We start from the raw sequence: 46,671 nt of genomic DNA on the forward strand, positions 1-46,671 counted from the left end.
TCCACCAAACCGAGGGAGGATCACCGGGCCCATGTGCATGAGGGAGGGCGGACTTGGCTCACGCTCCAGACGCTGCGCCATACCTGCGTCGTCAAACTCATCTCGGCTGACGTGCACCCCTACACCATCGCAAGTATGACCGGTCATCGATATCAATCGATCGACGCCATTATGGAACGGTACGGCATCCGCACGTCCGATGGGGCGATGAAGGCGCTCATGGCCCTGAACCGCGCCAAGGGCGGCGAGGACGCGGACTTCGGGGACTACGCTCCGGCCGAGGCGAGCTGGGAGCCCAAGGCCGCGCTGAAACAGCCCGGTCAGATTGGCTCGCGCCGGAAGCTCGCACGTCAGTATCTCAAGAGCTATCTGGATGCTCAGGAGCTCTACCGCCTCTTCGACGACGGGTCCGAAGATGGCGTGAACCTCGCGCTTCAGCTCGGCGCGAAACTCTCGTGATCTTGGGGTGCGCCATAAGCGTCAGCGGCGGCTGCCGCTGACGTCTCCCTGCGCCCTGTCACGAAATGAGCGAATAAAAACCAGCTTGAGTCCCGCAGATTTTGTGACTGACGCGCCAGAAACATTGAACAATTTCCGAAGCCCGCGCCATCGAGCGCCTCCCCGTCTTAGCTAGGAATTACATGCCACCAGACGATATCATAGGCGTCATAGCCTTCAGGGTGCCTGGATTGCCACGCGCTAAGGAGCGTCCCCGTATGTCCAACCGCCATGGCGTCGGCAGAGTGTACACGCCCCAGAAGACGCAAAACTTCGAGGCCACAGTCCGACTGGCCGCAGCCCAGGCGATGGGTGGCGGCATTGGTTTTGCGGGCGCCGTCGAGGTCCAGATGATCGTTCGCCTAGCGCCGCCGCCGTCCTCCACGCCAAGGCAGCGCGACGCCATGCTCAGCGGATCCAACCTCCCCGCCAAACGGCCGGACTTGGATAACGTCATCAAGGCCGTATTGGACGGATGCGCTTCAGTTGCGTTTCGAAACGACCGAGACGTGGTCAAACTCTCCGCCGAGAAACGCTACGACGTTGTCACGGGCGTCGACGTCTCAATCCGGGCGTTGCCTTGAGCGGTTGGAGCTCCCTTAAGAAATACGTTTGCTAACGGCGGCCACGCATCCCCCGGTGCAGTTTCTAGAGGTCGTCTTCGCCACGCCGCGTTCAGCATCTTGCTGTGCCACCCTAGGGCACAGGGACCATACCGAGCCAGCGTATGTCGAAACGGACGGGTATCGTAGCGGCTCTGCAGGAGCGGCTTGGCAAGCACGGCCACCTCTGCAGCGACCCTGATCAATCGCTCGCCGCGAGTGCCATACGCGATACGATCCGGCGTCGGCTGGGCAGTTTAGCGGCGAGCAATGGCGGTGGGTCTTGGCCCCCAAAGTTCGAGCTCTTCGAGGCAGTTCAGCCGGATCTCCATTGCCGGCGGGGGAGCCTCGGGTCGGGTGAACCTTGAGGTGTGTTCAAGCGCTGCCCTCTTCCGAACTCTCGCGGTCAAAGCGCCTGGGGCCCGTGCTACGACAGCTAATACTCGAACCGTAGCGTGAGTAGCGCTGTTTGACCGTCACGCAGGTTCAAGGCATTTTCGATCCCTTATCGACATAGCGGGCAAGGGATGCATGCCGCACCAGCTAGCACGGGGTTGGACCGTCCTAACGGCGCTGGCGCGAACAGAAAGTCCGGCGCACATCCAAGCCGGTCGTCGGAGTTCACTGCCCCCCCCCCCGCGCAGCCATGCACCACCAGGCAGGGTCCGACCTGCTCGAAAGCACACACGCAGCGACCCGTGCTATCTTGATTGAGCTCGTACTTGCATGCCGAGTCGTCAGATCCGCTTATTCAAACGGCAGGGGATGGGTGATCTCATTCTGCACAAAGGCATCAGGTAAAGCCACCAGGCGATCAAACCGGCCTTCACGACTGATCTCAGCTGCGAGCCAGTCGTCGCTGATCCAAGGCTTCGGCGCTCGACCGTTCCGTCGGTGAGCCATGCACACAGCTGAAACAGATAGCAGTGCGAGGGGCGCGGAATCTCAAGCGTCACACCGAAGCTGGATTGTGTTCGAGGCGGTCACGCTAAAGGTTCCCAGACCGGCCACGCTGACAGCCTTGTCTTCTTCGGCGGCCGCAAAGATCGCTTCGCTCAGCAACCAAAGGACGCGTTCGCACTCATCCGCCGTCAGCTCCGCCTGAGACATGTAGCTGAGATGATCGAAGATCTGCGGCGGAGCGATAGCGCCACCGTCGGCACCGATGGCGCGCTGAGGTGGATTTTGCTCGTCGCGCGCAGCGGTGGAGCCGGCACTCTCGGTTGGGTCAGGCTTAAACACAGGCACTTCCTTTCTCTTGTTGCTAGCCCATTGGAACCGGCCCGCTACTTCCTGTCTACCCTTATCTTTTTGTTTTTACTCGCAAAAATAGGGCTTGACCATTGAAGATGGTTTTCCACTGCGACGTCAGGCGTTTAGCCGTTAGAGCCTCAGCACTGTCGGTCGGAAAGGTACCCATGTCATGTATCGTGACACGAAATTTGCTTGTGTGGGCCTTTTAGCGCATATAAATACCCGCCCCTAGTGTTATGTAGGAGTCGCACATGGGGTTTTCGACACGGGTTCCTGTTCAGTCTGCCACCGTAGAGGGCCGCGACCGCCAGCTTCGGGCCATGGTTTCTGCGCGGGTACGCAGTCATTCGTCCATCAGACCGAGCGCGCTGAACAATGCGCCTCGCCCCAAACCCAAAAAGCAGAGCACCAGCTCTGCCGAGGCGCCGCCTGCGCAAAAGCTCCGGATAGAGGCTTGGCCCGCTCTCATGACCCGCGAGCACCTGTCGGGCTACACATCCCTCAGCACGCATACGCTCAAGAAGATCTGTCCCGTCTCCCCCCTGGACATCGGCGCCAACTGTGTCCGGTTCAGTCGCACAGACGTAGACCGTTGGCTGGCGACCCTGTCTCCCCGCAGTCTGACGAGACTCCAAGGTGAGGCGGCCACGTCGGAGCCTCTGCCGGTCGTTGATGAGGCCCTAGCCGCGCTGGATCGCGTTCGAGCGCGTGCGCTCGGCAAACGGGGATGAAAATCCGCTACGTCCAGCGTGTGTCTGGCGAGGGCAAGACGCGACTCTATTTTCGCAAGGGCGACTATCGGGAGGGTCCGCTCTCCTCCGACGACGGAAGCGAAGCGCTCGCGCTCGAGGTTGCGGCCATTCTGCGCAAACTCGAGGCCGCTGCGAAGGCTGCGCGCTCGCCACGCCCCAATACGGTCGGCGGCATGCTGGCCGCTTACAACCGATCCGCCGAGTTCCTCGCCCTCGCGCGCCTGACGCAGCGGGGTTATCAGGGCTACATCGACGAGATGAAAGTCGATATCGGCGATGTCCTCCTTTCCGAGGTCAGCCAGGCCTTTCTGCGCGCTTTTCGCGACGCCTTGGCGGTGCGGGGACATCGCGCGGCTAACATGCGCATGCAACTCTTGAAGAACGCCCTGGCTCCCGCGATCGACGATCAGGCTGACATGCGCATCCAAGGCGACCCGTTCGCCAAACTCGCTAAGGTGAAGCGACCGCATGATGCTGGCGAGGCCCATCCGATATGGACCGACGAGGAGGTCGAGGCGGCCATTGAGGAAGCGATCGCACGTAAACAGCCCGGCTTGGCGAGGGCGATCGCCTTAGGGCGTTGGGGTGGGTTTCGTCGCAAGACAATCTGCGCACTGCCCCTTACAGCACGTGTCTTTGGCCACGCGTCCAATGGGCTTGCGCAGGTGCGCCTTCATTGGATCACCGAAAAAAAGAAGGTGGCCTGTGACAAGCGCGAAGACCCTCGTCTCACCGCGCTTCTCGACCGCACTCCCGATGCGGCGGCGACAATTGCCTATAATGCGGACGGCCACCCCTTTAAGGAGCGCCAGCTCAATCAGGCAATAAACCGTCTCTTGTTGCGGTTGGGGACGACGGGCCAGGTCCGGACCGTCACCGACTCCAGCGGGAAGCTGGCCTGCCCTTTAGATATTCATGGTTTGCGCCATGCCCGGGGGACCGAGATCGCACTCGCGGGGGGTTCCGACGCCGAGATCATGACCCAGCTCGAGCACGCCACCGACCGCGCTGCGAAAATTTATCGCCGTCAAGCCGATCGCCGGCGAATGGCGGATGCGGCCCAGGATCGGATCGATGAAGCGATCGAACGTCAGACCGCGCGCAAGACGCTATCACCCGAACAACGCGCCCAACCAGGCACTGTAAAACCGGGTGTAAAAGAACTGTAAAATTGATCGCCGAGATCATGCCCGCGGGTGCCAACTCGCCGCTAAGACTTTAATTTAGCAGGTAAAGAAATGGCGCACCCGGAGCGATTCGAACGCCCGACCCCCAGATTCGTAGTGTGCGACGCTCAGCAACCTGTTTTGGCGGTCACTCTCTGAATTACCAAATGATTTTTAGGACGGTTAAGTGGTCTAGGGGTCGCGATTGCCAGATAATTGCCAACCAGATTAAGGACACCAGACGTCAGACTCGATCTGCTGGATAGCAGCCGAATGGTCAGTAGATTTGAAGAGGTGTCCGTAGCGATCAAGGGTCATCTGCGCGCTGCTATGACCGGCCCATTTCTGAATTTGCTTGAGCGGCACCCCAGCCTCGATCCAGCACGAAATCGCGAAGTGACGCAGGTCGTGCCAGCGCCAAAGCGGCCGGTTTATCAATTCGGGGTTCAGTTCTTGCGCTCGCGTCCACGCGGGTTGGAACAAGCGCTGGCGCCAGTTGGAATGGGTTTGAGGATTGCCTCGTCCGTTCGGGAAGACGAGGTCGTCAGGACTATTGAAGCGAGACTGCTCTTTCCATTGCGCCAATGCGTTCACGAGGCCTTCAGCCAACGGTATGGTGCGACGTCCGGCGTGCGATTTGGGTTGACCGAATTGACCGAGCCGATTGATCCGGCGGCGAACTCGCACCGTCCCTTTTTCAAGATCGACATTACGCCAGGTTAACGCGCGCTGCTCGCTGCCCCGAAGACCTGTAGCAGCGGCGAACCGCAAGACCGGACCGGATGTCGCTCGCGATGCTGCACACAGTGCTGCAACCTCGACCTTCTCGGGAATGAAGACGTCTCCATCATTTTCATCATCAGCTTCAATATCTCGTGAAACAGGATCATCCACGCGACGTCGCAGGCGTTTGGAGTTTTTGGCCACGTTGTGAACAAGCCAGTCTCGCTCAACTGCCAAATCCAGCATTCGGCGCAGCGTGCTTGTTGCGCTCGCGATAAACGACATCGACAGTTGCAAACCCTGCATCTCATCGATGAAGCGATTTACATGTGCTACCCGTAGGTCTTTCAGCTTGAAGTTGCCAAGCGGGTACGCAAACCCTTTACCCGCCATCTCTGGCTTCTGGCTCGTCCACAAGTCGCCGCTGCCAATAATATACCGCTCAACATGTGCAACGTAGTTCAGGTGGGTGGTCTGATCGATCTCCTTGATCAACACACGTTTTCGCGAGTGCTCGATATAGATGAGCCCAAGGTCTCCGACGGTCATCCGCTCGGCTTCTGAGCGAAACGACCCATTCTTAATCATAGACTCAGCTTCGAGCAGATGTGCCTTAGCGTCCTTGCGGGTGTCGAACCCTCTGCGATGACGCTTGCCCCCCTTGTCGGAATAGTCGGCGACCCACTTCTTGGTAGTCTTGTTGAAAGTGACCGGCATTAGGCTGCTTTCCGGGTGATCGCCGCTTGAAGCAGTTCATCCGCGATATCCATCCAGGCACAGATGGCTTTGGTCGATGGGATCGCAGATGGCAGGGCTGAGACCAACGTCGGCGTCAAAGCCGGGTGTTTGGGTGAAGTGATCTTATGGGCGACGATGGCTTCGAGCGCTGCTTTTTCGCTTGAGAAAGATTGCACCACAGTCTTAGTGGAAGTGACCCAGAACACCGACCAAACGTAGCGGCCGTGCTTATCCGGCTTCCGGGCACGGCTGACGGTGATTTGTTGGATGTCCAAGAATGTGCGCATTACGCCACCTCGCGCGACGCGCGCTCCTGCGCTGCAATCCACGCCATGAGGGTGGAGCGGCGCGCGCAGATTGTCGTGCCCAAACGAAAGATCGGCAACCGGCCAGAGTCCGCCAAGTCGTAGACGCGGCGACGAGCGGTGGCTTCACCGAACAGAAAAGCAGCGATCTGGCCGGCTCCGCGAAGGACGTCGTCGGCGAGGCTCTCAATAGCCCGGCGTGGCGCACGTGTGATGTAAAATTGGTCGTCGAAATCGGTGTCCATTTTTGGTTTCCTTGCGCTCTGGCACCACAGATCGCGATGCCTCAATGCTCACAACCGCTGCACAGACCACGCCAAGGTGGATTTGTATCATATTGAAAAATATAGCCTTATTGTCAGACATCCTGGCAGTGAATGTCAGTAAGACTGGCAGAACTCGTCACAGTGGGCTTTCACGCGTGTCGCAAGCAGGCGCGGGCATTAACTATGTCCCAAATTGGGATCAGGCGGTTTACGTCTGTGCGCGCCGGGATGGCTATTGGAGATGACGGCCGCTGGCTCGGTCCCGGAGTGAGCGTAGACGATGAGTGATCGGGGTCGGCGCGCATCCACTGATGTTGAACAACCCAGGCTGAGCGGCGAGGAACTGGTCCTCGAGGGAGAACGGATCGTCATGCGGACAGATGCCCACGAGAGTGTTTTCGAGCAGCCACTCAGTCAGGATAGTTTCGTCACTGAAGCAAAAGTACCGTTCACCAGCGATGGGGTGAACGTGAAGCCCAAGGCTATCTTGAAGAAGGAGGCCTGCGCTTTGACGAAGCGACGAAGCGCGCGTCTCAAGACCAAGGTGGTTCTTGAGGCGAGCGCGCAGGTTATCCCCGGTGGCACCGACGTAAAGCAGAGGCCACATAGCGAAGACGGGCACCTCCGACGCATGCGACAGAAGTGCAGCGTTCACTTCGTTTTCATGATCCAGCAAGACCATGATGTAGCAGCCTGGTCCTTCGACTACCTCGGCCCAGGACGACGCCAACGATCTCGCAGGATACATTTGAAATTCTGCCAGCATCACACGTGGTCCTCCTCAAGCCCAACACAATCGGCGCCTCGCCCTGCCACAGAAGAATATGATACGAAAAGTCTCATTGCAAGTGTTGGGCGCTGATGCGCGCGATTGAGGGCGATCAGCTTACTGGGCGTCTTATCAAGGCTGCCCGTGCCTTGGTCGGCATGTCGGCATCTGACTTGGCTTCAGCTTCCGGGCTGAACGTGATCACGATCAAGCGCGCCGAGGCGGCAGCGGGTGTGCTTGCGTTAAGACCCGCCACTTCAGACGCTATCATCCAAGCACTGTCCGCGAAGGGGGTGAGGTTTATTGCCAATGGACCTGACGGCTCTGAGACGGGCGTGGTGGTGACAACCAAACTCCCGGCAGGCGAGGCCTGAGCGCTAACGCTGTTGCAGCTATCGATGGCGTTCCACCAATGCGGTAACTTCGATGCAGTTAAAATCGCCTAGGGAAGAGATGTCGGTCCGAAAGGCGGCCTGGACACGTCGTAGTCAACATTGAGGGCGCCGACGAAGTGGGCCTTGCCGCAGGCGATTTTGCGTCGTTCGGCCGGCCGCAGGTCGTCCAGCGACTCGCCGCCCTTGGTCTCCCGGACGAGGTACAGCGTTTCGCCGTCGGATTCGGGATCGTCCATGACGACCGCCCAATCGGGGTTGTACTTCCCGACCGGGGTGTCGACCTCGAACCATCTCGGCAGCTTGATATACAGCTTCACGTCCAGTCGGTTCTCGAGCATAGCGGCAAACGGCCGCTCAACGGTCTCTGAGTCGATAGGCACACCGTCATAGAGGTGAGTGCCGCCGCCCTTTGAGGATGCTTCGCTGCTGACGACGCGGTCGGCGTAGGAAGAGATCACATCGGCGAACTGGCTCATGTCGTACCAATCGCCGTCCTTCTCGTAGCGGATGCCGGCGACTAACTGGTCGGCCAGCTTCTCCTTGATGATGTTGACGGCAACGACCGCGAAGGCATGGGGGTTGCTGAGAGCCGCCTGCTTGTTCGTCGTGCGACGATGGATGTCCAGGAGCGTGCGGCGCGATAGGCGCATGGGGGGCGACGTTGCCTCCATGAGCGATTCCATGACTTCGACCAAGTTAGGCAACGGGTATCGCCCGGCAAGGTCGACAGCCGTCTTTGCCCCGCTCTGTTGGATCGCCTCGAACAGTTCCTCCGTCGGTGAGACGTGCATCTCCCCCTTGGTCAAAACGATGCGCGGACTGCGGATCGTCGCCGCATCGAGATCGGTCAGGACGGCCGAGACCAAGGCCTCGGTGTCTATGGTGACAGAGTATCGCGTACGGTGCTTGATCCGATCCCACAGCGCTTGGAACTCAGGCTTCAGCATATGCGCTTTGCGCAGCTTGAGGTCGATCTGGCGACGCTTATCGGCCGGCGGTGGTGGCGTTCCTGCTTTGCCGTAGGCGTCCTCGATCTCACTCTGGAGACCGGCAACGAACCTCTCGTAGCTCTCGCTCGCGACGACGGTCAGAACGTTTGCTCTGTCGTCATTCAGCCGCTCACCAGCTTGGGTGACAGGCAGGCGAACGCCACGCCCAACCTGCTGACGGCGCTCGGCCTCCGATCCAACTTCCCGGAGCGTACAAATCTGAAAGACGTTCGGATTGTCCCAGCCCTCGCGCAGGGCAGAGTGCGAGAAGATGAAGGCGACAGGCTCTTCAAGGGACAGCAGCTTCTCCTTCTCTCGCATGATGAGATTGAAGGCGGCCTCGTCCTCCTTGGTCTTGCCGGTGGTGGTGTCCACAGCCTCGATTGAGCCCCCCTTGCGGGTCTTGCTGGCGAAGTATGATGCCTGCACCTGATGAGCGCTCTTCTCCGCCCACTCGGGATAGCCGCCCTTCAGATCGTCGAACGCCTTAACGAACATCTTACGGAGCACGCCGTCGTCGGGTGCATAGTTGTCGACCTTATCGACGAAGAACAGGGACAGGACCTTCAGGTCGAGGTCGCGTAGCCTGCGCTGCTTCCGGAAATGTTCTTCGACGGTGTAGCGGATTTGCGCTTCCAAGATTGCCTCGCGCTCGGTCCCGACGGCCGTGCCTAGTCGCACCTCGACGCCGTTCTCGAACCGCACGAAGCCGGCACCGAGGTTGATCTCGTCGACGACGAAGCCTTCGTAGTCGGCACGACCGGATTTGACCACGAGGTCGTCGCCAGGTCGGACGATGATCGCGGTCTCCCGCACGGTCCCGTTTGCCAGCCTCTTTTGGACGGACAGAGTCGCCGACAAGTTTTTCTTTTTGGCCACGATCTCGTCGACCCTGACAAAGGGCAGGTTGGCGTTGTCGGCTTCGACCACCGACGCCACCTCGATGCGCTTCACCAGCCCCTGCCGGTAAGCGTCGTAGGGGGTCAGCCGATGGAGGAGCGTGTAGCTGTTCTTGTGGGTGGCGCTGTATCGAAGGGCGAACAGCGGGTTCAAAGACGCCAGGGCCGCTTTGCGTATGTCGGTTTCCAAGTTCTGTGGTTCGTCCAAGATCAGAACGGGCCGAGTGGCTTGAAGCTGATAGATCGGCGGGTCTTGGCCGTCCTTGGACTGTCGGATGACGTTGCCGGCGCTGGTGAAGGAGTCGATGGTCATGACCATGAACTCCAGTCCATCGGACAGACAGAAATTGCGCAGCCTAGCTAGGCTGTTCGAGTCATAGACGTTGAACCGGTAGGGGCCGTAACGGGACTCGAGGTGCGCCTTTGTCATCGCCAGGGTCTTCATCACGCCCTCGCGCACGGCGATGGAGGGGACGACGATGATGAACTTCCGCAAGCCGTAGCGCGTGAACATCTCCAAAGCGGTACGCAGGTAGACGTAAGTCTTCCCCGTCCCCGTCTCCATCTCTATCGAGAAGTTCGGAAACGCGATGGTCTGAGGCCCGATCAGGGTGTCGGTTTCGGCCGCAACGTACTCCAGCGCGTCGCTGACAGGCAGGCCGGCTTCGCCCTGGATCGCCCTGACATTCGCGAGCATCTCATTGGCGTCGAGATCGAGGCGGTTTGCGACGACCTGGAAATGCGCGCCGGTCGGAATGGTCAACCGGCTGAGGACAAAGGGTTGCCCTTCCAATGCGCCTACCGTGGCGTCGATGGCGGCAAGCTGATGGTCCTGGGAGGCGTCGAAGCGCAGTTCCACGTCAGATAACCTTCAACCGACATTGGAGGGCCAGGTTGGCGGCAAGGGTATCGTCCAGCGCCGTATCTCGGCAGACGAAGAGATCGTCTCTGCTCAGCCCCAGAGAGCGCACCTGCTCGAAGGTCAGCGCATCGTCCAGGCCGATCATGAACGACCAACCACGTTCCGGGTCGGTCACGCGATGGAAGGTCCCGCCGCCGGGAACGGCTACGGGCTCGACGCGGCTGGTCAAGCTATAGCCTTCGCGGAGGGCAACTTCCCAGATGACGTCCTCCACCTTCCAGCCAGGCGTCAGGGTGTCCATAAAGGCGTCGAGTTGGGCCTGGTATGCTTCGACCGTGCGCTCCTGCACCCCCTTCCAGCGTTGTGTGTTCGAGGCTGCGATCTTGAAGCAACGGACGTTGGCGCCGGTGTTTTTGTGCTCGGCCTCTGCGAGCACGCGGCGGATGCGTTCCCGCGATACGTCGGCCAGAGTTTTCAGGCCCAATGCCAGGGCGTTGTTGCCGGATTCGCTGCCTGCTTCGATCGGTTCAGCCATCTGAACGGCGATGCCACGACGGGGCGTTCTCTCACCGATATTCGCGCGTAGCACGCCGTGCAAAGTCGTGTTCGAACCCGCAAAAAAGTCGAGCACAATGTCGCCCGGCTCCGAAAGGTAACGAACTAGGCGTTCCAGATCAGCGTAACTTTTCGGATTATCGAAGACCTTCTTGTTGTCGAAGATGGCGTTGAACTGCTGCGTGGCCGTTTGTGCGTAGCTGAAGGTCACGCTGTGCATGACCTGGGTGTCGGCCTCGAACAGGTTTGAGCGGATCGCAGGTACGGTTTTTTCGTCAGGGCCGAACACTATGCGGCCAGCCGCACACATTTCGATGAAACGTTTTCGTGTCGGATACAGCCAGCCTCGGACAGACTGTTTCACCGGTTTCCGCGTGACTGGATGGGATATGCGGTACCGGGGTCCGCCGCCGCCTGGCCAACTGACGTCACCGTCATCCCGATAGGGGCCTTTCTCGTCGACTTTATTGAACCGGGCGAGCGGCAGTCGGGGGTCTTCGTCTTCGAAAGTGTTGTAGTAGGAGATCAGGTCGGCGCGAATTTTCGTCCAGTCCGATCCATGTATGTCTCTCAGTCGGTCAAATTCGGCCCGGACCTCCTCCACACCTTCTTTGGGTGCCCGCAGCTTCACCCCTGACTCCTTCAGCCACGCCTTGTTGCGTGCGTAGACCACCATGTACTCGTGCCCGACCGAGAACAGTTTGGCGTCGTTCTTCCGATTGCGATCATAGACTAGGACCGCGACGCGGTTCTCCTCGCCGAAGACCTCGTCCATCAACCGAACCAAATTGGCCTGCTCGGCATCGTCGATGCTCACGACGATGAACCCGTCCTCTCGCAGCAACTGCCGCGCATGGCTTAGGCGCGGGTACATCATGGAAAGCCAGTTGGAATGGAAGCGTCCGCTGCGCTCGGGCAGGCTGGTCAGGAGGTCGCCGGCTGCGTCCTTCTGGCCGGTGATGCGCAGGTATCGATCCAGCGGGTCGGCGAAGTCGTCTGGGTAGATGAAATCCTTGCCCGTGTTGTAAGGCGGGTCGATGTAGATCAGCTTCACACGACCCTGATAGGATCGATGCAGGACCTTCAGCACTTCGAGGTTCTCGCCTTCGATGAAGACGTGCTCGGCCTTGTCAAAGTCGGTGCTCTCGGCCCGATCAGGCGCCAGTGTGGCGCGCGTCGGTGCCTGCAACATCGCAATTGCCTCGCGCTTGCCGGGCCATGTCAGTCCATACCTTTCGGCAGCAGTGTCGGTCGCTTCGCCGGCGAGGCTCGCCAAGTTGACCACGTCGAGTTTTCCATCGACGAACGCCTCGGGAACGGCTTTGCGCAACCGATCGAGCATGGCTTCGCGAAGATCGGGGGTGGCGTCGGCTACATGGTCGATGTCGATAGTCATATGAACCTTAGTAGCTGCACGATCGGCTGATCGCCATGCCATCCGAGGAGGCGTTTAAAGATTATGGCCAAGGCGGTGCCCCACTACGCCGAGGCGAGCACATTCTATAATCCAACAACCTTGACTGGATGCAGCTAACCACCACTATGGTGCGTGGGGAGACCACTGATGACCGATGTGCAGCCGGATCGCGCCAACGCGAACCCGTCGAAGAGTTTCTTCATAGCGATGCTCACGCGCGATATCGACTTGGTCGATTGTATCCTCGACCTACTGGACAACTCGGTTGATGGTATTGGGCAGGTAGCGCGGCGCGAAGGCAGAAATCACATCCAGGCGCGGGCGGCGTTGGAAGCGAGCGGATGGCGTGTCCTGACTATCTGGCAGTGTGAGACGGCCTCGGTGTCAGAACTCGTTGATCGCCTGCGAGGCTTCCTTGGTCCACCGCGTTCGATAGCTGCGAACAGCAGTCTCTGAGCGGGGCTTAGTTCCGGGCTACCGTGCAATCGCCGTTCGTCATTGATCCGAGCAAATCCCTCGTAGAATCAGATGCCAGCCAGTGGCGGCTTTGCCAAAAACTTGCCAGGGAAGCCTTGGTAATTTCCGCAGAGCCGTGCGGGAACTGGAGTAACCCTCTGTACTCCAATGAGAAAATCCCGGAACGAGTCGGAATGACCGGCACAGACAGGCAACGACATGTCGTTTACCAGCAAGCTTCTGTTTTCATTCAGGAAAGTGGCGCACCCGGAGCGATTCGAACGCCCGACCCTCAGATTCGTAGTCTGATGCTCTATCCAGCTGAGCTACGGGTGCGGCTGCCTTGCGGCGAGGGCGGGTCTTTAGCCGGTGGATCGGGCGGACGCAAGCGGGGGAATGCAGTTTCTGCGTCTGAAGCGGTTGGCGTGGCGGCTGCGACGGCTTAGGCCTGTCTGACGCTCCCCTGCTTTCGGATCTTCCATGCGTTCTTTCCGTCGCCAGATCGTCGCTGTGCTGGTTCCCGTCCTCATGGCGGGATGCCAGACCGCGACAGCCAGTCAAGGCGCGCCCTCGCTGACGACAGCATCGCCGCAGGCCGTGTCGGCCCCGTCGCCGGCCGCATCGCCCGCTCGGGGGCCGTTCGTGGCGGCGGCGAATCCGCTGGCCGTCGAGGCGGGGATGACCGTGTTGCGGCGTGGCGGATCGGCCGTGGACGCCGCGGTGGCGATCCAGGCGGTGCTGGGTCTGGTGGAGCCGCAGTCGTCGGGCCTTGGGGGCGGGGCCTTCCTGATGAGCTATGACGCCGAGACCGGGACCGTCACGGCCTATGACGGGCGCGAGACGGCGCCGGCGTCGGCGACGCCCGAACTGTTTTATGAGGACGGCAAGCCCCTGCCCTTCATCGACGCGGTGCTGTCGGGCCGCTCGACCGGGGCGCCGGGGGCGGTGGCCATGCTGGCGATGGCGCAGAAGGATCACGGCAAGCTGGCCTGGCGCGATCTGTTCGGGGACGCCGAACGGCTGGCGCGCGACGGGTTCACGGTCAGCCCGCGTCTGGCCGGCATGATCAATGGACGCAGTCCGCAGGCGCGGACGCGGTGGGCCAGCGCCTATTTCACCAAGCCGGACGGCACGCGGTATCAGGCGGGCGATAGGTTGAAGAACCCCGCCTACGCCGACACGGTCGCGCGACTGGCGCAGCAGGGGCCGGGCGTCTTTTATGGCGGGACGATCGGGGCTGACATCGCAGCGGCGGTTCGCGAAGGGCCGCGTCCCGGCGGCCTGACCGAGGCGGACATCGCCCGCTATCGCCCTTTGCGCCGCGACGCGCTTTGCCGGCCGTATCAGGCCTATGTGATCTGCGTGCCGCCGCCGCCATCCAGCGGGGTGGCGTTGCTGCAGTTCCTGGCCATGGCCGAGGAAACGCCGGATCTGGACAAGGGGGCCAAGAGCCCTGAGGCCTGGGTCGCGTTCGGGCGGTTGCAGCGGCTGATGTACGCCGACCGGGACCGCTACATCGGCGACAACGATTTCGTCGGCGTGCCGATCGCGGGCCTGCTGGATCCCGACTATGTCGCGTCGCGCGCGGCCCTGGCCCCGCAGGTGAACGGCCCGGTCGAGGCCGGCGCCCCGACGGGGTCGCCGCCGCGCGGGGCCGATCACACGGCCGAGCCGGGCGGCACCTCGCACATGGTCGTGGTGGACGCCTGGGGCAATGCGGTCAGCATGACCACGACGGTCGAGAGCATCTTCGGCAATGGGCGGATGGTCGACGGCTTCTTCCTGAACAACCAGCTGACCGATTTCTCCTTCACGCCGCTGGAGGACGGACATCCGGCCGCCAACGCGGTGGCGGCTGGCAAGCGGCCGCGTTCGTCGATGACGCCTGTGCTGATCCTGGATCGTCAGGGACGGCTGGTCGGCGCCATCGGCTCGCCGGGCGGGTCCAGCATCCTGGCCTATGTCGCCAAGGCCCTGGTCGGGACGATGGACTGGGGCTTGTCGATGCAGGAGGCGATCGCCCTGCCTAATCTGGTGGTGCGGGGCGAGATGGTCGGGGCCGACACCGACATGATCGCGCCGGATATCCGCGACGCCCTGGCGGCGGCGGGCATGGCCTTAAAGCCCAACGCCACCGAGACCTCGGGCCTGCATGGCGCGATCTGGCGGAACGGTCGCTGGGACGGCGGGGCTGATCCGCGTCGCGAGGGCGTGGCGCTCTCGGAGGTTCGCTAAAGGCTCAGCGGCCGGGACGGATCGACAGCTGGAAGGCCAGCAGGCCTTCGCTGACGTCGGTGTCCAGGCCGTTCATGCCGCGCAGACCCTTGCCGGCGTCGATCTCGCGATAGACGACGCCAAACGACGTCTGCATGTCGCCCTTGCGATAGGCCACGCCGATCGAGGCGTCGCCCAGGAAGCTGCCCTTGTCCTGGGTATAGCCCGAACGAGCGTACTCGCCGTCGCGGGTGCGGGCGAAGTTGTAGCCGACGGCTCTGCCGGATCCGGCGGCATACAGATACCAGCGCGGCCGCTCGCCGAACCGCTCGCGGCCGTTGGGGGCCAGACGATCCAGACCCTCGCCGATCTTGAGCGTGACGCCGGCCTCGGCCGAACGGCCTTCGCTGCCGACGCCCAGGCCCGCGTGTGGCGTCAGGCTGACTTCCAGGCCCGAGGCGGTATGACCGCGCGCACCACGGAAACCGCGCACATAGCGCAGGTCATAGGCGTCAGAGTCCAGTTCGGCCCGATCGACGGGCGTGACCGGCAGGGGAGAACCGTCGGCGCGGCGCAGACGGCCGGCGGTCTCCAGCGTCACCCGGTCGGTGAAGTCGGTGCGATCAATCCAGACGTCGTTGCGCGTGGTGGCGGACAGGCCGGATCGGTCATCGGGACGGAAGGCGGTCGGGATTTCGATCTGGGCGCCGAACCGGGCGTCAGGTGCTACGCGGAAACTTGTCTGTTCAGTCAGGCGCGCCTCGACATCGGGCGAGGCGTCGAAGGCGTTGGGGGCCCAGGTCTGTGCGCAGGCGGCGCTCGCGCCGGCCATCGCCAACACGCCCCCCAAGCCGACAATACAGGCCTTTAATCGCATCCGGTCTCCCCACCGATCCGCTGGACACACACTGCAACCCTCAGGCGCGGGAGTCCAACGGCTTTTGGACATGGTTTCGTCGCTTTTGAACGAGGACGACCAGCCGGGGTTCCCAAACGAAAAAGGGCCCCGCTGTCGCGGAGCCCTTCGGGTCGTTCGATGCAGATGGCCTTATTGGCAGGCCAGGCACTCGTCGTAGTCGGTCTTGGGCAGGGAGAAGAGATCCGGCTGATTGGGATCGATCACTTCTTCGGCCTTGTCCTCGGCGCCCGCGAAGGCGGCGCGCTGCACAGACTTGGAGCGTAGATAGTACAGCGACTTCACGCCGCGTTCCCAGGCGGACCAGTGCAGCATGTGCAGGTCCCATTTGTTCACGTCGCCGGGGATGAACAGGTTCAGCGACTGGGCCTGGCAGATTTCCGGCGCGCGGTCGGCGGCCAGTTCGATCACCCAGCGCTGGTCCAGTTCGAAGGCGGTCTTGAACACCCCCTTCTCGTCCTCGTTCAGGGCGTCGAGGTGCTGGACCGAACCTTCGTTCTCCAGAATGGAGCTCCACACCGCCTCGGTGTTTATGCCCTTTTCGTCGAGCAGGCGCTCCAGATAGGGGTTCTTGACTGCGAAAGAGCCCGACAGGGTCTTGTGGGTGTAGATGTTGGCCGGGATCGGCTCGATGCCGGCCGACGTGCCGCCACAGATGATCGAGATCGAGGCGGTGGGGGCGATGGCCAGCTTGTGGCTGAACCGCTCCATCACGCCGCGCTCCTCGGCGTCCAGGCACGGGCCCTTCTCTTCGGCCAGCAGGCGGCTGGCCTTGTCGGCCTCGCGACGCAGATGCTTGAACAGGCGCATGTTCCACGACTTGGCCATGGCGCTTTCGAAGGCCACGCCCTGCCCCTGCAGGAAGGAGTGGAAGCCCATCAGGCCCAGACCCACCGAACGCTCGCGCTTGGCCGAATAGACGGCGGCGGCCATGGCGGGCGGGGCGCGGCGGATGAAGTCCTCCAGCACATTGTCCAGGAACCGCATCAGATCCTCGACGAAGCGCGGCTCCTCGCGCCACTCCAGGAAGGTCTCGGCGTTGACCGACGACAGGCAGCAGACGGCGGTCCGGTCCACGCCCAGGTGGTCGCGGCCGGTGTGCAGCATGATCTCGGCGCACAGGTTCGACTGCTTGACCTTCAGGCCCAGGTCGCGCTGGTGCGGCGCCATCTGGCGGTTCACCGTGTCCGAGAAGATCAGATAGGGCTCGCCGGTCTGCATGCGGATGTCGAGCAGCTTGGTCCACAGCGAACGGGCGTCTACGGTCTTCACGACCTCGCCGGTCTTGGGCGACTTCAGATCGAAGGTTCCGCCGACCTTGACCGCCTCCATGAACGCGTCGGTGACGTTGATGCCATGGTGCAGGTTCAGGGACTTGCGATTGAAGTCGCCCGACGGTTTGCGGATTTCCAGGAACTCTTCGATTTCCGGGTGGTGGATGTCCAGATAGACGGCGGCCGAACCGCGGCGCAGCGAACCCTGGCTGATCGCCAACGTCAGGCTGTCCATCACGCGGATGAAGGGGATGATGCCCGAGGTCTTGCCGGCGCCCTTCACCTTTTCGCCGATGGAGCGGACGCCGCCCCAATAGGTGCCGATGCCGCCGCCGTTGGAGGCCAGGGCCACGTTCTCGTTCCAGACGTTCTGGATGCCGTCCAGGCTGTCGCCCACCGCGTTCAGGAAGCAGGAGATGGGCAGGCCGCGATCCGCGCCGCCGTTCGACAGGACCGGGGTCGCCGGCATGAACCACAGGCGGCTCATATAGTCATACAGGCGCTGGGCGTGTTCGGCGTCGTCCGAGAAGGCGGTCGAGACACGCGCGAACATGTCCTGATAGCTTTCGCCCGGCAGCAGATAGCGATCTTCCAGCGTCTTCTTGCCGAAGTCGGTCAGCAGATCGTCGCGCGAGCGGTCGACCTGAACCGATTTGACCACGGTCAGGTGGGGGCGCTCCGGCGTCGGCGTCGCCGCAACGCCTTGGAATTCCGTCGTCTTCAATGCCTCGCCGCCAGCCATGGTCATCTGCGTCCTGAACAAAAAATCGTTTGAGCCGCCCGCGCCGCGACCACATCATCTTGTGGCCTCTGCGCTCCCCGAGCCCACATATAGGGCGCATATGCCTAATGACCCGTCAACGGGTTGACGCCGACCATTGTGGGCGAATCGGTCGGACAAGTCCCAGCCGTCTGGGGAAAAGCCCGCACGCAAGCCAGCACGTCCGTTTTACGCGCCAGAGACAGCGTGATCACGAACGCGTGATCGGAACGACTGCCCAGCTTGGCCGTTGGCTCGCCCATGACGCTTTCCGATTTCCGCGCCTTTTTGATACGCGTCCTGACGGTCGCCCGCACGGAGATCGCCGCGCTTCTGGCCTTGCTGGTCGTCGCCGGCGGCGTTCTGAGCTTCGCAGGCCTCGCCGATGAGATGACCGAGGGCGAGGGGCAGGCCTTCGATCTTCACGTCCTGGCGCTTATGCGGCCCTATGTCGACGATCCCGGCCGACCGTGGGGGCCGTGGTGGCTGAAGGAGGCGGCGGCGGACATCACCTCGCTGGGCGGCATCTCGGTGCTGGGTCTGTTCGCCCTGATCGTGATCGTCTTTCTGCTGAGCCAGCGGAAATGGCTGTCGTCCCTGCTGCTGGTCGTGGGTCTGGCCGGCGGCGTCGCGCTCTCGGAGGGCCTGAAGGCCGTGTTCGAACGCGCCCGCCCCCCTGCGGCCATGCAGGCGGTGGAGACGATCAACGCCAGCTTCCCGTCCGGCCACGCCCTGCTTTCCACCGTCTTCTATCTCAGCGTCGCCGTCATGCTGACCCGCGCCTTCCCGCGCGAGCGGTTCAAGGTCTTCGTCCTGGGCGTCGGCATTCTGCTGGCTCTGCTGGTCGGGCTGACGCGCATCTATCTGGGCGCCCACTGGGCCACCGACGTCTTCGCCGGCTGGGCGGTCGGCGCGGCCTGGGCCATGGCCCTGTGGCTGGTCGCCTATGGGGTGGCGCGCTGGCAGAAGCGCCGCCGGGCGCCGTTGCAGGACGAGCCGTCGCCCATCGAGGTCGAGACGACGATCGCCGCGACCAAAGTCTAGGCCCGCCATCCGCCGCTCGGCAGGCTAGTCTGGAGACATGACGGAGACGCACGCCATGGACCACGCCGCCCTTTACGCCGAACGCCTGAAGACCCCCGACCAGGCCGCCGCCCTGATCGTTTCGGGCGCCAAGGTCGCCATGGGCCTCGGCGTGTCCCAGCCGCCCGCCCTGCTCAAGGCCTTGGCCGAACGGGCCGAGCGCGGCGAGGTCGAGGATGTGAACCTCTACTACCTGCTCTCGACCGCCATCGCAGGCGACACGGTGCTGCGCTATGAGCTGATGGATCGGATCCGCCCCTGGAGCCTGTTCCACAGCGCCATCGAACGCCGGCTGGAACAGCGCGCGCACGAGGAGGGCCGCCCCAACCCCGTGCAGTTCATCCCCACGGGCTTTCAGCAGTCGCCCCGCCTGCTGTGCGACGAGGTCAAGGTGGATGCCCTGATCTGCACCGTCTCGCCGATGGATGCGGACGGCTTCTTCTCGTTCGGGACCAACACCGACTACGCCAAGCCGGTGTCGCAGACGGCCCGGACGGTGATCGTCGAGGTCAATCCGCACATGCCGCGCGTGTTCGGCGACTGCACCGTCCATGTATCCCAGGTCGCCGGCATCGTCGAACATGCTGCGCCCCTGCTGGTCGTGCCGCGCGCCGAGCCTCAGCCGGCGGACCTGGCCATCGGCCGCATCATCGCCGGCCTGGTCGAGGACGGGGCGACGCTTCAGATGGGGATCGGCGCCCTGCCCAACGCCGTCTGCGACGCCCTGATGGACCACCGCGATCTGGGCGTTCACACCGAGATGCTGACGCCCGGCCTGGTCGAGCTGATGCAGGCCGGCGTGGCCAACCATGCCCGCAAGACCCTGCATCCGGGCGTGGGCGTCTTCGCCTTCTCGATGGGCGACCTCAACACCTATGAATTCCTCGACGGCAATCGCGGCATGGAGGCCCATCCGGTCTCCTATGTGAACGACCCGGCCGTGATCGCACGCAATGCGAAGATGATCTCGGTCAACGCCACGCTTCAAGTCGACCTGACCGGCGCCTGCTGCTCGGAGTTTTTGAACGGGCGCCAGTTCACGGCCGCCGGGGGCCAGCTGGACTTCGTGCGCGGCACCTATGGATCGCAGGGCGGCAAGTCGATCATCGCTTGTCATTCCACGGCGGCGAAGGGAACGGCCTCACGCATCGTCGCGCGGCTTGACGGGCCGGTCACCACCCCCCGCAACGACACCAACATCGTCGCCACCGAACACGGCTGGACCAATCTGAAGGGCAAGTCGTCCAGCGAGCGCGCCCGCGCCCTGATCGCCCTGGCCGCGCCCGAGTTTCGCGACGGCCTGACGGCGGCGGCGCGCGAGCAGGGTCTGATCTGACGCCCCACTTGATCTTGGGCCGTCCGTCGGGACTTCTGGCGTCATGAAGACCGTCCGCCTGCTGGCCCTGCTGTCCCTGCTCGTCGCCGCGCCTGTCAGCGCCAGGGCGGCGCAAGGCGCCTATGCGACCGACGGCGACTGCGGCGGGCGGCCCATGACCACCGTGCGGATGGCGCCCGGCTATTGCCTGGGGCTGGTCTGGCAGGGAACGGGGGCCGAGGGACCGCGAATGCCGCGCGGCCTGCTGGCGCTACACGACGGCGACTGGTTGGTGACGGATCTGGGCAGTTGGGATCAGGGACGCGGCGCGATCTGGCGGCTGTCGTTCGGCGTCGACGGTGCGCCGCGCTGGCGCCAGCTGGCGCAAGGCCTGAGCATGCCGCACACGGCGGCGCGCGGGCCGGACGGGCGCATCTATGTGTCCGAGATGAACCGCATCCTGACACTTGACCCCGACGCGGCCGATCCGGCGGCGACGGTGCGCACCGTGATCGGCGACCTGCCTGACAATCGTCTGCACGCCAATCGCCACCCCCTGTCCAGCTTCGTCTTCGATGAGAACGGCGACCTGCTGGTCAATGTCGGCGCCCCCAGCGACCGCTGCGTGGATGCGCGAGGCCGGGCGCGCGCCAATGCTTCCGGCGCCTGCATCGACAGCGCGGCGACGGCCCAGGTGCGGCGTCACGCCTATCTGGGCAACGGCCGCTGGGCCGACGACAGCACCGTTTTCGCCTCGGGCCTGCGCAACTCCATCGCCCTGGTCCGGCACCCGTCGGGCACGATCCTGCAAGGCGAGAACTCCGTCGATCTGACCACGCCCGACCATCCCTATGACGAGATCAATGTCCTGCGTCAGGGCGGCCATTACGGCTGGCCCTATTGCGTCGATCTGGCGACGCCCCTGCCGGGCTGGAGCGCGGGCCAGGCGCGATGCAGCCAGCGCGACCGCCCGGTCGCCCTGCTGCCGCCGCACGCCGCGCCGCTGGACCTGATCTATTACGACGGGGCGATGTTTCCCGAACTGCGCGGCCGGCTGCTGATGAGCTGGCACGGATATCGTCGCGCGGGCGGCCGGATCGTGGCGGCCGAGACGGATGGCGAGGGCCGCCCGCTGACCGATATCGGCGGCCGCTACGCCATCTATCCCCGGGGCGCCCTGCCCTATCCCGCCGGCGCGCCCAGCGTGCGAGGCAAGGTTCTGACGCCGGGCTGGGACACGGTCGCAGGCCTTCAGCCGCGCGGCGCGCCGGTCGTGCTGGCCGTCGCCGCCGACGGATCGATCTGGGTCACGGACGACCGAAACCGGGCGATCCTCAGGATCGCCCGGTCGGATAAGACGCCCTAGCTCTTGCGTGCGTCGCGCTTGGCCAGGACGCGCAGGCGAAGGGCGTTCAGCTTGATGAAGCCGGCCGCGTCCTTGTGGTCATAGGCCTGGACGCCTTCTTCGAAGGTCACCAGGTCCTGATCGTACAGGCTGTTGGGGCTTTCGCGGCCGATCACCGAGACATTGCCCTTGTACAGCTTGACCTTGACCGTGCCGGAGACGTTTTCCTGGCTCTTGTCGATGGCGGCCTGCAGCATCTCGCGCTCGGGCGAGAACCAGAAGCCGTTGTAGATCAGCTCGGCGTATTTCGGCATCAGCTGGTCCTTCAGGTGCATGGAGCCGCCGTCCAGGGTGATGCTTTCGATGCCGCGGTGGGCCGCGATCAGAATGGTCCCGCCGGGGGTCTCATAAACGCCGCGCGACTTCATGCCGACGAAGCGGTTCTCGACCAGGTCCAGACGGCCGATGCCGTTGTCGTGGCCATACTGGTTCAGGGCGGTCAGGATCGTGGCGGGCGACATGGCCTCGCCGTTGATCGAGACGGCGTCGCCCTTTTCGAAGCCGATCTCGATGACGGTGGCCTTATCCGGCGCGTCTTCGGGGCTGATCGTGCGCTGGTGGACGAACTCGGGCGCCTCGACCGCCGGGTCTTCCAGCACCTTGCCCTCGGACGAGGAGTGCAGAAGGTTGGCGTCGACGCTGAAGGGCGCCTCGCCGCGCTTGTCCTTGGCGATCGGGATCTGGTTCTTCTCGGCGAAGTCCAGCAGGGCCTCGCGGCTGCGGAATTCCCACTCGCGCCACGGGGCGATGACGCGGATGTCGGGCTCCAGCGCGTAATAGCCCAGCTCGAACCGGACCTGATCGTTACCCTTTCCGGTTGCGCCGTGACAGACGGCGTCGGCGCCGACCTGACGCGCGATCTCGATCTGGCGCTTGGAGATCAGCGGCCGGGCGATGGAGGTGCCCAGCAGATAGTCGCCCTCATACTGAGCGTTTGCGCGGAACATGGGGAAGACGAAGTCGCGCACGAACTCTTCGCGCAGGTCGTCGATGAAGATGTTCTCGGGCTTGATGCCCAGCTTCAGCGCCTTCTCGCGCGCCGGACCCAACTCTTCGCCCTGGCCCAGATCGGCGGTGAAGGTCACGACCTCGGCGTTATATTCGGTCTGCAGCCACTTCAGGATGATCGAGGTGTCCAGCCCGCCCGAATAGGCGAGGACGACTTTCTTGACGGGCTTGTCGGCGGGGGCGGACATGGCGGCTCTTTCAGCAAGGGGCGGTCAGTCGGGGAGTTGACGCGCGCATAAGACCGGGGGTGCGGCGATGCAACCTTTTCCGGGTCGCGCGGGGGAGAACATGAACCTTTCGTCATGTTCCATTTGGTCGCGTTGCCAGGCGGCAGACCGGCGTTATGGTCCCCCCCAACTGCAATCCCGAGGATATCGCATGCGCCGCACTGGCTCTCTCGTCGCCGCCGCCGCCCTTCTGGCGGTTTCAACGCCTGTCTGGGCCTCCGTGGCCGCTGCACCCGCCGCCCAGGCCGCTGGTCAGGCCGCTGGTCAGGCCGCCGCGCCCGCCGTCCAGGCCGCGCCGGTGTCGGAGCTGATCAACGAAGTCGACATCCCCTATACCAAGTTCACCCTCGACAACGGTCTGACCGTCCTGGTCCACGAGGACCACAAGGCGCCCGTCGTCGCCGTCTCCGTCTGGTACAATGTCGGCTCCAAGGACGAGCCGGCCGGCAAGACCGGCTTCGCCCACCTGTTCGAACACCTGATGTTCGGCGGCTCGGAAAATGCGCCCGGCAGCTATTTCACGCCGATGCGCAACATGGGCGCGACCGACATGAACGGGACCACCTATTTCGACCGCACCAACTATTTCGAGACGGTTCCGACCCCGGCGCTGGAACAGGCCCTGTTCATGGAAAGCGACCGCATGGGCTACATGCTGGGCGCGATCAGCCAGGAGACGCTCGATCTGCAACGCGGCGTCGTCCAGAACGAAAAGCGTCAGGGCGACAACCAGCCCTATGGCCTGAACCAGTACAAGCAGCTGGAGGCCCTGTTCCCCGAAGGCCACCCCTATCGCCACTCGACCATCGGTTCGATGGCCGACCTGGACGCCGCCTCGATGCAGACGGTGCGCGACTGGTTCACCTCCAACTATGGCCCCAACAACGCCGTTCTGGTGCTGGCCGGCGACATCACCCCCGCCAAGGCGCGTGAACTGACCGACAAATACTTCGGCCCGATCGCCAAGGGTCCGGTGAACAATCCCGCCCAGGCCCCGGTGCCGACCCTGTCCGCCCCGCTCAGCGAAACCACCCACGACCGCGTCTCGAACGCCCAGGTCGAGGTCAGCTGGGCCGTGCCCGGCATGCTGGACCCGGATTCCGTGCCGCTCAGCGTCGCTGCCTCCGTGCTGGGCGGACTGGCCTCCTCGCGCCTGGACAATGAGCTGGTGCGCGGCGAGCAGACCGCCGTTTCGGCCAGCGCCGGCAACAGCGCCTTCCACCGCGTCGGCATCTTCGAGATGAGCGCCACGATCAAGCCGGGCGAAGACCCCGCCGCCGTCGAGGCGCGCATGCGCGAGATCCTGAACGGCCTGATCGCGAACGGCCCGACGCAGGACGAGATCAACCGCGTCGTCACCCAATACGCCTCGCGCCGCATCCAGGGCCTGGAACAGGTCGGCGGCTTCGGCGGCAAGGCCACAGCGCTCGCCGAAGGCCAGCTCTATGCCGGCGATCCTGAGTTCTACAAGAAGCAACTGGCCGCCTACGCCGCCGTCACGCCGGCCCAGGTCAAGGCGGCGATGCAGAAGTGGCTGACCCGTCCGGCCTATACGCTGACCACCCTGCCCGGCCAGCGTGAAGCCTATCAGGAGGCGGCTGCCGCGCCGTCCGGCGCCAACCGCACCCCGGCACCGGAAATCGAGCGCAAGCCGCGCATGCCCAAGCCCGAGATCGGTCAGGTCGCCAACGTCGACTTCCCGGCCGTCGAGCGCACCCGCCTGTCGAACGGCATGGAGGTGATCTACGCCCAGCGCGACGCCACCCCGACGACGAAGATCGCGCTCGATTTCGACGCCGGTCTGGCCGCCGACGACCGGTCCAAACTGGGTCTGCAGACCCTGATGCTGGACCTGATGGACGAGGGCACCCGCACCCTGAACGCCACGCAGCTGGCCGAGGCGCAGGAAGCCCTGGGCGCCAGCGTCACCACTGGGGCGACGATGGATAGTTCGGTCGTCCAACTGTCGGCGGTGACGCCGAACCTGAAGCCTTCGGTGGATCTGATGGCCGAGGTGGTGCGCAATCCCGCCTTCGCTCCGGCTGAGCTGGAGCGCCTGCGCGCCACCCGCCTGTCGCGCATCGCCGCCGAGCGCACCCAGCCGGCCGCCCTGGCCAGCCGCGCCCTGCCGGAACTGATGTACGGGCCGAACAGCCCCTATGGCCGTCCGTTCAGCGGCAATGGCGACGAGGCCAGCGTCAAGGCGATCACCGACGCCGACATCCGCGCCGACTACGCCAAGTGGATCCGTCCGGACAACGCCAAGCTGTTCATCGTCTCCGACCGGCCCCTGGCCGAGCTGACGCCGATCCTGGACAGCGCCTTCGGTCAATGGGTCCCGCCCGCTTCGGCCAAGGCCGTCAAGGACTTCTCGGCCCCGATCCCGGCCGCGACGCCCAAGATCGTGCTGATCGACCGGCCGCAATCGCCCCAGTCCTACATCATGGGCGGCGAGGTTCTGGGCCTGTCGGGCACCGACGACCTGTTGGTGCTGAACGCGGCGAACAATGTGCTCGGCAACGACTTCCTGTCGCGCATCAACTCGGACCTGCGTGAGACCAAGAGCTGGTCCTACGGCGTCAACGCCTCGGTCAATCCGTTCGCCGGACGCGTGCCCTATCTGATCACCGCCCCGGTCCAGGCCGACAAGACCGGCCCGGCCATCGAAGCCCTGAACCAGCAGTTCAACGACTTCCTTTCGGGCGGCAAGGGCGTGACGCCCGAGGAGCTGCAACGCACGATCAACGGCAACACCCGCCGTCTGGCCGGCAGCTACGAGACCTCGGCCGCCGTCCTAGGCGCCATGCGCTCCAACGCCCTGCTGGGCCGTCCGGACGACTATCCGGAAACCATCGCGGCGCGCACCAACGCCCTGACGGCCGCCCAGCTGGACGCCGCCGCCAAGGCCGCCATCGACCCGTCCCGGTTCGTCTGGGTCGTGGTCGGCGACGCCTCGGTGGTCAAGCCGCAACTGGACGCCCTGGGCATCCCCGTCGAGGTCCGCGCGGCGGCCCCCGCCGCCCAATAGGGCGACGCTCCGTCAAAATGACGAAGGCCCGGAGAGCGATCTCCGGGCCTTTTCTTTTTGCCGTCATGCTCGGGCCCTGGCCCGACGATGAGGGCCACTAGTCCAGCGTCGCGCCCGTCGTGCGCATGATCTCGGCGCGCAGTTCCGGCAGGCCCAGACCCTTTTCAGACGAGGTCAGGGCCACCACCGGGAAGGCGGCGGGGCGTTTGGAGACGGCCTTCAGGGTCGCGGCCTGCACGGCCTCGCCCTCGCCCTTCTTCAGCTTGTCGGCCTTGGTCAGGACGATCTGATAGCTGACGGCGGCCAGGTCCAGCGCATCCAGCGCCTCCGTATCCACCGATTTCAGCCCGTGGCGGCTGTCGATCAGCAGATAGACCCGCTTCAGCGTCACCCGCCCGCGCAGATAGTCGCGGCCCAGATCCTGGAACTTCTTGACCGTGGTCTTGGACGCCTTGGCCCAGCCATAGCCGGGCAGGTCGACCAGACGCATCCGGCCGTCCAGGTCGAAGAAGTTGACCTCGCGCGTGCGGCCCGGCTCGTTCGACGCGCGGGCCAGCTTGTGCATCCCCACCAGCCCATTGATCAGGCTGGACTTGCCCACGTTCGAGCGGCCGGCGAAGGCGATCTCGGGCAGGTCGGGGTCGGGCAGCTGCTCGATCTTGGCCGCGCCCATGACGAAGGTCGCAGGCCGCGCAAACAGGACGCGCGCCGCCTCGATGTCCTCGGGCGTGAACTCGGTCTCGTCGATCACGCCGGCGACTTCTTGAACCGGGCGAAGAACGCATCGATCGGGTTCTCGGCCTTGTAGCGGTGCATGATCACATACTGCTGCAGGATGGTCAGGATGTTGGACCAAGCCCAGTAGATCAGCAGGCCCGCCGCGAACGGCGCCATGATGAAGGTGAACAGCAGCGGCATGAACTGGAAGATCTGGCGCTGGACCGGATCGGCCGCCGGCGGGTTCATCGCCGTCTGCAGCCACATGGTCAGGCCATAGGCGATCGCCAGCAGACCCAGGTGCAGCGGGCCGGCCAACAGGCCGCCGATCAGCGGCGCCATCGCCGGATCCCACGGGATCAGGCCGAACAGATTCCAGATCGACGACGGGTCGCGCGCCGACAGGTCATGGATGAAGCCCAGGAACGGCTGGTGACGCATTTCGATGGTCACGGTCAGCACCTTGTACAGGGCGTAGAAGACCGGGATCTGCAGCAACAGCGGAAGGCATCCGGCGACCGGATTGATCTTCTCGCGCTGATACAGGGCCATCGTCTCCTGCTGCTGCTTCTGCGGGTCGTCTTTGAACTTCTTCTTGATCTCCTCCATCTTGGGCTGGAGGTTCCGCATTTTGGACATCGAGGCGTAGGCGTTGTTGGCCAGCGGGAACATCACCAGCTTGACGATGACGGTCAGGGCCAGGATGGCGACGCCGAAGCTGCCGACCAGGCCGTAGACGTTCTCCAGGATCCAGAAGATCGGACGCGTCAGGAACCAGAACATGCCCCAGTCGATCGCATAGACGAAGCGCGGCAGGTTCAGGCTCTGCTCATAGGATTTCAGCACCTCGGCGCGCTTGACCCCGGCGAACAGGCGCTGGGTCTCGGTCGCGGTCGCGCCGGGCTGGATGGTGCGGGTGGTGCCCAGGACATTGGCTTCCAGCTGCTGGGCGCCGTTCAGGTCGCGCACGCGGAATTCGGTTTCGACCGCCTCGTTCTGCTGGGGCAGCAGGGCCGCCAGCCAGTATTTGTCGGTGATGCCCAGCCAGCCGCCGGTCGAGGCGTTCTCGATCCGCGGCTCCTTCAGCCAGTCCTTGTATTTCTTCTGCTCGGTCCGGTAGTCGCCCGGCTTGCCGAAGGTGCCGATCGCGCCCTCGTGGACGATGTGCGACGAGCCGGCTGCGGGCGGCACGCCCTGGCGCTGGACGCTGCCGTAGGGGGCGATGGTGATCGCCTGCGTGCCCAGGTTCTGGACCGTGTCCTGGACCGAGAAGACGTATTTGTCATCGACCGAGATCACGCGGGTGAAGCGCAGGCCCTGGCCGTTGTCCCAGGTCAGGGTGATCGGCGTCGTCGGCGTCAGGGTCGAACCGTTGGTCAGGCGCCAGACGGTATTGGGTCCGGGCACGCCGCCGGCGACATTGGGGCCGGTCCAGCCGAACTGGGCGAAATAGGCGTTCTGCATGCCCTGCGGACGGAATAGCTCCACCGGCTGGGGCTTGTCCTGAACCTCGCGATAGTCGGTCAGGAACAGGTCGTCGATCCGGCCGCCCTGCAGCGACAGCGACCCCTTCAGCGTGCCGGACTGGATCGGCACACGCGCGGCGGTGCTCAGCGCCTGGCTGCGGTCGGTGACGAAGGTCGGGCCCTGCGGGCTCAGTGCGGTGCGCGCGGCGTTATCAGCGGTCTGCGACTGCTCGGCCTGGGCCTGCTGTTGCACGGCGCGGCGCTCGGCCTGCGGGCGCAGCACGGCGAAATAGTAGATCCCCATGATCAGGACCGAGCACACGATGAAGATGATCGTGTTGCGCGTGTTTTCGTTTTTCATGGATTCTGGCGGTCCTGGCCGGAGGGGGCGCGGGCGTGCGAAGGCCGATCGGCCTTGGGTGTCGCCAGCCTTGTAAGCGTCGATTTCACGTCGTCAAGCAGACGGTCCCACGCACGCTCGGTCGTGCCCATGCGGGCGATGAAGACATAGTCGCTTCCGGGCACGCCATGCTGGGCCAGGATGGCCCGTGCGGCCTCGCGCAGACGGCGTTTGGCGCGGTTGCGCTGGACCGCCCCGCCGATCTTCTTGGTGGCGGTGAAGCCCAGGCCGATGTGCGGCGAACCGTCGCCACGCTCCAGCCGCTGGATCACCACGGCGCCGCGCGCCTCGGAAACGCCTTTGGCGGCCGCCAGGAACTGGGGCCGCCGCAACAGACGCTTGATCTGTAAAAGGTCGCTCATGCGTCCAAAAAATCCGGACGCGTAAGCCGCTTACGCCGTCAGGCGCTTGCGGCCCTTGGCGCGACGGCGCGCAACAATCTTCTGGCCGTTCTTGGTGGCCATCCGGCTGCGGAAGCCGTGACGGCGCTTGCGCACGAGTCGCGACGGCTGATAGGTCCGCTTCACGGTCGGCTCCTGACGTTAAAAGGTTGGGCGACGGGGCAAGAGGCGTCCGCCGCAGGAAGCGCGGGCGTATAAGTCGCATGTCCGCGTGAGTCAACGCTCGGACGGCATTTCGGGACGATGAAACGGATGGCGAAACGAACGGCGAAGGAATGGGCCCTGCGGCTGGCGCCGTTGGCGGCCATCGCCGGGCTGGTGATCGCCTTCTTCGCCCTGGGCTGGAACCGCTATCTTTCGATGGATCTGATCCGCGAGCACGGGCTGAACCTTCAGGCCTATGCGCAACAGAACTGGTGGATCGCGCTGGTCGCCTTCATCGCCGTCTATGCCTTGGCGACCGCCTCGACCATTCCAGGACCCGTCTTCCTGACCCTGCTGGGCGGGATGATGTTCGGCCCTTATGTCGGGGCCCTGGCCCAGTCGACGGGGGCCACGATCGGTTCGGTCGTCATCTATTATGTCTATCGCACCTCGATCGGTTCCTGGCTGCGCGCCAAGTTCGAGGCCGACGCCAGCTTCATGGATCGGCTGGCCAAGGGTATCGACCGCAACGCCTTCACCACCCTTTTCACCCTGCGCGTGATCCCCAGCGTGCCCTTCGTCCTGGTCAACGCGACGGCAGGGATGATGGCGGTGCCGCTGAGACCCTACATCATCGCCACCTTCATCGGCCTGCTGCCGTCCACCTTCATCTACACCTGGATCGGGTCGCAGCTGGGCGACCTGCTGCGCGCCGGCGTTCGTCCTGACCTGCCGATGCTGCTGCAACAGTTCTTCTGGCCTTTGATGGGCGTGGTCTTCCTGTCCCTGCTGCTGCCCATCGGCATCAAGCTGTTCCAGATGATCCGCGCCCGACGGATCGGAGCGCCGGCGGCATGAGCGCCCTGTTCGACCGGATCGCGGCGCGGCTGAACCTGACGCCGGACCAGGCCAGTCTCTGGCGCGAGCGCCTGACACCGCGTGCGCCCGACGGCCTGTCGGCGCGGCTGCTGCTGCTGACCGTCGCCTTCACCCTGGCGGTGGAGGCCCTGATCCTGGGGCCGAACCTGGCGGCCTTCCATGAGCGCTGGCTCCGCGACCGGCTCCAGGCCGCCGAACTGGCCTCGGTCGGGGTCGAAGCCCTGCCCTATAGCGCGGTCGAGGACGACACAGCCGCCGAACTGATGCGGATCGGCGGGGTTCAGGCGGTGGCCCTGACGGAGCAAGGCGTGCGCCGCCTGCTGCTTCAGGCCCCCAACCTGCCCCGCGCGCCCGAACTGATCGACCTGAGGCGTCAGGACAGCTGGTCGCGCCTGACCGACCCGTGGCGCACCCTGTTCGGCCATCCGGACCGTTCGCTGCGGGTTCAGGCCAAGCCGCGCTATCGCTCGGGCGACTTCATCGAGATCGTCACGCCCGCCCAGCCGCTGAAGCTGGAACTGCGCGCCTTCCTGCTGAACAGCCTGCTGGTGTCCCTGCTGGTGTCGGTGACGGCGGGCGCGCTGCTGTATGGCGGTCTGGCCCTGCTGGTGCTGCGCCCGCTGCGTCGCGTCACCCGCTCGATGGAACGGTTCGCCGCCGATCCCGAGAGCGAGGCCGAGGCGCCGTCCGACCGTCACGACGAAATCGGCCGCGTAGAGCGCGAACTCAGCCGGATGCAGGAGGAGGTGCGCCATTCGCTGCGCTCTCGCGCCCGTCTGGTCGCGCTGGGCGAGGCGGTGGCCAAGATCAACCATGACCTGCGAAACATGCTGACCTCGGCCCAGATGGCGTCCGAACGGCTGGCGACCTCCGCCGACCCTCAGGTGGCCAAGGCCCTGCCCCGGCTGGAGCGCGCGCTCAGCCGCGCCGCCAGCCTGTCGCGCAATGTTCTGGAATACGGCAAGAGCGAGGAGCCCGCGCCGCAAAAGACCCGCGTCGTCCTGACCAAGGCCCTGACCCTGGCGGCCGAGGACGCCGGGCTGGACCCCGACGGCGTGCGCCTGGTCAAACAGCTGCCGCCCCGGTTCGCCGTCGAGGCCGACCCGGATCAGCTGTATCGCATCCTGGTCAATCTGATGCGCAACGCCCGCCAGGCCATCGAGGCCGATCCGACGCGTCCGCCCGAGCGGCGCGGCAAGGGCGCCATCACCGTCAGCGCCTTTGGTCAGGACGGCTTCTGCGTCGTGCGCATCGCCGACGACGGCCCCGGCATTCCGCCGCGTCTGGCCGAACGCCTGTTCGAACCCTTCGTCAGCTCAAAGAGCTCGGACGGCTCGGGCCTGGGCCTGACCATCTCGCGCGAACTGGCCGCCCTTCACGGCGGCGATCTGCGGCTGGTCGAGACCGACGGCAAGGGCGCCGTGTTCGAGCTGCGCCTGCCGGGCTGAACCGCCCTATTCCAGACCGTCGTCCGACACGACGAAGGGCCGGTTTTCCGCCTTGGCCTGGGCCGCCAACTCCTCCTGAACCAGATGCCAGCGCCGCAGCCGCTCATAGTCGATGGCGTGCTCGGGCGAGGCGTCCAGCCAATGGCGGAAGTCCTCGATCTGGAGCCGGGCGTCCGCAGCGGCCGTATCGGGCAGGGCCGGCACGTTCGGCAACTGGCGCGCGACATCCGCAGGAATAGGGAAGTCGCCGGACGCGGTGCTCAGGATCATCGGTCTTCTCGGATAGGCTGCGGTCGGGAGAGGACGACCATGACGCGAAGCCGAGCCTTTCGCCACCTTTTCATCGCTGCGGCGTTGTGAGCAGCATCACAATAGCCAAGCTGCGGGTAACGCCACGGCCTCGAGAGAGACAGTCATGATCGTTCGCACCGCCGCCGCCGCTATCCTGCTGGCCGCCACCCTGACCGCACCCGTCGCCGCCCAGACGACGACGGCGCCGGCGACCGCCGACCCCTATCGCGATCAGCGCGCCCTGCCCGACCCGGCCGATCCCGCCAGCCGCGACGCCCTGCTGAAGGCACGGGGCGAGGCCTATCATCGCGCAAGCGACGCCCAGCAGACCGAAGAGGAACTGCGCACCACGCGCGCCCTCAACGACGAGATCGCCGCCCAGAACGCCCTGGCCGACAAGACCGACGCCGACAACCGGTTGGACTACGACGCCGCCCTGGCCCGTCATCAGATCGAGGTCAGCCAAGCCGAGGAACAGGCGCGCGCCGCCGCCGAGACCGCCCGCTTGGCGCAGGAGAAATACGACCGCGACTACGCCGCCTGGCAGGAACAGGTGCGACTGTGCCGCACGGGCTTCCGCCCCGCCTGCACCGCCCGGCCGGCGTGGGTCGCACCGGCGCAGTGAACGCCTTCAGTCCGCCTTGGCCTTCGCTTCGGCGATCAGGGCGTCGTCGATTTCGCGGGCGCGCACAGCGGCCGGGCGTGTCGTGATCCGTTCGACATAGGCCTTAAACGCCGGCCGTTCGGGCAGGCTCTTGAACATCAGCCCCCAGGCGATCTGGCTGCCGACATAGACATCGGCGGCGCTGAACCGCTCGCCGAGGATCCACGGGCTGCGATCCAACGCGTGTTCCAGCCCGTCGATCACCTGATCGAACGAGCCGTAGCCGACCATGGCCGACTTTTCGGGCGGCGGCAGTTGACCCAGCGACTTTGCCGTCACCGCCGCCTCGACCGGTCCGGCGGCGAAGAACATCCAGCGGTAATATAGGCCGCGCAGCGGATCGTCCGTCGCCGGCGCCAAGGCGGCTTCAGGAAAGGCGTCGGCCAGATAGGCGCAGATGGCGGCGCATTCGGTCACGACGACTCCACGATGGACGATGGCCGGCACCTTGCCCATCGGATTGATCGCCAGATAGTCCGGCGACTTCATCGCCGGATAATCGACCACGACGGTGCGATAGGGCTGGCCTGCCTCCTCCAGCATCCAGCGGACGATGCGTCCGCGCGACATGGGGTTGGTGTAGAACACGATCTCTTCGCTCATGGCGTGCTCTACCCCTTTTTGGGCCTACCGCGCTTCGCGTTGCTTGAGGCCAGCCTTCTTGACCTATCGGGCTTCGCGCTGCTCCAGGCCGACTATTCTCCTGGCCTAACGCGTCGCTACTTTAGGCCCGGTCAGCCCGCGACCATACTCATGTCGCGGCGCGCCATCATGCGGTCGAACTCGCTCCAGACGCCGTCGGCGCCGTGCCAGTTCCCCTGCGTCGCCGCCTTGGAATATTCGGTGGCGCGGGCCTCGAAGAAATTGGCGTGTTCGACGCCGCTGAGTAGCGACTGCAGCCAGGGCAGCGGGTTTTCCGTCACCCCATAGACTTCCGGCAGCTTCAGCTGACGCAGGCGCCAGTCGGCGATAAAGCGGATGTACTGCTTGATGTCCTCGGGCGTCATGCCGTTCACCGAGCCCATTTCGAAGGCCAGGTCGATGAACTTGTCTTCCATGTTCACCACCGTCTTGCAGCAGTCGACGATGTCGTCCGCGACCGACTTGGTGACGGCGCCCGTCTCCTTGTTGAAGGCGTGGTACAGCTTGATGATGCCTTCGCAGTGCAGGCTCTCGTCGCGCACCGACCAGGACACGATCTGGCCCATGCCCTTCATCTTGTTCTGGCGTGGGAAGTTCATCAGCATGGCGAAGGACGCGAACAGCTGAACGCCTTCCGAGAAGCCGCCGAACATGGCCAGGGTCCGGCAGATGTCGGCGTCGGAATCGACCCCGAACTGGCCCATGTAGTCGTGCTTGTCCCGCATGGCCTCATATTCCATGAAGGCGCCGAACTCGCTCTCGGGCATGCCGATGGTCTCGAGCAGCAGGGCGTAAGCCGCGATATGGATCGTCTCCATATTGCCGAAGGCGGCCAGCATCATCTTCACCTCGGTCGGTTTGAAGACCCGACCGTAGCGTTCCATGTAGTTGTCCTGAACCTCGATGTCCGCCTGGGTGAAGAAGCGGAAGATCTGGGTCAGCAGGTTGCGTTCGCCGTCGTTCAGGGTCGAGGCCCAGTCCTTGACGTCCTCGCCCAGCGGCACCTCCTCGGGCATCCAGTGGACCTGCTGCTGCTTCTTCCACATGTCGAACGCCCACGGATAGCGGAACGGCTTGTAGGCGGCCGACGGGGTCAGAAGACCGGCGCGCTCGGGGAGGATGATCGGAGTGATGGCGTTCATCGAACTGGACCTGAGGGCGATTCCAAACAGGCGTTCACCATGCGATGCGACGATCCCGGCGCCAAGTCGAAACAGGTCTATTTTGCGATCACAATTTATCGCGACCGCTAGATGTTGTGTCCGTGCCGCACATTCCTGGGGACGCACCTGGGGATGAAGCCGCGCCCGACGGCTCAGGCGGCTTGGGCGTCCAGGCGAGTTGCGGCCGCGCTCAGCGTCTCGTCGATGGCGGCGTAGAGCTTGGCCTGGGTCACCGGCTTGGCCAGATGGCCGTCCATGCCGGCGGACAGGCACCGGGCGGCGTCTTCGGGCATGGCCTCGGCGGTGACGGCCAGGATCGGCGTCTGGCTGGCGGGATCGGCCAGGGCGCGGATCGCGCGGGTGGCGGCCAGACCATCCATCACCGGCATGCGCACATCCATCAGGATCAGGTCGAAAGCCTCGGCCGAGGCGGCGTTCACCGCCTCGCGCCCGTCACAGGCCTCGGCGGTGTCGCAGTCGGCGGCCTGCAGCATGATGCGCAGCAGATCCCGATTGGCCGGGTGGTCGTCGACGATCAGCACCCGCATACGGCGGCTGTCCAGCGGCGCGCCGCCGTCCGTCTCGACTGGGGCCGCAATGGGCGCCTCGATCTCCACGGTGAAGGTCGAACCCTGCCACTGGACGCTTTCGACGGCGATGGTTCCGTTAAGCCGCTCGGCGTGGCTCTTGGCCAGGGCCAGGCCGACGCCCGCCCCCTCGTGGGTGCGGCTGGTGGAGGCGTCCGCTTGTTCGAACAGGCGGAACACGCCCGCCAGGGTCGCGGCGTCCATGCCGCAGCTGGTGTCCGACACGGCGATCCGCAGCCGGGCTTCGAGCCGATCGACCATGACGGTCACGCCCCCGCGCGTCGTGAATTTCGAGGCGTTCAGCGTCAGGTGATGCAGTATCTGGCGCAGACGCCGCATGTCGGTCAGCACCCAGCCCTCAGCGTCCGGCGTGATGTGCAGGTCGAAGGTCAGGCCGCGGATTTCGGCCCACTCGCGCGCCGGCGCCACGGCGTCCTGGATCAGGGCGCGCAGATCGGCGGGCTTCAGCACGACCTCGTCGCCCCCGCGCGAAATCTCCAGCAAGTCCTCCACCAGACGCAGCATGGATTCTCCACACTGGCGCACCGCATTGACCTGGCGATGGCCCTCGGCATCCAGGCTGGTCGAGCGCGACAGCAGGTCGGCATAGCCGGTGACCCCGGTCAGGGGGGTGCGCATCTCATGGCTCATCAAGGCCAGGAAGCGCGACTTCGCTTCGTCGGCGCGCCTGGCCCGGGCCAGGGCGTCCAGTGCCGCCGCCGTCCGCGCCCTCAGACGCGCCGTCAGCCGTCGACGCTCGGTCGACAGGGTGGTGATGGGCAGAACCGACCCCACCACGCACAGCAGGAACAGATGAAACACATTCATCTGGCGCATCACTTCGGGCAGGGCCGCCAGAACCGGATCGGACGGCAGGCGGGTCAGCACGACCGGCCCATGCCCGCTCAGCGTGGCGGCGCCGCCTATGGCCGCGACCAGCACCACCGCGCAGGCGGTGGTCGGCGGGCACAGCCGGAAGGCCAGAAGGATCAGCGGCGGAAACACCGCGAACATCACTGGCGCCGATGTCTGGGTGAAGACCCACAGCGTGACGCCGCCGACCAGCACCAGCAGGGCGGCCGCCTCGGTCATCGTGGCCTGGGCGTCGTCCCTGAAACGGTGATTGCGCGCCAGCAGCAGCAGGGACGGCGTGACGATCATCATCGCCAGCAGTTCCATGTCGAAGAGGTGGTGCATCCGGAACGCCAGCGTGCCCGGCACCTTCCAGCTCATCAGCACCGCGACCGCGCCCGCCAGCAGGGTGCTGATCAAGACGGCCGGCACGGCGGCGAAGACTGCGAAGCGGAACAGACGCCAGGGCCGTCGCATATCCAGCGCGGCCCCGCAGAAACGGCGCGCCAGCACGGCCGCGACGCAGACCTGCGTCAGGTTCAGGGCGACATTGGTGAACATCATCACGCCGGGATCGCCGCGCACGATATTGCTGACCAGATTGATCGCGGCGCAGCCGAGCATCACGCCGATGGCCTGGCGACGATGAAGCTGAAGAACGGCGGCCAGAAGCACCGCATTGGCCGGCCACAGAACCGTGGCGCCGAATGCATGCATGCTCCACTGGGCGACCGACAGGCACAGGGCGAACAGGGCCACATAGGCGTAGGGCGACGGCCCAGCCGCGCGACCGGCCTTGTGACGGAAAAACCGCCAGCGTCCGCCTTCTGCGTTCACCCACTTCAGTCCCATGACGTAACGGTGACACACAGGGGTTAAGGATCCCGTAGCGGCCGACCTAGGTAGGATTGCGGAACCGCCGTTCAGCGTCGCCGTTTACTCGCCCTTGCCAGCAAAGGGCCCCAGACGATGTCAGACGTGATCGCCGAACCGACCTTCGAGCCGCCGGCGGACGCCCTGGCCTTCTATGAAGAGAGCCTGCGCCTGCTGAAGGAAAGCGGCATCCCCTTCCTGCTGTCGGGCACCTATGCGGTCACGGCCTACACCGGCATCCGTCGCCCGACCAAGGATCTGGACGTCTTCTGCAAGCCCGGCGACTACCCCCGCATCCTGGCCTTCTTCCAGAAGCACGGCTACCGCACCGACGTCGAGGACGAGCGCTGGATCGCCAAGGTCTGGAAGGACGAGAAACACTTCTTCGACGTCATCTTCGCCATGTCCAACGGCACCATCGCCGTGTCCGACAGCTGGTTCAGCGAGGACCGGATCACCGTCTATGGCCACCAGGTGCAGATCACCCCGCCCACGGCCCTGATCCTGTCCAAGGTCTTTATTCAGGACCGCTATCGCTATGACGGGGCCGACGTGAACCACGTCATCCTGAAACAGTCCGACGCCATCGACTGGAAGAGCCTGCTGGACCAGATGGACCTCTATTGGGAGGTGCTGGCGGCGCATCTGCTGAACTTCCGCTTCGCCTATCCGACCGAGCGCGACCGGATTCCGCGCTGGCTGATGGAAGAGCTGGTCCAGCGGCTGACGGCCCAGATCGATCTGCCGGCGCCGCGCGTGAAGGTCTGTCGCGGCCGCCTGTTCAGCCCGCGCGACTATGTCGCCGACGTCGCCGAATGGGGCTTTGGCGATGTCGTCGGCAAGGGGTTGGAGGAACGCCACGACCCCGTCCACCTGGGCCACTGAAAGGTAAGCCGCCATGACCGACGCCGTCCCCGATCCCCAGACGACCCAACCCGGCCTGGAGCCCGGCCCCGCCAAGATCCTGCGCGTCGCCGCCGTCGGCGACCTTCATGTCGGCGAGACCACCGAGCATCGCTATCGCGACCTATTCGAGCGGGTGTCGGACGACGCCGATGTGCTGTGCCTGTGCGGCGACCTGACCAACTACGGCAAGACGCCCGAGGTCGAGCGGCTGCTTGAGGATCTCAAGCTGTGCAAGATCCCGATGGTCGGCGTGCTGGGCAATCACGAGCACGAGTGCGGCCAGCCCGAGGTCGTCACGAAGATGCTGACCGACGCCGGGGTCAAGATGCTGACCGGCGAGGCCTATGAGATCGACGGCGTCGGATTTGCGGGCGGCAAGGGGTTCGTCGGCGGCTTCGGCCGCTACATGCTCTCCTCGTTCGGCGAGGCCTCGATCAAGCGCTTCGTGCAGGAGGCGGTCGAAGACGCCAATCTGATCGAGAACTCGATCCGCATGCTGCGCACCGAACGCTCGGTCGTGCTGCTGCACTATGCGCCCGTGGTCGAGACGGTGATGGGCGAACCGCCCGAAATCCACGCCTTCCTGGGGTCGTCGCGCCTGGCCGAGACCATCGATCGCTACGACAACGTCCGTCTGGTCGTGCACGGCCACGCCCACCGCGGCGGGCCGGAGGGACGCACCACCAGGGGCACGCCCGTCTATAATGTCGCCCTGCCGGTGCTGAAGACCCTGGGCGACAAGCCCTATCGGGTCTTTGAAATCTGATCGGACTGTAGGAGGGTGCGGCCGGGGCTGGGATGCAGCCTCGTTCGGGGCCGCACGGCGGCCCGTCGTGGAGTTTCCGATGCGCCTTCTGTCTTCCGCCGCGGCCGTCGCCGTCCTGGCCCTGACTACGCCTGCCTTCGCCGCCGGTCAGGCCGCCGCCCCTGCCCCTGCGCCCCAGGCCGCTCCGGCACCTGAACCGGCCGAAGAGGCGGACAGTCCCGAGGAAGCCGCCTTCGAGGCCAAGGCGGAAGCCTTCGGTCAGGTCATGGAGACGATGGCCGGCGAGATGCAGGCCGCCGCAGCCCAAGCCGACAAGACCAAGGCGAAGGCCGACTTAGACGCCATCCAAGCCAAATATCAGCCCCAGGTCGACGCCTTCGCCGAAGACGTCCAGACGTTCGCCGTCAGCAGCGGCCAGGCGACGCCCGAACAGCTCGCGCCTGCGATCCAGCAGATCAAGGGCATCCCTGCCGATGTCCGAGGCAAGATCGACGCCGCCGCTGCAGCCCCAGCCGCCGCTGCGCCGGCAACACCGCAGTAAGCCGAGCCTTACCGCGATTTCACTTGAGACGGGGCGGCTGAGGGCGGAGTTTGCGCGGGTCATTCAACGGGAGCCGTCCCATGATCCGCCTGCTCAGCCTGACCGCCGCCCTGGCGCTCGCGCCCCTGTCTTCGGCTCTGGCGCAGAGCCCCGCGACTGCGCCCGCGCTGGCCCCGGCCTCCGCCGAGACCGCCGAGGCCCGGATGGAAGCCGCCGCCGACGCTTTCGAAGCGCGCATGGAGGCCTTTGGCGAACGGGCCGAGGCGATTTCCGAAGACGAGAGCCTAAGCGAGGCCGAACGCGGTCGTCGCATCGCCGCCCTGTGGTCGGACTATGCGCCCGACGTCGCCGCCTTCACCGCCGAGGCGACCAAACACGCCAATGAAATGGCCGCCCAGGCGCTGAAGAACATCGACGTCGACGCCATCGTCGCCGACGCCCTGAACGATCCCGAGGTCAAACAGGCGATGGAAGAGGGGATGCAGAAGGGCGTCGTCACCGCCGAGGGCATCGCCCGCAACAGCGCCTGGACCAATCCGACGCCCGAGCAGATGGAGACCTACAGCCTGGTCGCCCAATACGCTCTGGACCAGGCCGCCGACGCCGTCGTCGAGGACGAAGCGGCCGCCGAGGTTCCCAAAGCGCCCGAGGCGCCGGAAGCCCCCGAGCCGCCGGCGCCCCCGGCCCGTCCGGCCGCCTGACATGCTTGTCTCCTCCCCATGAAATGGGGAGGGGGACCGCGCAGCGGTGGAGGGGTTCTTCGGATGGCCCAGATGCGTATTGGCGATGAAGCCCCCCTCCGTCATGACGCGGGAGGAGACAGAGCGCCTTGACCGCGCCCGACTAAGCAGCGACATCGCGCCGCATGCCCGCCCTGCCCGTCGATCCGCACCTCTATTCGACCTTCCTCGGCGTCATGGCGGTGATGGCGATCACGCCCGGTCCCGCCAATCTGTTCGCCGTCGCCACCGGCGTTGAAAAGGGCCGCGCCTCGGCCCTGATCGGCGTCTTGGGCATGAACGCCGCGACCCTGGTGTGGTTCGGCGCGGCGGCCCTGGGTCTGGGCGCCCTGGTCAAGGCCTTCCCCGCCGCCTTCAAGGTCATCGCCGTGCTGGGCGCCCTCTATGTCGCCTGGCTGGGGATCAAGGCGCTGCGCGGCGCCTTCGCCACCGCCGCCGATCCGGATGAGGTGGTCGTCAAAAAGGGCCGCAGCGCCCTGATCGACGGGTTCGCCGTCCAGATCGCCAACCCCAAGGCCATCCTGTTCTTCACCGCCGTCCTTCCGCCCTTCATCGACGTGAACCGGCCGGTCGCCCCGCAGATGGCGATGTTCGCCATGGCGGCCATCGGCATGGATATGGTGTCGATGAGCACCTACGCCCTGTCCGGCGCCGCCCTGTCGCGCCGCATGCAGCAACCGCGCTTTCGCAAGGGCTTCGGCGTCTTCGTCGGCCTGCTGCTGATGGTCGCCGCTGTCCTGATCGTTCTCAGGCTCTAGACGCCGCGACGCTTCGTCATACAGTGGTCGGGAACGCCTTCGTTCATGCTCCGTTCAGCCGTCAGAGCGCCCGAATGGGCGATCAAGGAGTTTGATGTCATGAAAACCCTCCCCCTGAAGACCCTGGCGGCGACCGTCGCCGCCGGTCTGGCCCTGGCGGCCTGCGCCACCGCCACCCCGTATCAACCCGCCGGCTTCAACGGCCAGCGTGGCGGCTATGCCGAGCAGCGCCTGGAGAACAACCGTTTCCGGGTCAGCTTCTCGGGCAATTCGCTGACCTCGCGCGAACAGGTCGAACAGTCGTTGCTGCTGCGTTCGGCCGAACTGACGGTCGAGAGCGGCTATGACTGGTTCGCCACCGTCAACCGCGCCACCGACCGCGACACCCGCTTCGTCGGCACGCCCGACCCGTTCTATTCGGGCTACAACCGCTTCTACAGCCCCTACTGGGGTCCGTCGTGGCGCTACTACCGCAGCGGCTTCTGGAGCCCGTGGGACCGTTACGGCCCGTGGGGCATCAACGACTTCGACGTCCGTCAGGTCGACCGCTTCGAGGCCAACGCCGAAATCGTCCTGGGTCGCGGCCCCAAACCCGCCAACGACCCCAACGCCTTCGACGCCCGCGAGGTGATCCAGAACCTGGGTCCGCAGGTCACCCGCCCGGCGGCCTGATGCCGAAAGCCCCTCTCCACGCGCGGAGAGGGGCTTTTTCTTTCACCCCACGCGCGGCGACTTCAGCCGGCGCTTGTTGGAGTGGGTGGCCGGCGCCGTGCCCAGATCCTCCGGCACCTCGCCCTTAAAGTAGTAGCGCTGCCAGGCCTCCTTGGCCGCATCCGGATCGCCGCCGGCCAGACGCTGGTTGAAGTCGGTGCGGGCGCGGTTCCAGGCCTCGAACTGACCCTTCATCACCGGGTTGGATTCCAGCGTGCGGATGATCGGCTGGAACTGCTCGACCTTCTTGTGCTCGATCAGATTGATGAAGCAGAAGGGCTCGCCCTTCTCGAAGGTGATCCGCCCCGGTCGGGTGAAGATCCAGTTCATTGTGAAGGGGAAGGGCAGCCAGTCCGTCTCGATCAGGCCGACAAGCGGCTGGATGCCGTCCTTCACATGGTTGGGCGACCCCGAACACATCATCCCCCAACCGGGCGGCGTGCGGAACAGATATTGCGGATGCATGGTCAGCACCCCGCGCGAGAAGTGCGAGGTGACGAAATGGGCCAAATCGTGCTGGGGCCGATCCGGCGTGATAACGATGTCTTCCTGGCGCGGACCGCCGTTCCACTCGGCCGAGAAGCCGAACGGGCAAAGGATCTCCCATCCCGTCGTGTTGGCCATGTTCAGCGGCAGACAGCGATAGGGGTGGCGGCTGATGAAAGCGTCCATCCAGTTGCGCGACTGGCGGCCGGGCACCAGGTCCGGCGGCCGCGCCGTCATCGGATAGCATTCCAGTTCCAGAGGGCGCGTGTTGACGGTATCGACCATGACCCTGTCCTACCGCCCGAAACCCGACGGCTCAACCATGACTGACGCACCCGCTTTCGACCGCGAGACCCTGACCGTCTGGCTGAAGGCGAACGGCGTGACCCATACGACCCACGACCACCCGGCCGTCTTTCGCGTCGAGGAAGGGCTGGACCTCAAGGCCGACCTGCCCGGCGCCCACACCAAGAACCTGTTCCTGAAGGATCACAAAGGCCGGCTGTGGCTGATCTCGGCGCGTCAGGACACGGTCATCGACCTGAAACGCGCCGCCCCCGTCATGGGCTCGGGGCGGCTGTCGTTCGGCAACGAGACCCTGATGTGGAAGACGCTGGGCGTCCGTCCCGGCTCGGTCACGGCGCTGGGCCTGATCAACGACACAGACCGCCGCGTGACCTTCGTGCTGGACCGTCGCCTGTGGGACGCCGACATCGTCAACTTCCACCCCCTGACCAATACGGCGACCACGGCGCTGGATCAGACGGCGTTCCGGCGGGTGCTAGCGCTGCTGGAGCGGGAGCCGATCGTGGTTGATTTCGGGGCGATGGGCTGATGGAAGCCGCCATCGGCGTCCCCGCACCTCCACTTTCGATAAACGCCGCCGCTCGCTAAGGTTATCCATATGTTCGGTCTGATCTTATCTCGTTCTTGCGCAGCGGCGATGGCTCTCATGTTTGCAGGAGCAGCTATTGGGCAAGACATCGAGGACTCGACGATCACCGCTTCCAACGGCGTTTTGGTCAGCGTCAAAACCATAGCACGTGCCGAACGCCGGGAATTTTACTCTCCAGTGGTGGAGGGTGACAGCACCGATATCTACGCGGGGCGTATCGACATTAACGGGGCTTCAGGTGCTCTGTTTCTCCAAGGCTCCGCCTATTATCGGGGACGAGCTCACCTGTACGACAGAGCCGCGTTTTTGAACGGGGAGTTGGCGGCGTTCAAGCGCGGACCAGTCATGGTTCGGGAATGCACTTCTTGGCCTGACGCCCCCCAATCCGAGTGTTTGTGGAGCGAGGACTTCACGGTGACGGTTACACGGGATGAGGTCATCGATCATTCAAATGGCGGAATGCTCGAGGTCGAACTCTCGGGTGGCCCCACTCTCGAAAAAACCAGGCTCTCGATACCGGTCGATCATATTTACGCAGTCGCTGAAATCGCTGACGCGCACTAATCGCCTGCTCCGCTGACCATCCTCGGCATTAGCGCTTCGCGTCGTCTTGACGATCCATGTCGTCGCCCCATCTCGCAAATCATGGATCGAGCGCGCGGCGACGAGAGGCGATTTTAGACGAGTTAGACGAATTAGACGGTGTTTTTCATGACCACGGTCTGAAATCCCGGCGCGACCTTTTCCCGGCTTGATGCCGACGCATCCCGACGCCATCTGAACCGTTGAACCTGACCGATCTCTGCGCGGACCTCGCCCATGACCCTGCTCGACCCGACCCTGACCCCCGACGCCGCCGGCGACCTGATCAAGGAAGGCACGGACGCCTCCTTCATGACCGACGTCATCGAGGCTTCGAAACATCAGCCGGTCATCGTCGACTTCTGGGCCACTTGGTGCGGGCCGTGCCGGACGCTGGGTCCGGCGCTGGAGAAGGCCGTGCGCGCCGCCAAGGGGGTGGTGAAGATGGTCAAGATCGATGTGGACGCCAACCCGGCCTATGCAGGCCAGCTGCGGGTGCAGTCGATCCCGACGGTCTACGCCTTCGTCAACGGCCAGCCGGTCGATGGCTTCCAGGGCGCCATTCCCGACAGCCAGATCAAGGCCTTCATCGACAAGCTGACCGGCGGTCAGGGCGGCTCGACCGAGACGGCGCAACTGCTGGAGTTGGGCGAGGAATCGCTGAGCCTGAACGACTTCGGCGGCGCGGCCCAGGCCTTCGCCCACGTCCTGTCGATCGAGCCTGAGAACGAGAAGGCCATCGCCGGCATGGCGCGGGTCTATCTGGCGGGCGGCGACCCCGAACAGGCGGCCCAGACCATCGCCATGGCGCCGCAGGACTCCAAGGAGCCGACGGTCCAGAGCGTGCGCGCCCAACTGGCCCTGGCCTCTAAAACCCCATCCGGCGCCTCGGCCGAACTCGAGGCCAAGGTCGCCGCCGATCCGAACGATCATCAGGCGCGTTTCGACCTGGCCGAAGCCCAGAGCGCGGCCGGCGACTTCAAGGGCGCGGTCGACAATCTGCTGGCCATCATCAAGGCCGACCGCGAGTGGAACGAACAGGCGGCCCGCAAACAGTTGCTGGTCATCTTCGAGGCGGCGGGCCTGACCTCGGACGTGTCCAAGGACGGTCGGCGCCGCCTGTCGTCCATTCTGTTTTCGTGATCCAGAACAAGCGGGCCTCAAGCAGCGCGAAGCGCGGTAGGCCCCAGGAGAAGTGATGCCCCAGGGTTACGTTCGCGCCCTCGACCTGCCCCAGGTGATCCCGGTGTTCCCGCTGGGCGGGACCATCCTGCTGCCGCGCGGACAGCTGCCGCTGAACATCTTCGAGCCGCGCTATCTGAACATGGTGGACGACGCCATGGCCGGCGACCGGATCATCGGCCTGGTCCAGCCCAAGGGCGGCACGCCGGTCCTGCCCGGCCTGTCGCCGGTCGGCTGCGCCGGTCGGATCACCAGTTTCGCCGAGACTTCCGACGGCCGCTATCTGATCACCCTGACCGGCGTGTCGCGGTTCCGCATCGCCGCCGAAATGCCGTCCAAGACCCCCTATCGCCAGGTCCGCGCGGCGTTCGAGGCCTATGAGGATGATCTGGTCTCCCCGCCCGAGGAGCCGGACTTCGACCGTGACGCCTTCCTCGACGCCCTGCGCGCCTATATGGCGCACCGGCTGCTGGACATCGATTGGGAGACGGCCGAGACCGCGCCGATGGAGGCCTTGGTCAACAGCCTGTCGATGGCGCTGCCGTTCGAACCGGCCGAGAAACAGGCGCTGCTGGAGGCCATGGGCCTGATGCCCCGCGCCGAGGCCCTGACCGCCCTGATGCGCATCGACGCCGCCGACGGCGGTGACGACGCCGCGCCGTCCATGCAGTAGCGCGATGCAACGACGCCCCCTACAACGGCCTCATGTAGCGCCAGCGCGATAGGCCAAGAAAAATGAGTGACGCCTTCAACACCCCGGTCTCCGTCGATCCCCGCCTGCTGGAGGTGCTGGTCTGCCCGGTCACGCGCGGCAAGCTGACCTACGACCGCGACGCCAACGAACTGATCTCGTCGGGCGCCAAATTGGCCTATCCGATCCGCGAAGGCGTGCCGATCATGTTGGCCGAAGAAGCGCGTCAGCTGGACTGACCGCCGCAAGAACACCGAACATCCATTGGCCCGGAGCGCGGCGCGCCCAACGGGCCTCAAGTAGCGCGACGCGCGATAGGCCCAAGAAAAATGACCCTCAGAGTCGCCATCCAGATGGACCCGATCGAGGCCGTCGACATCGCCGGGGACACCACCTTCCTGATGGCCGAGACGGCCCAGGCGCGCGGTCACAAACAGTGGGTCTATGACTTCCGCACCCTGGCGCTGGAAGAGGGCCGCCTCTACTGCCGCGCCCGCCCGATCACCGTGCGGCGCGAGGTCGGCAACCACGTCAGCTTCGGCGATTGGGAAAAGCTGGATCTGGCCGAGGACGTGGACGTGATCCTGATGCGCCAGGACCCGCCGTTCGACATGGCCTATGTGACCGCCACCTATCTGCTGGAGACGGTGCATCCCCGGACCCTGGTGGTCAACGACCCGGCCCAGGTGCGTTCGGCCCCCGAAAAGCTGATGGTCACCGCCTTCCCCGGCCTGCAACCGCCGACCCTGATCTCGGCCGACCCCGTCGCCTTGGACGCCTTCCACAAGAAGCATGGCGAAGTGGTGCTCAAGCCGCTGCACGGCAATGGCGGCTCGGGCGTGATCAAGCTGCGCGCCGACGATCCCAACCTGGACGCCCTGATCGAGATCCATGCCGCGGGCAGCCGCGATCCGCTGGTGATCCAGAAGTTCATTCCCGCCGTCTCCAAGGGCGACAAGCGCATCCTGCTGATCGACGGCGAGCCGGTCGGCGCCATCAACCGCGTCCCGGCGGCGGGCGCGGTGCGCTCGAACCTGCACGTCGGCGGCACGGCCATGCCGGTCGAGCTGACCCCGCGCGACCTGGAAATCTGCGCCGCCATCGGCCCGACACTGAGGGAACGCGGCCTGATCTTCGTCGGCATCGATGTGATCGGCGACTATCTGACCGAGATCAACGTCACCTCCCCCACCGGCGCCCAGCAGTTGAAGGCCTTCACCGGCATCGACGCCACGGCCCTGATGTGGGACGCCATCGAGGCCAAACGCGCCGCACAGGTTGTGTGATCGCCACTTGAATTAGATTTGGGTTCATGGTTCGTTCTCTCGCTCAGGTGGGAGAACGACATGGTCGCGCGGGTTGTCACGGTCGCCTTTGACGGGGTGGAAGCCCGGCGCGTGGACGTCGAGGTCCAGTTGATCGGCAATGACGGGCCGACCATCTTCAACATCGTGGGCCTGCCGGACAAGGCGGTGGCCGAAAGCAAGGAGCGGGTGCGCGGGGCCTTCGCCGGCATCGGTCTGGCCCTGCCCGCCAAGCGGATCATCGCCAATCTGGCGCCGGCCGACCTGCCCAAGGAAGGCAGCCATTTCGACCTGCCCATCGCCCTGGCCCTGATGGCGGCCATGGGGGTGATCGCGCCCGATGCGCTCGACGGCTGGGCCGCCATCGGCGAGCTGGGGCTGGACGGCCAGATCGCGCGGGTCGGCGGCGCCCTGCCCGCCGCCGTCGCCGCCGACGCCATGGGCCTGGGTCTGATCTGCCCCGAGGCGACGGGACCCGAGGCCGCCTGGGCCGGCGGCGCCCGCATCCTCGCGCCGCGCTCGCTAATCAGCTTGGTCAACCATTTCAAGGGAACCCAGGTGCTGCGCGCGCCCGAACCCGGGCTGCTGGCGGACGGCAAGGCGGCGCCCGACCTGCGAGAGGTCAAGGGTCAGGAAAGCGCCAAGCGCGCGCTGGAGATCGCGGCGGCGGGCGGCCACAACCTGCTCGAACCATGGTCGATTGTCA

General features: G+C 65.0%; 45 protein-coding genes and 1 tRNA gene. 26 read left to right on the plus strand and 20 right to left on the minus strand.

Going from position 1 to position 46,671, the window contains the following annotated elements; genetic code table 11:
- Positions 1-459, plus strand: a 459-nt coding sequence (locus VH88_RS16245; protein WP_045810885.1) for a hypothetical protein, incomplete at its 5' end; no start/stop codon positions are given.
- 182 nt (positions 460-641) lie between these two features.
- Positions 642-1,082 (plus strand): RusA family crossover junction endodeoxyribonuclease, encoded by a 441-nt coding sequence (locus tag VH88_RS08590; protein WP_045810886.1) that lies wholly within the window; start codon positions 642-644, stop codon positions 1,080-1,082.
- 963 nt (positions 1,083-2,045) lie between these two features.
- On the opposite strand, the gene VH88_RS08595 is transcribed toward VH88_RS08590, so the two are convergent.
- The gene (locus VH88_RS08595) at positions 2,046-2,342 is read right to left on the minus strand and encodes a hypothetical protein (protein WP_045810887.1); all 297 of its coding nucleotides are present in this window, start codon (positions 2,340-2,342) and stop codon (positions 2,046-2,048) included.
- Positions 2,343-3,081: 739 nt separating this feature from the next.
- Between VH88_RS08595 and VH88_RS08605 the strand changes: the two genes are divergently transcribed.
- A complete protein-coding gene (locus VH88_RS08605) occupies positions 3,082-4,275 on the plus strand; it encodes a site-specific integrase (RefSeq protein ID WP_197071038.1) in 1,194 nt (397 codons plus the stop codon).
- Between the two features lie 225 nt (positions 4,276-4,500).
- Here VH88_RS08605 and VH88_RS15385 read toward each other — a convergent pair whose 3' ends face one another.
- The 4 genes from VH88_RS15385 to VH88_RS16720 all read right to left on the minus strand — a co-directional run bounded on the left by VH88_RS15385 (position 4,501) and on the right by VH88_RS16720 (position 7,070).
- On the minus strand, positions 4,501-5,712 hold the full coding sequence (locus tag VH88_RS15385; protein ID WP_052689533.1) for a site-specific integrase: 1,212 nt from the start codon (positions 5,710-5,712) through the stop codon (positions 4,501-4,503).
- Positions 5,712-6,008: a hypothetical protein gene (locus VH88_RS08615; RefSeq protein ID WP_156146786.1), complete on the minus strand. Its 297-nt coding sequence runs from the start codon at positions 6,006-6,008 to the stop codon at positions 5,712-5,714. Before VH88_RS08615 ends, VH88_RS15385 begins: the two co-directional genes overlap by 1 nt.
- Positions 6,009-6,019: 11 nt before the next feature.
- Positions 6,020-6,283 carry a hypothetical protein gene (locus tag VH88_RS08620; RefSeq protein ID WP_045810890.1) on the minus strand — a complete coding sequence of 88 codons (264 nt, stop codon included), beginning with the start codon at positions 6,281-6,283 and terminating at the stop codon, positions 6,020-6,022.
- 253 nt (positions 6,284-6,536) lie between these two features.
- Positions 6,537-7,070 carry a GIY-YIG nuclease family protein gene (locus tag VH88_RS16720; protein WP_369796280.1) on the minus strand — a complete coding sequence of 178 codons (534 nt, stop codon included), beginning with the start codon at positions 7,068-7,070 and terminating at the stop codon, positions 6,537-6,539.
- A 95-nt stretch (positions 7,071-7,165) separates the two neighbouring features.
- On the opposite strand from VH88_RS16720, the gene VH88_RS16250 reads away from it, so the two are divergent.
- Positions 7,166-7,447, plus strand: coding sequence for a hypothetical protein (locus VH88_RS16250; protein WP_045810892.1), 282 nt, complete (start codon positions 7,166-7,168; stop codon positions 7,445-7,447).
- A gap of 68 nt (positions 7,448-7,515) precedes the next feature.
- Here the strand turns inward: VH88_RS16250 and VH88_RS08635 are convergent, their stop codons facing one another.
- Together VH88_RS08635 and VH88_RS08640 are read right to left on the minus strand one after the other, a co-directional pair.
- On the minus strand, positions 7,516-10,215 hold the full coding sequence (locus VH88_RS08635) for a DEAD/DEAH box helicase family protein (RefSeq protein ID WP_045810893.1): 2,700 nt from the start codon (positions 10,213-10,215) through the stop codon (positions 7,516-7,518).
- A gap of 1 nt (position 10,216) precedes the next feature.
- The gene (locus tag VH88_RS08640; protein ID WP_045810894.1) at positions 10,217-12,169 is read right to left on the minus strand and encodes a site-specific DNA-methyltransferase; all 1,953 of its coding nucleotides are present in this window, start codon (positions 12,167-12,169) and stop codon (positions 10,217-10,219) included.
- A 168-nt stretch (positions 12,170-12,337) separates the two neighbouring features.
- On the opposite strand from VH88_RS08640, the gene VH88_RS08645 reads away from it, so the two are divergent.
- Positions 12,338-12,646, plus strand: coding sequence for a hypothetical protein (locus VH88_RS08645; RefSeq protein WP_045810895.1), 309 nt, complete (start codon positions 12,338-12,340; stop codon positions 12,644-12,646).
- A 259-nt stretch (positions 12,647-12,905) separates the two neighbouring features.
- Here VH88_RS08645 and VH88_RS08650 read toward each other — a convergent pair.
- Positions 12,906-12,982 (minus strand) — tRNA-Arg (locus tag VH88_RS08650).
- A 144-nt stretch (positions 12,983-13,126) separates the two neighbouring features.
- Between VH88_RS08650 and VH88_RS08655 the strand changes: the two genes are divergently transcribed.
- Positions 13,127-14,881, plus strand: a complete 1,755-nt coding sequence (locus tag VH88_RS08655) for a gamma-glutamyltransferase family protein (RefSeq protein ID WP_045810896.1) — start codon at positions 13,127-13,129, stop codon at positions 14,879-14,881.
- 4 nt (positions 14,882-14,885) lie between these two features.
- On the opposite strand, the gene VH88_RS08660 is transcribed toward VH88_RS08655, so the two are convergent.
- Entirely contained in the window at positions 14,886-15,692 is an 807-nt protein-coding gene (locus VH88_RS08660) for a lipid A-modifier LpxR family protein (RefSeq protein WP_045810897.1), read from the minus strand.
- Between the two features lie 216 nt (positions 15,693-15,908).
- The gene (locus tag VH88_RS08665; RefSeq protein WP_369796281.1) at positions 15,909-17,792 is read right to left on the minus strand and encodes a ribonucleoside-diphosphate reductase subunit alpha; all 1,884 of its coding nucleotides are present in this window, start codon (positions 17,790-17,792) and stop codon (positions 15,909-15,911) included.
- Positions 17,793-18,071: 279 nt separating this feature from the next.
- Here VH88_RS08665 and VH88_RS08670 point away from each other — a divergent pair, with 279 nt between their 5' ends.
- Genes VH88_RS08670 through VH88_RS08680 form a run of 3 tightly spaced genes read left to right on the plus strand, consistent with a single transcriptional unit; the run spans position 18,072 to position 21,574 of the window.
- Complete coding sequence (locus VH88_RS08670) at positions 18,072-18,854, plus strand: phosphatase PAP2 family protein (RefSeq protein ID WP_045810899.1); 783 nt, start codon at positions 18,072-18,074, stop codon at positions 18,852-18,854.
- A 37-nt stretch (positions 18,855-18,891) separates the two neighbouring features.
- The gene (locus VH88_RS08675; protein WP_082064427.1) at positions 18,892-20,229 is read left to right on the plus strand and encodes an acetyl-CoA hydrolase/transferase family protein; all 1,338 of its coding nucleotides are present in this window, start codon (positions 18,892-18,894) and stop codon (positions 20,227-20,229) included.
- Between the two features lie 43 nt (positions 20,230-20,272).
- Positions 20,273-21,574: a sorbosone dehydrogenase family protein gene (locus tag VH88_RS08680; RefSeq protein WP_045810900.1), complete on the plus strand. Its 1,302-nt coding sequence runs from the start codon at positions 20,273-20,275 to the stop codon at positions 21,572-21,574.
- On the opposite strand, the gene VH88_RS08685 is transcribed toward VH88_RS08680, so the two are convergent.
- Positions 21,571-22,809 (minus strand): argininosuccinate synthase, encoded by a 1,239-nt coding sequence (locus VH88_RS08685; RefSeq protein ID WP_045810901.1) that lies wholly within the window; start codon positions 22,807-22,809, stop codon positions 21,571-21,573. The two genes, VH88_RS08680 and VH88_RS08685, sit on opposite strands and share 4 nt — an antisense overlap.
- A gap of 190 nt (positions 22,810-22,999) precedes the next feature.
- On the opposite strand from VH88_RS08685, the gene VH88_RS08690 reads away from it, so the two are divergent.
- A complete protein-coding gene (locus VH88_RS08690) occupies positions 23,000-25,876 on the plus strand; it encodes a pitrilysin family protein (RefSeq protein WP_045810902.1) in 2,877 nt (958 codons plus the stop codon).
- Between the two features lie 97 nt (positions 25,877-25,973).
- Here the strand turns inward: VH88_RS08690 and yihA are convergent, their stop codons facing one another.
- From yihA to rpmH, 4 genes are read right to left on the minus strand one after another with little or no spacing between them, the layout of a single operon-like run.
- Positions 25,974-26,627 (minus strand): ribosome biogenesis GTP-binding protein YihA/YsxC, encoded by a 654-nt coding sequence (yihA, locus tag VH88_RS08695; protein ID WP_045810903.1) that lies wholly within the window; start codon positions 26,625-26,627, stop codon positions 25,974-25,976.
- The gene (gene yidC / locus VH88_RS08700) at positions 26,624-28,420 is read right to left on the minus strand and encodes a membrane protein insertase YidC (protein WP_045810904.1); all 1,797 of its coding nucleotides are present in this window, start codon (positions 28,418-28,420) and stop codon (positions 26,624-26,626) included. The genes yihA and yidC overlap by 4 nt, the downstream gene beginning before the upstream one ends.
- Positions 28,417-28,821, minus strand: coding sequence for a ribonuclease P protein component (gene rnpA, locus VH88_RS08705; RefSeq protein WP_045810905.1), 405 nt, complete (start codon positions 28,819-28,821; stop codon positions 28,417-28,419). The genes yidC and rnpA overlap by 4 nt, the downstream gene beginning before the upstream one ends.
- Before the next feature lie 30 nt (positions 28,822-28,851).
- Entirely contained in the window at positions 28,852-28,986 is a 135-nt protein-coding gene (rpmH, locus tag VH88_RS08710; RefSeq protein ID WP_003164000.1) for a 50S ribosomal protein L34, read from the minus strand.
- A gap of 126 nt (positions 28,987-29,112) precedes the next feature.
- Between rpmH and VH88_RS08715 the strand changes: the two genes are divergently transcribed.
- Positions 29,113-29,862 carry a TVP38/TMEM64 family protein gene (locus VH88_RS08715; RefSeq protein ID WP_045810906.1) on the plus strand — a complete coding sequence of 250 codons (750 nt, stop codon included), beginning with the start codon at positions 29,113-29,115 and terminating at the stop codon, positions 29,860-29,862.
- Positions 29,859-31,331, plus strand: a complete 1,473-nt coding sequence (locus VH88_RS08720) for a sensor histidine kinase (protein ID WP_052689536.1) — start codon at positions 29,859-29,861, stop codon at positions 31,329-31,331. The genes VH88_RS08715 and VH88_RS08720 overlap by 4 nt, the downstream gene beginning before the upstream one ends.
- Before the next feature lie 6 nt (positions 31,332-31,337).
- On the opposite strand, the gene VH88_RS08725 is transcribed toward VH88_RS08720, so the two are convergent.
- Entirely contained in the window at positions 31,338-31,601 is a 264-nt protein-coding gene (locus VH88_RS08725; RefSeq protein WP_045810907.1) for a hypothetical protein, read from the minus strand.
- 145 nt (positions 31,602-31,746) lie between these two features.
- On the opposite strand from VH88_RS08725, the gene VH88_RS08730 reads away from it, so the two are divergent.
- Entirely contained in the window at positions 31,747-32,247 is a 501-nt protein-coding gene (locus VH88_RS08730; RefSeq protein ID WP_045810908.1) for a hypothetical protein, read from the plus strand.
- A gap of 6 nt (positions 32,248-32,253) precedes the next feature.
- Here the strand turns inward: VH88_RS08730 and VH88_RS08735 are convergent, their stop codons facing one another.
- The 3 genes from VH88_RS08735 to VH88_RS08745 form a co-directional block, all read right to left on the minus strand.
- Complete coding sequence (locus VH88_RS08735) at positions 32,254-32,889, minus strand: glutathione S-transferase family protein (protein ID WP_045810909.1); 636 nt, start codon at positions 32,887-32,889, stop codon at positions 32,254-32,256.
- 131 nt (positions 32,890-33,020) lie between these two features.
- Positions 33,021-34,070 (minus strand): ribonucleotide-diphosphate reductase subunit beta, encoded by a 1,050-nt coding sequence (locus VH88_RS08740; protein WP_045810910.1) that lies wholly within the window; start codon positions 34,068-34,070, stop codon positions 33,021-33,023.
- Positions 34,071-34,243: 173 nt separating this feature from the next.
- Positions 34,244-36,382 (minus strand): response regulator, encoded by a 2,139-nt coding sequence (locus tag VH88_RS08745; RefSeq protein WP_045810911.1) that lies wholly within the window; start codon positions 36,380-36,382, stop codon positions 34,244-34,246.
- 117 nt (positions 36,383-36,499) lie between these two features.
- On the opposite strand from VH88_RS08745, the gene VH88_RS08750 reads away from it, so the two are divergent.
- The 6 genes from VH88_RS08750 (at position 36,500) to VH88_RS08775 (ending at position 40,786) form a co-directional block, all read left to right on the plus strand.
- On the plus strand, positions 36,500-37,288 hold the full coding sequence (locus VH88_RS08750; RefSeq protein WP_039246573.1) for a nucleotidyltransferase family protein: 789 nt from the start codon (positions 36,500-36,502) through the stop codon (positions 37,286-37,288).
- Between the two features lie 13 nt (positions 37,289-37,301).
- On the plus strand, positions 37,302-38,075 hold the full coding sequence (locus tag VH88_RS08755) for a metallophosphoesterase (RefSeq protein WP_197071039.1): 774 nt from the start codon (positions 37,302-37,304) through the stop codon (positions 38,073-38,075).
- A 79-nt stretch (positions 38,076-38,154) separates the two neighbouring features.
- The gene (locus VH88_RS08760; protein ID WP_045810924.1) at positions 38,155-38,616 is read left to right on the plus strand and encodes a hypothetical protein; all 462 of its coding nucleotides are present in this window, start codon (positions 38,155-38,157) and stop codon (positions 38,614-38,616) included.
- An 80-nt stretch (positions 38,617-38,696) separates the two neighbouring features.
- The gene (locus VH88_RS08765) at positions 38,697-39,317 is read left to right on the plus strand and encodes a hypothetical protein (RefSeq protein ID WP_045810912.1); all 621 of its coding nucleotides are present in this window, start codon (positions 38,697-38,699) and stop codon (positions 39,315-39,317) included.
- 164 nt (positions 39,318-39,481) lie between these two features.
- Positions 39,482-40,114 carry a LysE family translocator gene (locus VH88_RS08770; protein WP_045810913.1) on the plus strand — a complete coding sequence of 211 codons (633 nt, stop codon included), beginning with the start codon at positions 39,482-39,484 and terminating at the stop codon, positions 40,112-40,114.
- A 99-nt stretch (positions 40,115-40,213) separates the two neighbouring features.
- Positions 40,214-40,786 (plus strand): hypothetical protein, encoded by a 573-nt coding sequence (locus VH88_RS08775; RefSeq protein ID WP_045810925.1) that lies wholly within the window; start codon positions 40,214-40,216, stop codon positions 40,784-40,786.
- A 42-nt stretch (positions 40,787-40,828) separates the two neighbouring features.
- On the opposite strand, the gene VH88_RS08780 is transcribed toward VH88_RS08775, so the two are convergent.
- Entirely contained in the window at positions 40,829-41,596 is a 768-nt protein-coding gene (locus VH88_RS08780) for a DUF6065 family protein (protein WP_156146787.1), read from the minus strand.
- Positions 41,597-41,633: 37 nt separating this feature from the next.
- Here VH88_RS08780 and VH88_RS08785 point away from each other — a divergent pair, with 37 nt between their 5' ends.
- From VH88_RS08785 to VH88_RS08815, 7 genes are all read left to right on the plus strand, one after another.
- The gene (locus tag VH88_RS08785) at positions 41,634-42,146 is read left to right on the plus strand and encodes a prolyl-tRNA synthetase associated domain-containing protein (RefSeq protein WP_045810926.1); all 513 of its coding nucleotides are present in this window, start codon (positions 41,634-41,636) and stop codon (positions 42,144-42,146) included.
- A gap of 69 nt (positions 42,147-42,215) precedes the next feature.
- Complete coding sequence (locus tag VH88_RS08790) at positions 42,216-42,770, plus strand: hypothetical protein (RefSeq protein ID WP_045810914.1); 555 nt, start codon at positions 42,216-42,218, stop codon at positions 42,768-42,770.
- A gap of 255 nt (positions 42,771-43,025) precedes the next feature.
- The gene (locus VH88_RS08795; protein WP_045810915.1) at positions 43,026-43,931 is read left to right on the plus strand and encodes a co-chaperone YbbN; all 906 of its coding nucleotides are present in this window, start codon (positions 43,026-43,028) and stop codon (positions 43,929-43,931) included.
- Between the two features lie 55 nt (positions 43,932-43,986).
- Entirely contained in the window at positions 43,987-44,643 is a 657-nt protein-coding gene (locus VH88_RS08800) for an LON peptidase substrate-binding domain-containing protein (RefSeq protein ID WP_045810916.1), read from the plus strand.
- Between the two features lie 62 nt (positions 44,644-44,705).
- On the plus strand, positions 44,706-44,900 hold the full coding sequence (locus tag VH88_RS08805) for a Trm112 family protein (RefSeq protein WP_039246583.1): 195 nt from the start codon (positions 44,706-44,708) through the stop codon (positions 44,898-44,900).
- Between the two features lie 90 nt (positions 44,901-44,990).
- Positions 44,991-45,947 (plus strand): glutathione synthase, encoded by a 957-nt coding sequence (gene gshB, locus VH88_RS08810; protein ID WP_045810917.1) that lies wholly within the window; start codon positions 44,991-44,993, stop codon positions 45,945-45,947.
- A gap of 60 nt (positions 45,948-46,007) precedes the next feature.
- The coding region (locus tag VH88_RS08815) for a magnesium chelatase domain-containing protein (protein WP_045810918.1) at positions 46,008-46,671 on the plus strand (664 nt) is incomplete at its 3' end.

The sequence above is a fragment of the Brevundimonas sp. KM4 genome (assembly GCF_000964075.1).
Taxonomy (GTDB): Bacteria; Pseudomonadota; Alphaproteobacteria; order Caulobacterales; family Caulobacteraceae; genus Brevundimonas; species Brevundimonas huaxiensis.

Coding starts and splice junctions, on each gene's coding strand:
- VH88_RS08590 (WP_045810886.1), top strand. CDS start 642: ATGCCACCAGACGATATCATAGGCGTCATAGCCTTCAGGGTGCCTGGA.
- VH88_RS08605 (WP_197071038.1), top strand. CDS start 3,082: ATGAAAATCCGCTACGTCCAGCGTGTGTCTGGCGAGGGCAAGACGCGA.
- VH88_RS15385 (WP_052689533.1), bottom strand. CDS start 5,712: ATGCCGGTCACTTTCAACAAGACTACCAAGAAGTGGGTCGCCGACTAT.
- VH88_RS08620 (WP_045810890.1), bottom strand. CDS start 6,283: ATGGACACCGATTTCGACGACCAATTTTACATCACACGTGCGCCACGC.
- VH88_RS16720 (WP_369796280.1), bottom strand. CDS start 7,070: ATGCTGGCAGAATTTCAAATGTATCCTGCGAGATCGTTGGCGTCGTCC.
- VH88_RS16250 (WP_045810892.1), top strand. CDS start 7,166: ATGCGCGCGATTGAGGGCGATCAGCTTACTGGGCGTCTTATCAAGGCT.
- VH88_RS08640 (WP_045810894.1), bottom strand. CDS start 12,169: ATGACTATCGACATCGACCATGTAGCCGACGCCACCCCCGATCTTCGC.
- VH88_RS08645 (WP_045810895.1), top strand. CDS start 12,338: ATGACCGATGTGCAGCCGGATCGCGCCAACGCGAACCCGTCGAAGAGT.
- VH88_RS08655 (WP_045810896.1), top strand. CDS start 13,127: ATGCGTTCTTTCCGTCGCCAGATCGTCGCTGTGCTGGTTCCCGTCCTC.
- VH88_RS08660 (WP_045810897.1), bottom strand. CDS start 15,692: ATGGCCGGCGCGAGCGCCGCCTGCGCACAGACCTGGGCCCCCAACGCC.
- VH88_RS08665 (WP_369796281.1), bottom strand. CDS start 17,792: ATGGCTGGCGGCGAGGCATTGAAGACGACGGAATTCCAAGGCGTTGCG.
- VH88_RS08670 (WP_045810899.1), top strand. CDS start 18,072: ATGACGCTTTCCGATTTCCGCGCCTTTTTGATACGCGTCCTGACGGTC.
- VH88_RS08675 (WP_082064427.1), top strand. CDS start 18,892: ATGACGGAGACGCACGCCATGGACCACGCCGCCCTTTACGCCGAACGC.
- VH88_RS08680 (WP_045810900.1), top strand. CDS start 20,273: ATGAAGACCGTCCGCCTGCTGGCCCTGCTGTCCCTGCTCGTCGCCGCG.
- VH88_RS08685 (WP_045810901.1), bottom strand. CDS start 22,809: ATGTCCGCCCCCGCCGACAAGCCCGTCAAGAAAGTCGTCCTCGCCTAT.
- VH88_RS08690 (WP_045810902.1), top strand. CDS start 23,000: ATGCGCCGCACTGGCTCTCTCGTCGCCGCCGCCGCCCTTCTGGCGGTT.
- yidC (WP_045810904.1), bottom strand. CDS start 28,420: ATGAAAAACGAAAACACGCGCAACACGATCATCTTCATCGTGTGCTCG.
- rnpA (WP_045810905.1), bottom strand. CDS start 28,821: ATGAGCGACCTTTTACAGATCAAGCGTCTGTTGCGGCGGCCCCAGTTC.
- VH88_RS08715 (WP_045810906.1), top strand. CDS start 29,113: ATGGCGAAACGAACGGCGAAGGAATGGGCCCTGCGGCTGGCGCCGTTG.
- VH88_RS08720 (WP_052689536.1), top strand. CDS start 29,859: ATGAGCGCCCTGTTCGACCGGATCGCGGCGCGGCTGAACCTGACGCCG.
- VH88_RS08725 (WP_045810907.1), bottom strand. CDS start 31,601: ATGATCCTGAGCACCGCGTCCGGCGACTTCCCTATTCCTGCGGATGTC.
- VH88_RS08730 (WP_045810908.1), top strand. CDS start 31,747: ATGATCGTTCGCACCGCCGCCGCCGCTATCCTGCTGGCCGCCACCCTG.
- VH88_RS08735 (WP_045810909.1), bottom strand. CDS start 32,889: ATGAGCGAAGAGATCGTGTTCTACACCAACCCCATGTCGCGCGGACGC.
- VH88_RS08740 (WP_045810910.1), bottom strand. CDS start 34,070: ATGAACGCCATCACTCCGATCATCCTCCCCGAGCGCGCCGGTCTTCTG.
- VH88_RS08745 (WP_045810911.1), bottom strand. CDS start 36,382: ATGGGACTGAAGTGGGTGAACGCAGAAGGCGGACGCTGGCGGTTTTTC.
- VH88_RS08750 (WP_039246573.1), top strand. CDS start 36,500: ATGTCAGACGTGATCGCCGAACCGACCTTCGAGCCGCCGGCGGACGCC.
- VH88_RS08755 (WP_197071039.1), top strand. CDS start 37,302: ATGACCGACGCCGTCCCCGATCCCCAGACGACCCAACCCGGCCTGGAG.
- VH88_RS08760 (WP_045810924.1), top strand. CDS start 38,155: ATGCGCCTTCTGTCTTCCGCCGCGGCCGTCGCCGTCCTGGCCCTGACT.
- VH88_RS08765 (WP_045810912.1), top strand. CDS start 38,697: ATGATCCGCCTGCTCAGCCTGACCGCCGCCCTGGCGCTCGCGCCCCTG.
- VH88_RS08770 (WP_045810913.1), top strand. CDS start 39,482: ATGCCCGCCCTGCCCGTCGATCCGCACCTCTATTCGACCTTCCTCGGC.
- VH88_RS08775 (WP_045810925.1), top strand. CDS start 40,214: ATGAAAACCCTCCCCCTGAAGACCCTGGCGGCGACCGTCGCCGCCGGT.
- VH88_RS08780 (WP_156146787.1), bottom strand. CDS start 41,596: ATGGTCGATACCGTCAACACGCGCCCTCTGGAACTGGAATGCTATCCG.
- VH88_RS08785 (WP_045810926.1), top strand. CDS start 41,634: ATGACTGACGCACCCGCTTTCGACCGCGAGACCCTGACCGTCTGGCTG.
- VH88_RS08790 (WP_045810914.1), top strand. CDS start 42,216: ATGTTCGGTCTGATCTTATCTCGTTCTTGCGCAGCGGCGATGGCTCTC.
- VH88_RS08795 (WP_045810915.1), top strand. CDS start 43,026: ATGACCCTGCTCGACCCGACCCTGACCCCCGACGCCGCCGGCGACCTG.
- VH88_RS08800 (WP_045810916.1), top strand. CDS start 43,987: ATGCCCCAGGGTTACGTTCGCGCCCTCGACCTGCCCCAGGTGATCCCG.
- VH88_RS08805 (WP_039246583.1), top strand. CDS start 44,706: ATGAGTGACGCCTTCAACACCCCGGTCTCCGTCGATCCCCGCCTGCTG.
- gshB (WP_045810917.1), top strand. CDS start 44,991: ATGACCCTCAGAGTCGCCATCCAGATGGACCCGATCGAGGCCGTCGAC.